Raw genomic sequence first — 55,367 nt, 5'->3', positions numbered from 1 at the left:
GGTAAGCATTGGTGGTCGCCAGCGGGAAACCGCCCGACTTCGCGCCGAGGGATTCGATTGCTGTCTGGTCCTTGCCCTGCCGGTCGAAATTGGATGACGTGCGCAGCACGGCGATGCGGCTGAAATCCAGCTTGCCCGCATCGGCAGCGCGCTTGAGCGCCGTCAGCGTGGCATTGTCTTCCATTTGCGAGGTACAGTAATCCGCCTTGCCGTCGGTCAGGAGCTTGGCCCATGCGCTCACCGCTTCGCCGAGCTTTGCGCCATGCCAGTAGGTATCGGCCGAGGCCGTGTCGCAAATGCTGACTTTCGGCGCGCCGGTGGCGGCTTCCTGCGTGTAATGCTTGCGATATGCCTTCGCATCGTCGCCATCGAGAAGCGCGACATCCTTCGTTGTGGCCAAAGCATAATCGGCAAGCTTGCCGTTCAGTTCGAAGACTTCCGTGCCTGCGCCCCATTTGGCCTTTTCGCCGGGCTTGGCCGTGCCGAGACCGAAGAAATCCGTGCTCCAGCCTTCGGGCGCTTCGCGGATATCGATGCGGTGGCTCAGATTGGCGTCGATGACATATTTCGCCCAATGGGCCGAACCGAGCGTGCCGTGCTGCGGATCGACGCCCGCAATACCAGCAATCAGGAAATAGGTATGGCTGAGATCGAGCTTGTCGCTGAGCGCCATGGCCGTCGTCGAGCTTGCAGCATTGGCAAAGCCCATGGCCGTCGTCATGTGGCAAAGGCTCTCAGCGGTACAGTCCACTTCCGGATATTCAGGGCTCAAGCCGGGCAGCTTGATCTTCTGCGTGAAGTTTTCACCTTCCAGCCACGGCTTGGCTTCTTCACCGAACATGGTGATGACCATCACCTTCGGCGCAACGCGCTCGACGTCTTTGGCAAAGGCCGGTGCGGTGGCGAGCAGGGAAAGAGTGGAAGCCGCGAGAACGGCGGTGCGTGCAGACAGTTTCATGGAATGAAGCGCGCCTTTCGAACCGGAAACGGGGAACAATGCGTGGCGATCCGGTCAATCCGCGACGCATGTTGAGAGCAATTCGAGTATTGATTCCGCCAAGACGCCTAAGGTCTTGAGCTAGAATCACTTTCACTTCTCATCTGGCGTAGAGCTTCCCCTGCCGTCATGGCGACCGAAACTGCAAGATTGAGGGAGCGGGTGCCGGAAACCATCGGGATCAGCAGGCGCGCATCGGCGCTGTTGTGGACTGCATCCGGCACACCGGACGATTCACGCCCGAACAGGAGAATATCGTTCGCCTGAAAACGGTAGTCGGTATAGGGGATTGCGGCCTTGGTCGAGAGCAGTACGATGCGGCGGCCTGCCTGTTTGCGCCAGTCTTCGAAGTGGTGCCAGTCGGCATGTCGCGTCAGTGCGGCCTGCGCCAGATAATCCATGCCCGATCGTTTCAGCGAGCGGTCGGAAACGTCGAAACCGGCAGGCTCAATCAGGTCCACGGCAAAGCCGAGACATGCGGCCATGCGCAGTATCGTTCCCGTGTTGCCGGGAATGTCGGGCTGGTAGAGGGCGACGCGCAGATCCATATGAAGCGGGTAACGCGAAACGCCCGTCATCGCAAGACTGCATATCGGGCGCGGTTCATGCGTCAACATCTGTATGAGGATGAACTTTAAAGAACCGGTCGGATTGCAAAATATTCATGTTTTGTTCCGAACAAGTATTGGCAATTGCTTAATGTCCGCCTAAAAGGAGCGCCATGTTTAAGTGGTTCGAACATCGGCTCAACGCCTATCCAGATGATGCCCCGCAGGAACCTCCGCGCGGTCTGGTCGCGTTTTGCCTCTATTACACCCGCGGCGCCTGGCCGTGGATCATCGGTATGGCGATCTTCACCACCCTGATCGCCATTATCGAGGTTTCCCTGTTTGCCTTCATGGGCAATATCGTGGATTGGCTTTCCCACCAGTCGCGCGAAACGTTTCTAAGCAATGAAGGCTGGCGGCTGGCATTGATTGCCGGCGTGGTTCTGGTCGGCCTGCCGGGCGTGGTGCTGGTGCATTCGCTGGTGATCCATCAGACGCTGCTCGGCAATTATCCGATGCGCGTGCGCTGGCTGATGCATCGTTACCTGATCCGACAGTCGATGTCGTTTTTCCAGGACGAATTTGCCGGGCGCATTTCAACCAAGCTGATGCAGACCGCTCTTGCCGTGCGCGAAACGGTGATGAAGCTGCTTGACGTCTTGAACTATGTCATCGTCTATTTCGCGGGCACGCTGTTCATCGCAGCCGCCGCCGATCTGCGACTGATGATCCCGTTCGTCGTCTGGCTCGTGGTCTATCTCATGTTGCTGCGCTTCTTCATTCCGCGCCTGCGGGTGGTTTCGGAAGAGCAGGCTGATGCGCGCTCGACGATGACGGGCCGCATTGTCGACAGCTATACCAATATCGCGACCGTGAAGCTGTTCTCGCATTCGAGCCGCGAGGAATCCTATGTGCGCGAAAGCCTCGATGGCTTCCTCGGCACGGTGCATCGCCAGATGCGTCTGGTGACCATGTTCCATTTCACGCTCTATGTGTCGAACTGCCTTCTGCTCTTCGCGGTCGGCGTGATCGGCATCGGCCTGTGGATGAACGAAGCCGTGACGGTGGGTGCGGTGGCGGTCAGCATCGGTCTGGTGCTGCGCCTCAACGGCATGTCGCAGTGGATCATGTGGGAAATGTCGGCGCTGTTTGAAAATATCGGCACGGTGGAAGACGGCATCACCACGATTGCGCGCGCGCATGAAGTGGTGGATGTTCCCAATGCTCCGGCCCTGCAGGTGACCAAGGGCGAGCTGGATTTCGACAAGGTCGGCTTCCATTACGGCAAGGGCAAGGGCGTTCTGGAAAACCTGACGCTGAACATCCCCGCCGGACAGAAAGTCGGTCTGGTCGGTCGCTCCGGTGCGGGCAAGTCCACGCTGGTCAATCTGCTGCTGCGCTTCTACGATCTGGAGAAGGGGCGCATCCTGATTGATGGTCAGGACATTTCGAAAGTGTCGCAGGATTCGCTGCGCGCCAATATCGGCATGGTCACGCAGGATACTTCGCTTCTGCACCGCACGGTACGCGAAAACATTATGTATGGCAGGCCCGACGCCACCGAGGAAATGTTGCAGCAGGCGATCCGGCTTGCGCAGGCAGACCAGTTCGTTCCGCTCCTTACCGATCCGAAGGGACGGCGCGGGCTGGAAGCGCATGTCGGCGAGCGCGGCGTCAAGCTGTCCGGCGGACAGCGTCAGCGTATCGCTATTGCGCGTGTGATGCTCAAGGATGCGCCGATCCTCATTCTCGACGAGGCGACATCCGCGCTCGATTCGGAAGTGGAAGCGGCCATTCAGGACAGCCTCAATACGCTGATGGAAGGCAAGACGGTTATCGCCATCGCGCATCGTCTTTCCACTATCGCCGCGCTTGATCGCCTGATCGTCATGGACAAGGGGCGAATCGTCGAAGACGGCACGCATGAGGAACTTGTTGCGCTCGGCGGCATTTATGCAAGTCTATGGGCGCGTCAATCCGGCGGGTTCCTTGGCTTCGAAGACAATTCCGAGGATGCGCTGGTCAAGTAAGGAAAAACGCTATTGATGAAAGCGGTCTACAGCCTGTTCGAACGTTGGGTTGATCCCTTCCGCGAACCGGACAATCTCAGACCGCCTTCAACCACAATGGCTTTCCTCTGGCATTACGCGCGCCAGGCGAAATGGCCGCTTGTGGCAGCACTTGCCGCTGGCGGTCTTCTGCCGCTGGTGGAAGCGGGGCTGTTTTATTTCACCGGACGTCTGGTCGATATTCTGGATCAGGCTGGCAAAGGCGGCATAGAGCGCAGCTGGTCGGCGTTGATCGAGGCCGCCGGGCCTGAGCTTCTCTTCATGGGGTTCACGGTTCTGGTGATCCGGTTGATCGTCACCGCTGCAACGACCCTGCTGGACGACCAGACCATGTCGCCCGGCTTCTACAACATGATCCGCTGGCAGGCGAATTCCTATGTGCTGCGCCAGTCCTATGCCTTCTTCCAGAATGATTTTGCCGGACGTATCGCCACAAAGGTCTGGCAGGCCGGGCAGGCGGCGGGCGACCTGATCGAAAGTCTCATTCAGGTCGTCTGGTTCATGGCGATCTACAGCGTCACCACGCTTTTTCTGGTCGGGCGGCTCGATTGGCGGCTTGCCGCCGCCGTCATTGTCTGGATCATCGCTTTCGGCTTCATCGCATGGCGCTATCTGCCGCGCATCCGCAAGAATGCCGAAGCCTCCGCCGAAGCGGGGTCGATGATCAACGGGCGGATTGTCGACAGCTATTCCAATATCGAGACCATCAAGCTCAACACGGCGGATGATGACGAGCGCTATCTGCGCGACGGCTTCCAACGCTACCTTGCGGCGATCCTGCCGTTCATGCGGTCGCTGACTGGTGTGCGCCTGTCGCTGACGGCTTTGTCGGGCCTGATGATCGTGACAGTTGCGGCCATCGCCATCGATCTCTGGACGCAAGATGCCATCACGGTTGGTCAGGTGTCGTTCACGCTCGGTCTGGTGCTGCGTCTCAACATGCTGCTTGGACGCCTCATGATGCAGCTCAACGGCATGTTGCGCCAACTGGGGCTGATCGAAAATTCTATGCGCCTTGTCTCCGCGCCGCTCGGTCTCGAAGACCGGCCCGGCGCAAAACCGCTGGTGGTACGCGATGCCCGCATCGACGTGCGCGACGTAACCTTCCATTACGGCAAGGGCGCTGGCGTTCTGCAGAACATCAATTTGACTGTGCGGGGCGGCGAGCGTGTGGGGCTGGTCGGCCATTCCGGCGCGGGCAAGACCACGCTCGTCAATCTTATCCTGCGGCTTTACGATGTGGAAAAGGGCACCATCACCGTGGACGGGCAGGACATACGCGATGTCACGCAGAATTCGCTGCGCCGGGCCTTTGCCGTGGTCAGCCAGCAAACTGCACTTTTGCATCGTTCCTTGCGCGATAACATCATGCTGGCTCGTGACGATGCCACCGATGAAGAATTGCTAAAGGCGGCCCGGCAGGCGGAAGCGGACGGCTTCATCGCCAAGCTGGAAGATTTTCAGGGCCGCAAGTCCTTCGATGCTTTCGTGGGCGAACGCGGCGTCAAACTATCGGGCGGCCAGCGTCAGCGCATCGCCATTGCCCGCGCCATTCTCAAGGACGCACCGATTCTCATTCTCGATGAGGCGACCTCGGCACTCGATTCGGATGTGGAAGCCTCGATACAGGAGAATCTCAAGCTACTCATGGAAGGCAAGACGGTGATTGCCATTGCACATCGTCTTTCGACCATTGCCGCACTCGACCGTCTGGTGGTCATAGACGCTGGCCGGATCGTCGAGGAAGGCACACATGAGGAATTGATCGCCCAAGGCGGCATCTATGCCGGGCTCTGGGCGCGCCAGTCTGGCGGGTTTCTTGGAGAGAACCACGAAAACTAAAAACTTCCGGTCATCTCCGGTCATCCGGGCAGGTCTTTGGCCCTGACCGCAGCTTTGCTGTGTATCCGTCAAATTAATCAAGCAAATCCGCCTGCGACATCGTGCCGTCATAAGGGGTTGGTGTCTGGACAAGCGTTTTTTACGCGCATAAACCGGATAGTGAGATGGAGGGAATTTCGTCCTGCGAGCACTTGCGGGATAACTTTTGCGCAGGTGCAAAAGCGGACGAGGGGAGAGTTCAATTGAACATGCAGATTAAAAGGGAGTTGGCACGTGAGCGCACACGACACGGCTGAGCCGACACGGCGTGATTTTCTCTATATTGCGACGGGAATGGCCGGTGTGGTCGGTGTTGGCGGACTGGCATGGCCGTTTATCGACCAGATGCGTCCAGACGCTTCGACACTCGCAGCCGCTTCCATCGAAGTCGACGTTTCTTCTCTTGCAGAAGGCGCGTCCCTGACCGTCAAATGGCGCGGCAAGCCGGTATTCATCCGCAACCGTTCCGCCAAGGAAGTGGAAGAAGGCAAGAGCGCGGCTCTCGGTGACCTGAAGGACCCGATCGCCCGCAACGCAAACCTTCCATCGGATGCGCAGGCAACCGACGTTGCTCGTTCGGCAGGCGAAGGCAAGGAAAACTGGCTCATCATGATCGGCGTATGCACGCATCTCGGCTGCGTACCGCTCGGTGAGTCCGGTTCTTTCGGCGGCTGGTTCTGCCCATGCCATGGCTCGACCTATGACACTGCGGGTCGTATCCGCAGCGGCCCGGCACCGGAAAACATGCACATCCCGCAATATGCGTTCACTTCCGATACGGTCATCAGGATCGGCTAAAACAGGTCTTGGGGAGAGAAGACATGAGTGGTGGACACTCCACATATACGCCGAAGACCGGCATCGAAAAATGGGTCGACGAACGGCTTCCCTTGCCGCGTCTGGTCTATGATTCCTTCGTGGCCTATCCGACGCCGCGTAACCTGAACTACATGTACACCTTTGGTGGCATTTTGAGCTTCATGCTCATCTCGCAGATTCTGACCGGCATCGTTCTGGCGATGCACTATGCTGCGGATACGGGCATCGCGTTCAATTCCGTCGAAAAAATCATGCGCGACGTCAACTCCGGCTGGCTTCTGCGCTACATGCACTCCAACGGTGCATCCTTCTTCTTCATCGCCGTTTATCTGCACATTGCACGCGGTCTGTACTACGGCTCCTACAAGGCGCCGCGCGAGCTTCTGTGGATCCTCGGCGTGGTGATCTTCCTTCTCATGATGGCGACCGCCTTCATGGGCTATGTGCTGCCATGGGGCCAGATGTCCTTCTGGGGTGCAACGGTTATCACCGGCTTCTTCACGGCCTTTCCGGTCATAGGCGAGCCGATACAGCAGCTTCTCCTTGGCGGCTTTGCGGTCGACAATCCGACGCTGAACCGCTTCTTCTCGCTGCACTACCTGCTGCCGTTCATGATTGCCGGCGTTGTCGTCCTGCACGTCTGGGCGCTGCATGTCACCGGCCAGACCAACCCGACCGGCATTGAAGTGAAGTCGAAGACCGATACGGTTGCCTTCACGCCTTATGCGACCATCAAGGACGCTTTCGGCGCGCTCGTCTTCTTCGTGTTCTTCGCCTATTTCGTCTTCTACATGCCAAACTTCCTCGGCCACCCGGATAACTATATCCCGGCCGACTCGCTCAAGACGCCTGCTCACATCGTTCCTGAATGGTACTTCCTGCCGTTCTACGCGATGCTGCGCGCCATCACCTTCAATATCGGCCCGATCGATTCGAAGCTCGGCGGTGTTCTGACGATGTTCGGTTCGATCGCTATCCTCTTCGTGGTTCCCTGGCTCGATACGTCGAAGGTTCGTTCGGCTGTCTATCGCCCGTGGTTCAAGCTGTTCTTCTGGCTCTTCGTGATCAACGCCATCTTCCTTGGATGGCTGGGTTCGCGTCCTGCAGAAGGTTCCTATGTCTTCATGGCGCAGCTCGGTACGCTTTACTATTTCGCTTTCTTCATCGTCATCATGCCGGTTCTCGGCCTGATCGAGACGCCGAAGCGTCTGCCCAACTCGATTACCGAGGCGGTGCTGGCGAAGAGCGAAGGCAAGGCCGAGATTGCCCCCGTGGAAATCAAGGGCTGAACCAGCGAGAGATATGAAGGACGTAATGATGAAAAACATCCTCAAGAGCTTCGCTGCCTTTGGTATCGCTCCGCTGGTCGCACTTGGTCTTTCCATGAGCGGTGCCTTCGCTGAGGAGGGCGGCAATGCGGCGGAACCTACGCATTTCCCGATCCACCACCCGACGCAGGAAAAGTGGAGCTTTGCCGGTCCGTTCGGCACCTATGACAAGGGCCAGCTGCAGCGCGGTCTGAAAGTCTATAAGGAAGTATGCTCGGCCTGCCATTCCATGAACCTGGTGGCCTTCCGTACGCTGGAAGACCTCGGCTATACGCCGGAACAGGTCAAAGCCTTTGCAGCCGAGTATGAAGTGCAGGACGGTCCGAACGCCGAAGGTGAAATGTTCACCCGCAAGGCGCTGCCGACAGACCATTTCCCGTCGCCATTTCCAAATGCGGCCGCAGCTGCTGCCGCAAACAATGGTGCGGCTCCGCCTGACTTCTCGCTGATCGCCAAGGCGCGCGCCGTGGAACGCGGCTTCCCGACCTTCATCTTCGACATTTTCACGCAATATGCCGAAGGTGGGCCGGATTATATTCACGCGCTTCTGACAGGCTTCGATGAGCAGCCGCCAGCGGGCATGCAGATTGCCGAAGGTACGCATTACAATCCGTACTTCATTTCGGCAAAGGCGCTTGCCATGGCCAAGCCGCTGAACGATGGTCAAGTGACCTATGATGATGGCTCGCCGCAGACGGTGGACCAATATTCGCGCGACGTTTCGGCATTCCTGATGTGGGCCGCTGAGCCGCATCTGGAACAGCGCAAGCGCACCGGCTTCCGGGTGATTGTGTTCCTGATTCTCTTTGCGGGTCTGGCTTATATCGCCAAGCGGTCGATCTGGTCTGATGTGAAGCACTGAGCATTCAGCTGACCGTTGAAAAGAGGGCGCCAGAAATGGCGTCCTTTTTGTTTGTGCGGGGCTGAATTACAATCGGCATCAGCCAAACCTGGCGCCGGAGCTGCCGTTTTGGATAAGTCTGCCCGCTGATGCGCGAATAAGCTTGGCGTGGCTGCGATATCGTGGTTGAAAGAGCGTAATAGCAAGATGCGCGCTCAGAGATGTCCCAGTTGGGACATCACGACCATGGACAAGCGCTGGCAATGTTTCAACTGAAAGGACTGAACATGGAATCCGGGCTCAACGCCAGTTTGAAGGATGCCATCAGAACCATTCCGGATTATCCCAAACCCGGCGTGCAGTTCCGCGACGTGACGACCCTTATGGGCGATGCGCAGGCGTTCCGCCGCGCGGTCGACGAACTGGTCTACCCCTATGCCGGTAACAAGGTAGATAAAGTCGCGGGCATCGAAGCGCGCGGCTTCATTCTGGGTGGCGCCATTGCTCACCAGATTTCCGCCGGTTTCGTGCCGATCCGCAAGAAGGGCAAGCTGCCGCGCGATACGGTGCGTATTGCTTACAGCCTTGAATATGGCATTGACGAAATGGAGATGCACCGCGACGCCATCGAGAAGGGCGAGCGCATCATTCTCGTGGACGATCTGATCGCCACCGGCGGCACGGCTGAAGCCGCTGCCAAGCTGTTGTTGCAGATGGGGGCGAATATCGTCGCCGCCTGCTTCATCATCGATCTGCCGGACCTCGGCGGACGCAAGAAGCTGGAAGCGCTCGGCGTACCCGTGCGCACGCTGGTTTCGTTCGAAGGCGATTGAGCACAAATATCTGCTTATGAAAAAGCCCGCTGCATGGCGGGCTTTTTCATGTCAGGCATCGAGCTTGGGCGGCAACTTGACCATGGCCGCATTGTCGAAGGACAGCACGTCTTCACCATTTTGATTATGCGCTCGCAAGGACATGGTCAGCATCGACCAGCCCGGACGCGACGCAAGCGCGCGCATCGCGTGAACGGTGCGCTTGAAGGTGATTGTGTCGCCCGCATAGACCGGCTTTGACCATTTCAGGTTTTCGAAGCCCGGCGAGGGGCCGAAAACCGGCGGGGTCTCGCCGCGCTTGAGGGCCTCGTTGGTCGCCTGCACGATGGAGGCGACATTCAGCTTCATGAATACAGCCGTCGTGTGCCAGCCAGAGGCGCACAGGCCGCCGAACAGACTGTTCTTTGCCGCTTCCGCATCGAGATGGAAAGGTTGCGGATCATATTTCGTGGCGAAGTCGATGATCTCTTCGGCGGTAAATGTATAGCTGCCGATATCCTGCTCGCGACCGAGATTGTCTTCAAGATAGCTCATCATGCACCCGCCTTGGCTTCCTGTGACGCAACGTAATCGCGGCGTCCCATCATACAGGGATGCTGCATTTCGCACACGGTTTCACCGCGCTGATTGACGAGCGCGTGGTGCAGCGTGACGAGACCGATTTCCGGGCGGCTCTTGGAAAGGCGACGGTCGATGACGGTGGTAACACCGCTCAGCGTATCGCCAGCCAGAACCGGGCGCTTCCAGCGCGTGAATTCGACGCCGGGGCCGCCTTGCGATGTGGAATTGGTCAGAAAGGCGTCGCAGACCAGACGCATGATCAGCGATACGGTCTGCCATCCCGAGGCGGCAAGACCGCCAAGTACGCTGGCTTTGCCCGCTTCTTCATCGAGGTGGAAGGGCTGCGGATCGAACGCGCGCGCGAATTCGATGATCTCTTCCTTGTTGATCGTGCGCGGGCCGAAAGGGATTTTCAGTCCCGGCACCATATCCTCATAGGCGTATTTCTGCTGGGGCTTGCTCACCCTCTATCTCCTCCAAATCGGTTTCAGGAAATGCTCTGAATATGCAAAGGCCGCCGGGAAACGGCGGCCTGATCGTATCAGGTGTTGAAGCGGAACAGCATCACATCGCCGTCATGGACGATGTATTCCTTGCCTTCGTCTCGGGCTTTGCCCGCTTCCTTGGCGCCGACTTCACCGTTGTATTTGACGTAGTCTTCATAGGCGATAGTCTGGGCGCGGATGAAGCCGCGCTCGAAATCGGTGTGGATCACACCGGCAGCGCCGGGAGCCTTGGTGCCGCGACGGATGGTCCAGGCGCGGGTTTCCTTCGGTCCAGCGGTGAAATAGGTGATGAGGTCGAGAAGCTTGTAACCGGCACGGATCAGGCGGTCGAGGCCCGGTTCCTCAAGGTCCATGCTTTCCAGATATTCCCTGGCTTCCTCATCGGGCAACTGGGCAACTTCCGCCTCGATAGCCGCGGAGATGATGACCGTCTGCGCGCCCTGTTCCTCGGCCATCTTTTCGACGGCTGCACTATATGCGTTGCCCTTGGCGGCATCGCCTTCGGCGACGTTGCAGACATAGAGTACAGGCTTGGAGGTGAGAAGGTTCAGGCCCTTCAGCGTCAGCAGGTCTTCTGCGGCGATATCCTTCAGCATCAGGCGAACAGGCTGGCCGTTCTGCAGCAGTTCAAGCGCTGCTTCCATCACCGGCAGGATGGTCAGCGCTTCCTTGTCCTTGCCGGTGGCGCGCTTGCGGATCTGCACGATGCGGCGCTCGATGCTTTCGAGGTCCGAGAGCATCAGTTCGGTTTCAACGGTCTGCGCGTCTGAAACCGGATCGATGCGGCCTTCGACATGGGTGATGTCGTCATCTTCGAAGCAGCGCAGCACATGCACGATGGCATCGACTTCGCGGATATTGGCGAGGAACTGGTTGCCGAGGCCTTCGCCCTTCGAAGCACCGCGCACAAGGCCGGCGATATCAACGAAGTTGATGCGGGTCGGGATGATTTCCTTCGAACCGGCGATCTTGGCAATATCGTTCTGGCGCGGATCGGGAACGGCCACTTCGCCGGTGTTCGGCTCAATGGTGCAGAACGGATAGTTTGCGGCCTGTGCGGCGGCCGTTTTGGTCAGCGCGTTGAAAAGCGTCGACTTGCCAACATTTGGCAGACCGACGATGCCGCATTTGAAACCCATGATCGTACCTGTCAGACTAGAATAGAATTACCGTCGCTATGCGACATTGAGGTGTGAAGCGTCAAGAGGCGCAGCCGTCGCGAAGGATTAATCCTTCTTCCCCAGCAGCTTTTTCAGCATTTCAGCCATCGGGCCGCTTTCGGGAATGGCCGGCTTCTTCTGGTTCTGCCGCGCCTGACGGATATGGCTCTGCGCCTTGGGCGGGGCCTTTTCCAGTTGCGCGGGGTCTGCCTTGAAACCGTTGGGCCGCTGATTGCCGTCGCCCATGGCGAGCGCAATGCGGTTCATGAAGCTGTTGTCATCGCCCGGCTTGGCGAGCAGGCCAATATTGTCGGCGACAGCGCCTAAGAGCGTGTCCAGCCATTCATTGTCGGCCTTGGCGAAATCGCCGAGAACATAATTATGCACCAGTTCCTTCGCGCCCGGATGGCCGATGCCAAGCCGCATGCGGCGATAATTCTGGCCGCCGGGGAAGGACTGGACATGCGCGTCGATGGATTTGATGCCGTTATGGCCGCCGGAGCCGCCGCCGGTCTTGATCCGCAGCTTGCCTGGAATGAGGTCGAGTTCGTCATAGATGACGACGAGATCGGCGGAAGTGAGCTTGTAGAAGCGCATAGCCTCGCCGACAGACTGGCCCGAGAGGTTCATGAAAGTGAGCGGCTTGATCAGCAGCACTTTCTCGCCGTCAATCACGCCATCGGCAATCTCGGCCTGAAATTTCTTCTGCCAGTTGGAGAAGCGATGGCGGCGGAATATTTCATCCGCCGCCATGAAACCGATATTATGCCGGTTATGCGCATATTTGGAGCCCGGATTGCCAAGACCTGCGATGAGCAGCATGGTTCAGAGCCCCCAAAATACGGAAAGCGATTATTCGCCGTCCTTGGCTTCTTCTTCAGCGCCTTCAGCAGCAGCTTCGTCCGACTTCAGGCCGGCAGGAGCAGCAATGGTGGCGATGGTGAAGTCGCGGTCCTGAATGGCAGCCGACACGCCCTTCGGCAGCTTGATTGCCGAAATGTGGACGGAGTCACCGATTTCAAGGCCGGTCAGGTCGAATTCGAGCGCTTCCGGAATTGCATTGGCCGGAACGATCAGTTCAACGTCGTGGCGAACGATGTTGAGAACGCCGCCGCGCTTGATGCCCGGTGCAGCTTCTTCGTTCTTGAAGTGAACAGGAACGTTCACGTGAACGACCGACTTGGCGGATACGCGCAGGAAGTCGACATGCTGCGGGAAGTCGCGGACTGGGTCCAGCTGGTAGTCCTTCGGGAGGACCTGAATCTTCTTGCCGTCTACTTCGATCGTGGCAACCGTGGTCTTAAAACCACCGCCATGAATCTTGTAGAAGATCTCCTTATAGGAGACGGCGATTGCGAGGGGCTCCTGCTTGTCGCCATAGATGACTGCAGGAATCTGGCCGTTGCGACGCAGTTCGCGGGAGGACCCCTTACCAACCCGGGTACGCAGATCGGCCTTGAGCACGTAAGTCTCGCTCATGGCATTTCCTTTCAAAGTTACTGGAGTGTCGTTCGCTTTCTGCGCATGATCTTGTGCGAAAACCGGTTTCGACTTTTCGGGATCATGCTTCAACAAACGACATGAAACAGCCCGTATCGTCTGCCACAAGGTGAAAGACCGGACCGCTCCATTCCGCGTTGCCTCCAAGGGTGTCTACGCGGATGGCGGTGGCTATAGACCATAGCGTGCGGCAGCGCAAGTTTTTTGGATTTGCCGTTGGGTGAGGGCTGACGAGGCCATAGTTGAAAAAATAGTCCCGGTAGCCTATATTCGGATCAGTAGCTGAAGCGCGAACTCCAGCTACCGTGTTCTTAGATAAAGAATTGAACCTGCACCGTCGCTTGCCAGCTGGTGCGGGTTTTCTTTATTCTAAGCGTGAATCTAATGGGTATAAACCACATAGAGTTCACCTCCGAATAGAAAGCAAAGCCCTTGCCAAGGTCGGAGCGGCTCATCCTCCCCGACGCGCCCGCTGGCTGGGCGCTTGCTGCTTTTGCCCCCGTTCAGATTGCTATCAAAACTTCTGATTGAAATCTACGGCCCAGCATCTGTGGGCATTCCGCATAACCGGTGGCATTCGCCGCGCCAAAGATGTTAAGCGGATGCCTGATCGACCGCAGGCTCTGCCGTGCGAGTCGTTTGTTTCGGTCATTCTTAAACAAGGAGGCGAGATGCAGGTCGGTATCGACATGGGTGCTGTTGCTGGAAGCGGTTCTGCCTCGGCAGCGGCGCTTGGCGGTGGCAAGCAGGCCATGCTTGATCTTGAGGAGCTTCTCGCCACGCGCCTGCTCGTGCAGGGCAATTCCGGCTCCGGCAAGTCGCATCTTCTGCGCCGGCTGCTGGAACAGAGCGCGCAATGGGTGCAGCAATGCATCGTCGACCCGGAAGGGGATTTTGTCACGCTGGCCGATCTTTACGGCCATGTCGTCGTTGACGCCGCCCGCACCGAAGCCGAATTGACCCGCATTGCCGGACGCATCCGCCAGCACCGTGTTTCGGTGGTGCTCAATCTCGAAGGTCTCGATGTCGAGCAGCAGATGCGCTCGGCGGCGGCGTTTCTCGGCGGTCTGTTCGATGCCGAACGAGACTACTGGTATCCGATGCTTGTCGTGGTGGATGAGGCGCAGCTTTTTGCGCCTGCCGCCGCTGGCGAAGTGTCCGACGAAGCGCGCAAGCTTTCGCTCGGTGCGATGACCAATCTCATGTGTCGCGGGCGCAAGCGCGGGCTGGCCGGTGTCATCGCCACGCAGCGTCTGGCCAAGCTTGCCAAGAACGTGGCTGCCGAGGCTTCCAACTTTCTGATGGGCCGCACCTTCCTCGATATCGATATGGCGCGCGCCGCGGATCTGCTGGGCATGGAGCGTAAGCAGGCGGAAATGTTCCGCGATCTGGAGCGCGGGCATTTCGTGGCGCTTGGACCGGCGCTGTCGCGGCGTCCGCTGCCGATCCGCATCGGCACGGTGGAAACTTCGGCCCGTTCGTCGTCGCCGAAGCTGATGCCGCTGCCCGATGCGCCGGAAGATGCGCTTGATTTGATCTTTACGCCCGCGCCACAGGAAATCCGCACCGTCGTGCGTCGGACGCCCCCACCTCCACCGCCGCCATCCACGGCGGAAATTCTGGCACAGGTGGCCAAGCCCAAGCCCGAGGCAGAGCCCGTGGAAGCGCCGCTTTTCCCCGGTATCGTGGAAGCGGAACGCGACGAGCTTCTCGATAAGGTCATGCGCGAGATCGTAGACGACCCGGAAGCCTCGTTCCGGTCTGTGGCGGTTCTCTATCAGGACTTTCTGGTGCGCTGTCGCATTCACCGCGTTCCGGGCGAACCGCTGGCACTGCCTGCCTTCCGCCGCAGGCTGGCGGTGGCGCAGGCCAGCATTGAAAGCGATGTGGCGAGCAGCGAAACATGGCAGCAGGCGCTGTCGCTGTCGGAAAGCCTCACCGACGATGTGCAGGGCGTGTTCCTGATCGTGGCGCAGGCGGCCGTCACCGGTGCGCCTTGCCCCTCCGATGCGGCGCTGGCGCGGGCCTATGGCACGCATTCGTTCAGCCGTGCCCGGCGTTTGCTGACTTATTTCGAGGAGCGTGGGCTGCTGGTGGTCCGCAATGATTTCAAGGGAATGCGCATCGTGAATTTCCCTGATCTTGGCTGCGAAACGGCACCGGGTGATCCCAATGCCCCGGACGATATGGTGGAAGAGGGTGCTGCCGCCGAGTAGACTGTGAAGACCGTCATGAACCTGTAATGTTTATCGCCGACAGCTTGCGGTGGAATCAATCAGGACGGTCACGTGACAGAGCCAGTAAAGCAGCCAGATTTCAGAGAGCTTTTCACGACTTTCGGCAAAGTGGGTCTGCTGTCTTTTGGCGGTCCGGCGGCTCAGATCGCCATGCTGCAACGTATCATCGTCGATGAGAAGAAATGGATGGATCAGGAAAGGCTGATCCATGCGCTGAACTTTTGCATGTTGTTGCCGGGGCCGGAAGCCATGCAGCTTGCGACCTATTCCGGCTGGGCGGTTAAAGGCTGGCGCGGCGGCCTGCTGGCGGGGCTGTTGTTCGTGCTGCCCGGCGCTGTCGTGATGCTTGGTCTCTCCGCGCTCTACATCGCCTTCGGGCATGTGGAGGTCGTGGCCGGCTTGCTGTTCGGGCTTAAGGCAGCGGTGCTGGCTGTGGTGTTCGAAGCGCTTTACCGCATGGCCAAGCGGACACTGGCTTCAGGCTTTTCCTACGCCGTGGCGATTGCGGCGTTTATTGCCATCGCGCTTTTGAAACTGCCGTTTCCGCTTGTTGTGCTGCTTGCAGCTTTGGCAGGCGGTCTGCGCCATATCGTGCAGGGCAGCGGGGCGGGAACTGGTCTGGGCGAGGCGAGACCCGGAGCATTGCGCGAATTCACGCAGCAAACGCTGGTCTGGGGCGGGCTCTGGCTCGTGCCGCTCATCCTTCTTTATCTGGCCTTCGGCGGCACGCATGTCTTCGTGCAGGAAGCCGCCTTTTTCTCAAAGCTTGCCGCTGTGACTTTCGGTGGCGCCTATGCGGCCCTTTCCTATACGGCGCAGCAGGCGGTCGAACATTTCGGCTGGATGAAGCCGGGCGAAATGCTGACCGGGCTGGGGCTGGCCGAAACCACGCCGGGACCGCTGATCCTCGTGCTCGTTTTCGTGGGCTTTGTGGGGGCGGCCAACCTGTCCGGCCTGCCGCCAATTCTGGGTGGCTTTGTCGGCGGCTTCATTGCGCTCTGGTTTACCTTCGTGCCGTGTTTTCTATGGATATTGGCGGGAGCGCCATTCGTGGAGCGGCTGCGTCAGGTGCGCTGGCTTTCGGCCATGCTGGGTGGCATCACGGCGGCGGTGGTGGGTGTGATCGCCAATCTGGCGCTGTGGTTCTCGCTGCATGTGCTGTTTGCACAGGTGCTGGATAAGATGGTGGGGCCGTTCAGCGTGCCCTTGCCGGTCTGGAGCACAATAGACAATGCCGCCGTCCTGATTGCAGGCGCGGCGGCATTGCTGCTTGTCGTCTTGAAACTCAACATGCCGCTCGTGCTGTTGCTGGCGGCATGCCTCGGAATTGCTATCCGACTGGTGTTTTAATCGAACAGGCTCGAAACGGACTCTTCCGCTGCGGTGCGCGCAATAGCTTCGCCGATCAGATCGGAGATCGAGAGCACGCGGATATTCGGCGCATCGTTGATCGCGGTGGTCGGCTGTATGGAATCGGTGATCACCAGTTCCTTCAGCTTCGACGCAGCGATACGGGCAACCGCGCCACCGGAGAGAACGCCATGCGTGATGTAAGCGGTGACGCTGTTCGCGCCCTTGGCCAGCAGGGCCTCGGCTGCGTTGCAGAGCGTGCCGCCGGAATCGACGATATCGTCGAACAGCAGGCAGTCCTTGCCAGCCACTTCACCGATGACGTTCATGACTTCCGATTCACCCGGACGTTCGCGACGCTTGTCCACGATGGCGAGCTGCGCGTCGATGCGCTTGGCCAATGAGCGGGCGCGAACTACACCGCCGACGTCCGGCGATACGACCATGCAGTTGCCGGTGGCGTAATTGGCCTTCACGTCACGGGCGATAACCGGAACGGCATAGAGATTGTCGGTCGGAATGTCGAAGAAGCCCTGAATCTGACCGGCATGAAGATCAAGGGTCAGAACGCGGTTTGCACCGGCTTCAGTGATGAGGTTGGAAACCAGCTTTGCCGAAATCGGCGTGCGCGGGCCGGGCTTGCGGTCCTGACGGGCATAGCCGAAATAGGGCAGGACGGCGGTGATGCGGCGCGCCGACGAACGGCGGAAGGCGTCGATCATGATGAGCAGTTCCATCAGGTGATCGTTTGCCGGATAGGACGTCGATTGCAGAACGAACACGTCTTCGCCGCGCACGTTTTCCTGAATCTCTACGAAAATCTCCTGATCGGCGAAGCGGCGAACGCTTGCCTTGCCGAGCGGGATGTTGAGATATTTAGCAACGGATTCGGCAAGTGCCCGGTTGGAGTTGCCTGCGAAAAGTTTCATTCTTTTTGCCTCTGAGCCGATGCGATAGGTTTGCGGTTTCGTTCTGTCGCAAAAAGTCCGTATAACGGACGTAATCTTGTTTCGCGCATGGACCGCAACGATGCGGGGCCCAGCAACGTCATCCTTTAAAAACTTTAAAGCCGCGTACTTTTGGCCGGTCAGGTTAAGTACAGCAGCTTACAAGGTTTTCTCGAATGTGGGGCCTATTGCAAAGAGTCACCGTCATTGCAAGGCCCGACTGTTCACAATTGTTGAAAAAGGCCGGAAATCCGGCCTTTCCGCGTGTCAAAAAGCGGGGATTCAGTAAGGGATTTCAGTTCCTTGCTGAAAATGCTCAAAGTTTATGCGCGATTTGCCGCAAGCCAGGTAGAATATTCCTGCATGGTGCGGTCGGCGATGGCCTGCATGGTGGCGGGCTGCACCACGCTCCATGAGTCTGCCGCTGCACCTTGCACTTTCTCCTGTCCCTGAATGCGGTGCAGCCGGTTGCCGGAAGCATCCAGCACATCCCAGACATAGAGAACGGTCGTCTGGTTGTCCTCGGAGAGAACCGAGAAGTACCCCTTCATGACATAGGCTGCGCTGGTGTCATTGGAGCCTGCCAGCTCGACGCCCTTGGCTTTGGCGTCGTCATTCATGCGGTGCGTCAGCGGCGTCACCACATTGACGGGCGCGCCGACAATGGGCGCGATGTGCAATTTGCCCGGCTTCAGTGTTGCCGTTCGCGCCGATGTCGTGGCCGGTGTTGTGGAAGGCGTTGCTGTCGTATTGGCAGTTGCGGGCGCAGTCGTGCCGGCGGGCGAGGTCGCCTGTCCGTTAGCCGGTTGTCCGGCAGTTTGGCCAGAGCCCTGCACATTCAGTGCGGATTCGGTGCTGTTGCAGGCAGCGAGCGCTCCGGCAAGCAACAGCATCATCGAAATATGTGCCTTGTTCATGGTCGGCTTCATGCTCCTGAAAACACATGGTCCTGAAAATACAGGCGGTTCTCACGTCAGGCCGATTTATCGCCGATCGTGGGCCGTTTGACAATGATGTCAGGCGATAAGCATATCAAGAGAATGGCGGGATAATGGCTGAGCCGCACCATTTGTTGTGAGATATGTCTGTCCGAGCGTCATTGCAGCGCCGCTGTCGGAGTCCATGATGATCATATGCGCAAAGAGCGTCATGTCCGGCTGGATGCTTTCCGGATTGCCCGCATAGAACATTTGCGGGTCCATCCAGGAGGGTGTGAAGCGTGCCCCGACCGAGTAGCCGCAGGCATTCAGCCGGTGACGGGTCAGCCCGTGCGCTTCCATGGTGCGGGCATGGGCGTCGAACACATCACCGAATGTCGAAGCCGGTGTTATCGCCGCCTCTACGGCCTCCAGCGCCTCGCGGGCGGCATCGTAAAGCTTGACGTGGTGTTCTGTCGGCTGGCCAATCAGGATCGTGCGCATCATCGGCGCGTGATAATGGCGGAACACGCCCGACCATTCGAGCGTAAGCTGGTCCGTGGCAGCAAGCGTGCGGCGACCGGATTTATAGCGGCAGAGCAGGGCGTCTTCGCCGGAGCCGATGATATATTCATTGGCCGGATAGTCGCCGTCACCGGAAAAATTGGCGCTCATCATGGCGGCCAGAATATCGGCTTCGCTTGCGCCCGCGCGGGTGGTTTTCAGCGCGGCGTCGAGCGCATCGTCGCTCAGTTGCGCTGCGCGCTTGGCATAGGCGATTTCCGCCGGGCTTTTCAAAAGGCGCAGGCGGTCCACCATGCCGGATGCGTCGAACAATTTGGCAAAGCTCTGCAATTGCTCGTCGAGCCTGCGGGCATTCGCGCCGGTGAGGCCGTGGGTCTGGTATTCGATGCCGATGCGTGTGCCGAGCAGATCAAGCTCGGTCAGGATATTGCGCAAATCCGCTGCCGGATTGGCATTGTCGCGGTCGGTCCAGACAACGATGTTCTCGATATTGGATGTCTGGCGCGCCTGGCGCAGATCCGCCGAGCGCGTCATCAGCACCATCGAGCCGTCGGCCTTCACAACAAGGCACTGGAAGAAGCAGAAGCCGAACGTGTCATAGCCGGTCAGCCAATACATGCTTTCCTGTGCGAACAGCAGCAGGGCATCAAGCTTGTCCTCCTCCATCTTCAAGATCAGACGGTCGCGGCGTGCGGCGAATTCTTCCGGCTCGAAGTGAAGGGCCATGCGGTTCTCCTCAAATGGAATCTTTGGTGTCCAGAATAGCAATGGCTGCAATCTGGCGTCCATAATCCGGCTCTTTGCGGTGCGTCGTGCGCCGGTAGGAATAGAACTGGTCTTCGTCGGCATAGGTGCACTGGCGAAGGGATTCTGCCTGTACGCCCGCTTTGGTCAGACGGTCGGTGATGAAGGTCCACAGATCGAAAAGCTTGTGATCCGGCTTGTCCGAGGCGCGGAAATAGCGTGCATAGGCCGGGTCTTTGCTCAGAAACTCCGTATAGAACTCCGGTCCGACTTCATAATTGTCGGGGCCGATTGTCGGCCCAAGAACCGCGACGATGTTCTCGCGCTTAGCGCCAAGCCCGATCATCGCGTCAATGGTGTTTTCCAGCACGCCGCTGAATGCGCCCCGCCAGCCCGCATGGGCGGAACCGATGACACCGGCCTCGTGGTCTGCAAACAGGACGGGACCGCAATCGGCAGACAGCGCGCCGAGCGCAATGCCGGGAACATTGGTCACCATGGCATCGGCCTTGGGGCGTGGCGAATCAAAAGGCGCGGTCACATGCAGCACGTCGGGCGAATGAACCTGATGCACCGTCAGGAGATGATCCGGTGCGACGCCAAGCGATTCTGCCACACGGCGGCGGTTTTCCGCGACATGTTCGGCCACATCATCCGATCCGGCTCCGACATTCAGCCCGGCATAAATACCGTCCGAAACGCCGCCTTTTCGCGTGAAAAAGCCGTGCGCAATGCGCTTGCCGGCCTGACCGGCGGGCTTGTCGAGCAGAGGCGAGCGGAGCGGTTGCGGCATGTCGGTCATAGCATATTGGCCTTATTAAACGGCGGGATGGTGGGGGAGGCAGGGTGGCTTGTCAATTGCAGCTTTTTGAAGGGCAATTGGCGCTAGCTTTGTTCGAACGGTATGAGCCGGGTGTCGCGATCGCTGAACGCCAGCACCTTGAACAAGGTGCCCATCTGTTCAGGTGCTGCCAGGCGTTCCACATCCTGCCGGATCTTTTCCTGAAAAGCAGTGTCGCGCCCGCTACCCAGACGACCTGCGCGGTCGAGCAGGCCCATGGCCAGCAGGAATTCGCCTTGGGTCATGGTGCCGGTCTTGCAACGCGAGGCGCGTGCAGTCTGCTCCAGAATATCGAAATCGACATGACTGGTCAGGTCGGCTTCCCCCGGGTGAGCAAAAACATCGTCATAGCCGTGTTTGAGCATCGCTTGCAGCGTGTCGCCAAAGCCGGATTGAAGATGGCCGTAATCGATGTTGAGCGCCGCGCCGCGCGTCTTAGCGATACGCTGCGCGATTTCCTGCAACAGAGCGGTTCGTGCGGGAGCAGCTTCGAAGATTGTGCCGTCAGGGGTCTGCGCATGGTCTTTTGGTAGAAGCGCCAGGTCGATCCCGCCTACGCCGCTGACAAAATGAAATTCCTCATTTTCATCAAGCGAAATCAGCCGTTCCACAAAACGTCCGTTCGACTTGACGAATTGCCGGAACGGGATCGCGTCGAACAACTCGTTCGAAACGAGGACCAGTGGGCCGGTGGGGATGTCGGCAAAACGTTCGAACCAGGTGACGGAGACGCCCGTATCGGCGAGCTTCTGCTTCTGCTTTTCGACAAGGCGCGGACTGGTCTCGACCATCGCAACCTGCAGGCTCGCCAGCATTTGCGGGGCAAGCTTGCCAATGCTGCGCAACATGTCGCCCATCAGCGTCCCTCGTCCGGGTCCGATTTCGCACAGCACGGTGTTGGCAGGGCGGCCAAGCGCATCCCATTGCGCGACACACCAGATGCCGATCAACTCGCCGAACATCTGGCTCACTTCTGGCGCGGTGATGAAATCACCCTCGCGACCGAACGGTTCGCGGGTCGTGTAATAGCCGGATTCCCGGTCACCGAGACATGCGGCCATATAGTCGGCAACGCTGATCGGTCCCGTCGTGGCGATCAGCCGTTTCAGCCGGTCTTTGAGCGAAGTTTCAGGCATCTTTGGCTGCTGCGCGGTTGGCGCGCCACATCGCCCACAGGCCGATCAGCACCATCGGCACCGAAAGCACCATACCCATGGTCAGCCAGCCGCCAACCAGATAGCCGAGCTGTGCATCCGGCTCGCGGAAGAACTCGACCGCAATGCGGCTGAGGCCATAGCCGGTCACGAATGCGCCCGCAATAAAGCCCGGCTTCTTCAGCTTGCGACCGACCCAGACCAGCAGGAGCAGAACGAAAAACAGCACGAAACCTTCGAGGAAGGCTTCATAAAGCTGGCTTGGATGGCGCGGCAGCGGCCCGCCATTCGGGAAATAGACAGCCCATGGCGCATCGCTGACGCGGCCCCAGAGTTCGGAATTGATGAAGTTGGCGACACGCACCACGCCGAGGCCGACCGGCACACCGGCGGCGACCACATCGAACATGCTCCACACCTTGATGCCGCGTGAGCGGGCAAACAGGATCATGGCGATGGTGGTGCCGAGAATGCCGCCATGGAACGACATGCCGCCATCCCAGACAGCGGGAATGGCAAGCGGGTTGGAGAGATAATAGGAGAAATTATAGAACAGCACATAGCCGATGCGACCGCCCAGCACGACGCCAAGTGCTGCCCAGATGACGAAATCGTCGAGCGCTTCCGGCGCCATCGGCGGGTTGTTATGTGTCCAGAGACGATGGCTGCGCAAAAGCTTCTTGCCGTACCACCATGCGAACATGATGCCGACGACATAGCCAAGGCCGTACCAGTGCACCGCCAGCGGTCCGATGGAAAAGATCACCGGATCAATATTCGGAAAGGCGAGGGCCGACGCGGGCAGCAACGTCTCTATCATGAAATCACTCCATTTTGTGACGGAACATGCTGGACGAACCGGCAACGGTCAAGCTGTCCCGCAAACGCCTTACAACACGATCACTTTCTATAGCTGCGCTTGCATCGGAACTGAGACGGCCCTATTTCAATTTTATGTTTTCAACAGGTCTCTCCTGCAAAGTAAGGAACGATTGCCATGACCAGCGGACAAAACCGGGTTCTCGACGAACTCGCCAAGCTTGTGACGGATGCGGCAGGCGCTGCGCAAGGCGTGCGCCGTGAAGTGGAAACGGCCTTGCGCTCGCAAGGGGAACGTGTACTCAACACGCTCGACGTCGTGCAGCGCGAAGACTTCGAAGCGGTGCGCGAAATGGCCATCAAGGCACGTGCCGAAAACAGTGCATTGCTGGCAAGAATCGAAGCACTTGAAGCACGACTTGCCAAATTTGAAGTTGATTCTGATGCCAAATCGGCAAAATCGGCCTCTTCGACGGCAAAATCCAAAAATAATTCCTGATTATTTATTAACAGGCCGCGGGCGGTAAAAACCCTTGTCTTAGAGTCGCTTAAGGCAATGCTCGCGGCCAGTCCCTTTCATGTTTCCACATGCTTTCATGTCTCTTTTCTGAAAAGGGACTGGCGTTCAGATTCAGCATCAATAGACTGAAAACACTACATGATTCGAAGTGTGGTCATGTAGGCGGCGGCGAGGGGCTGTAGTTCTAGTTTTCGCGTCTTCAGGCTGCTTTCCAGTATCAGTTGCGTATGTGCGTGTGCCATTGAGGCGCTTGCATGCTGTTTGGCATGCCGGTTCCTCGACCGATCAATTCGTGCCTGTTTTTCTGCGCTTGTTCTTGCGCGGCGGCGGGTGCGGGCGAGCAATTCTTGCACGCCGGGAATTTGAGATATCCAGCTTGAGGGTGTCTCACAGAACAGGAAACGGACATGAGCCTTCTTGAGCTTGAATTCGCACGCGAGGCGCATCCGGTGGATGTGATCGAGCAGGTTGCGCATTCAAACGACTGGACATTCGAGCGGACTGGCGACGATGAAATCGCAATTTCGGTTGCGGGCAACTGGACTGACTATCACATCTCATTTTCCTGGATGGAAGATTTCGAGGCGCTACATCTGGCTTGCGCCTTCGACATCAAGGTGGCGGAACCGCGTGTGAACGAGGTGATGCGCCTGCTTTCGCTGATCAACGAAAAGCTTCTCATGGGGCATTTCGACCTTTGGCAACAGGAAGGTGCCATCATGTACCGCCAGTCGCTGTTGCTGGCCGGTGGTGCAGAACCGACCAGCCGTCAGGTGGAAGTGCTGCTGGCCGCAGCGCTTGAAGCTTGCGAGACCTATTTCCAGGCCTTCCAGTTCGTGGTCTGGTCGGGTGTCAGCGCGCGGGAGTCGCTGGAAAGCGTTGTGTTCGAAACAGTCGGACGCGCCTGATCAGAATCAAACGATAGCCCGGCGGGAAAAGCGCGGGGCTATGCACGGCAGACGAAAGCGGACGGATATGAGCGAAGACGCGACCATCACCTGGGCTGATTTCGAAAAGGTCGATATCCGGACGGGTACGATTGTGGAGGCGGTGCCCTTTCCGGAAGCGCGCAAGCCCGCCTATAAGCTGAAGATCGATTTCGGCGATAAGATCGGCGTGAAGAAGTCTTCCGCACAGATTACCAAACATTATCAGGCGGAAGAGCTGATCGGTCGTCAGGTGCTAGCCGTGGTGAATTTCCCACCGCGCCAAATCGGACCGTTCATGTCAGAAGTTCTGACGCTGGGCTTGCCCGATGAGAATGGCGACGTTGTTCTTGCGGCAATCGACAAAAAAGTGCCGAACGGCGGCAAGCTGTTTTAGCAAACTACGCTTTCCGAATAATCACGTCCCCCCTCATCCTGAGGAGGTTCCTGAGCTTGCGAAGGAACCGTCTCGAAGGACGAGGGATTTTAGTGCGTTTTCCCTCGCCCTTCGAGACGCCGTTTTCAACGGCTCCTTAGGATGAGGGACCCTTCGACAAGCTCAGGGTGAGGGGCGGTGTCTCCCGTCACGCCGGAATGTGGATGATGGCGCGCAGGCCGCCGGTGGGGGCGTCGGCCAGCGTAATGTCGCCGCCATGGCTACGCGCAATGTCGAGCGCGATGGCAAGGCCAAGGCCGCCTGTGCCGCCCGAATCCTGCGTTCGCGCTTCATCAAGCCGCACGAAAGGCTTAAACACATCTTCGCGCCGGTCTTCCGGAATGCCCGGTCCGTCATCGTCCACCACGACCTTCAGCCAACCATCCTCATGCGAAATCGAAAGCTCGACATTTTGCGCATGGCGAAAGGCGTTGGACACCAGATTGCTGACGAGCCGTGAGAAAGCATTAGGGCGAACGTGGATTTCACTGTCGCCATCGATGGAATATTTGAACCCGCGCTCACGCAGGCGTGCTTCGTTTTCAAGCTTCTCGCACAGGCGCTTCACATCGTAGCTTGCGGTTTCTTCCGCGCCTTCGCCGCGCGCAAAGGCCAGATAGCCCTCCAGCATGGTCTGCATGTCGGCGATATCCTGATTGAGCGGCTCGACATCGATCGAGTGCCCCGTCAGCGCCAATTGCAGTTTGAAGCGGGTGAGAATGGTGCGCAGATCGTGGCTGACGCCCGACAGCATCGCTGTGCGCTGTTCGATCTGGCGCTCGATGCGGGAACGCATCTGAATGAAGGCGATACCAGCCTTGCGCACTTCTTCCGCGCCGTGCGGCTTGAAACCTTCCGGCATGGAGCGGCCCTTGCCGAAACTTTCGGCGGCGTCTGCCAGTTGTTGGATCGGCTTGATCTGGTTGCGAAGGAAGGCAATGGCGATGATGAGAAGCACAAGTGCAGTGCCCACCATCCAGGTCAGGAAGATGCCGGTATTCGACGCATAAGCCTGACTACGCCGGGCGAAAACACGCAGCACCTTGTCATCGAGCTTGATGCGGATTTCGATCAGGTCGGAATCGCCCACCGTATCAACCCAGAAGGGCCGGTTGATCTGACGGGTGATCTCTTCACTGAGGAAGTAATCCAGAATGGCGAAAAACGGCTTCAGTCCCGGCGCGGGCAGGGGATCGGGCGGCAGGATGGAAATGTTGAGCGCAAGGCGTTGCTGCGCGAGGCGGATCAGATTGTCGTAACCCGGTTCCTGCGGATAGGTTTCCAGAATGTCGATGATCGCCGAAATATCGCGCACGACAGCCGTCGAAAGCCGCTCGGTCACCATCTGCCAGTGGCGTTCCATGAACACATAGGCGATCACGGATTGCAGCAGGACCATCGGGGCGATGATGATGATGAGCGACCGCGCATAGAGACCTTTCGGCATCCGGCGCGCCAGCCAGCGCGAGAGATTTTTCCAGAGCGTCATCGTCTCAGAACGTCCCAAACAGCGGCCGGTTGCGTCAAATCACAACTATTCGATGCTGAGCTTGTAGCCGATGCCACGCACAGTCTGGAGCCAGACCGGATTGGCCGGGTCCTGCTCGATCTTGCGGCGCAGACGATTGATCTGAACATCGATTGTACGTTCGCCGACATCGCCGTCCTGTCCGGTCAGTTCATGACGTGGAATGGTTTCCCCCGCGCGTTCCGCGAAGATCGCCATGATGTCCTGCTCACGATCCGTGAGCTTGATGGTTTCGGTGCCCTTCTTCAATTCGCGGCGCGGAATGAAGAATGTGTAAGGCCCGAACACGATCTGTTCGATCTTGGGCTGGGCAGGCGGTGCGCCGCGGCGCAGAATATTGTTGATGCGCAGCGTCAGCTCGCGCGGATCGAACGGTTTTGGCAGATAATCGTCTGCGCCCGCCGAAAGGCCGTCAATGCGGTTGTCGGTTTCCGACAGCGCAGTCAGCATTAGGATCGGCACGTTTTTTTGTTCGCGCAGCGAGCGGGTCAGAGAAACGCCGGTCTCGCCGGGCATCATCACGTCGAGAATCAGAAGGTCGAAATCGATACCTTCCAGCTTGCGGCGCGCTTCGGCAGCGCTTGCGGCAATAGTGACGCGAAAGCCGCTATTGGTCAGATATTGCGAAAGCAGGCTGCGAATTCGCGTGTCGTCATCGACAACGAGCAGATGCGGGGCGTCATCCGAGAGTGATTTTTGTTCTTCTACGGTCATGGCGTCTTTCGATCCCATTCAGTTTCTGTTCGCTGACGACACATAGCCGTCGGAGGCGCATATTATCGACTGGAATGTGGCGCGTCTATTCGCAGTGCTTGTGTATATGTTTTTACACAAGCACTTAGTATTCCGCCGCGTAACACTTATTTCACTGCCGTTCTTCACCGGAAAAGCTGTCGATCTGGGCACGGCGCTCAGGATTGACCATATTATACAGAAAGCGCTCGATGATGGCGCGATCCTGCGGAGCGCATCCCTCAAGGGCGCGGGCAATGCGATGCGACTGCGGCAAGGCGAGGGCAAGCGTCAGCTGGCGGCCGCTTTTCGTGGGGTAGAGCTTGCGGTGGCGACGGTCGTGGAGACCGGTTGCCTGAACCACATGGCCGGTATCGATCAGCTGCTTGAGAACACGCGACAGGCTCTGCTTGGTGATGCGCAGAACTTCCAGAAGTTCGGCCACCGTCATGCCCGGCTTGCGATTGATGAAGTAAAGCACCCGGTGATGAGCGCGGCCAAAGCTGATCTTTTCGAGAATGAGATCGGGATCGGCGGTGAAGTCGCGATAGGAAAAGAACAAAAGTTCGATGACGTTGAGATCGGCCGCCTCCTCGGCTGTCAACGGATTGCTTATATAATTCATGTCGTTCGTCGAATTCACATCGAGGCTCCGTACTGCTGCGATAAATATGTCAGCATTATTGACATAATTCAACCGCCCAGATAATTTTCGATAAGCGTGAGCTGGCTTTTTGGAACAATGTTTACGCTGGCGCATGCTGGAGGAGAGATAATTACGCGACCGGGTTTCCGATCACTGCCGTCAAGGCCGTGAAAAGGAAATCTGCAACCGCATGATCCCGCTGGTCGGGAGGATTATTTTTTGTCCATGCGTGCTCCGATAAGGTTTTGTGCAAAATCTTTGCTCAACCTCTAAGCATTTCGCACCAAAAGGCCAGTATTCGCGTGGAAAAAGGCGCCTGTTTTGCCGGTAATATCGATTTAACCGACAAAATGGGAATGCGGAGACGTTTGCCCGAGCAGAATCTGCCCTGAGACAGCGCCGCAAGTGTAATATTTAGGAGCAAGAAAATGGCTGCGATTCCATTCGATCAAAGGGACGGATATATCTGGCTGGACGGTGAATTCGTCGACTGGAAAGATGCGAAAATTCATGTCCTCACCCATGGCCTGCATTATGCAAGCACGGTTTTTGAGGGTGAGCGCGCCTATGGCGGCGAAATCTTCAAGCTGAACGAACATACCGAGCGTCTGCATGAATCGGCACGGCTTCTCGGTTTTGCGCTGCCTTACAGCGTTGAAGAAATCAACGATGCCTGCCGGGCGCTGATCAAGAAGATGGGCTATGTCGATGCCTATGTGCGCCCGTTTGCATGGCGCGGTTCGGATTCGCTCGGCGTTTCGGCCCAGAACAACCGCATTCACGTGGCAATCGCCTGCTGGGAATGGCCAAGCTATTTCTCGCCGGAAGAAAAGATGAAGGGCATTCGCCTCGACATCGCTGAATATTGCCGCCCGGATCCGCGCACCGCGCCGTCGAAGTCCAAGGCATCCGGCCTCTACATGATCTGCACGATCTCCAAGCACGCAGCCGAAGCCAAGGGCTATGCCGATGCGCTAATGTTCGACTGGCGGGGCCAAGTGGCGGAAGCGACTGGCGCCAATGTGTTCTTCGTCAAGGACGGTGCGCTGCATACGCCAAAGCCGGATTGCTTCCTCGACGGCATCACCCGTCGCACTATTATCGATCTGGCAAAGCGTCGTGGTATCGAAGTCATCGAGCGCGCAATCATGCCCGAAGAAATGGCCGATTTCACTGAATGCTTCCTGTGCGGCACGGCTGCCGAAGTTACGCCGGTTTCGGAAATCGCCCAATACCGGTTCACCCCTGGTAAAATCACTGCCGTTTTGATGGATGCTTATACAGCGGAAGTGCAGCCAAAGCGCCAGGCGGCCGAGTGACTGGGTTTTAAACAGAAAAAGAGCGGCTTTCGGGCCGCTTTTTAGTATCTTTACTGCTTACTGTTTGACATTGGAAAGTTTCGGCTCAACATCTTTGTGCCGGAATCGCGTTGTTCCGGTATTGGAGCGGCCTCAGATCTGATGACCTCAAATCGACGCTCTGATTTTTGATCAGGCGCGCAAATATTCCGAACGGTTCATTCTTGTCGGAAAGCGCTCTAACAGAGATGGGGTGACGACTATGGAATCTCTATTGCCTATCATTCTCCAGCTGGTTGCCGGCGCTGTCGGTGGCAATATTGCTGGCGCTGCCAAGAACATCAGCCTTGGGACAACGGGTAACACCGTGGCTGGCGGTATTGGCGGGGTCATTCTCGGCCAGCTTCTTCCGATGCTCTCCGGCGGTGGTCTGGACTCGGTTCTCAATGGTGTTGTCGGCCAGCTCGCTGGCGGCGGTATCGGCGGTATCGTTCTGACTGCAGTTGTGGGGCTCATCAAAAACGCAATGGCTGCCAAGGCCTGAGGAATGCATTTGACCGGGTGGAAACATCGGGTCGCGCAAGGATGCACTTGAAATAAACAACTTGGAGCGCGCGCCAATTTCCGGCAAGCGCTCCGGGTAGACGGCACAGTTTTCAAAGCCACCGGCAAGACGAACTGTTTGAGAGGGATAGAACGGACGGCCATGCGCCGTCCGTTTTTTAGAGCGCATCCCGAAAAGTGTGAAACGCCTCCGCAGGGAAATCAGTTCACTGGACTGATTTCTGATCCTGCTTCGATCAGAAAAGATGCGCGTTAAAGCAAACATTTAGAGCGCCGATCTGATCCAATCAGATCGAAACGCGCTCTAATTGCGAGTTGAAATATCCGCAGCGATCGCGACGATTGTTGGGGCGGTGCGAGATTTTAAGCTCTTTCCGTATCGGGCCGGGGCCATTATGTGTGGAGCAACACAGGCGGCGGTTGATGCGATCTTCGCCGATCCACAGATGCGATGGAGTATCCACCATGGGCCAGCTACAGGCGATTATCGTCCCCGTTACCCCGTTTCAGCAAAACTGCACCATTCTTTTCGACGGCGAGACCAAGAAGGGTGTCGTCATTGATCCGGGTGGTGATCTGCCGAAGATCGAGGAAGCGATCCAGTCGCAGGACATCGAGATCGGGGCCATCTGGATCACCCATGGTCATATCGATCATGCGGGCGCTGCGGCCGATCTGAAGGAAAAGCTCGGCGTGGAGATTATCGGCCCGCATGTGGACGATCAGTTTCTGCTCGATAATCTGGTGGCGACCGGCCTGAAATACGGAATTGTCGACGGTGTGCGCAACGTCACGCCGGACCGCTGGCTGGAAGAGGGCGACAAGGTCACCGTCGCCGGACATGTCTTCGACGTGTTTCATTGCCCCGGTCATTCGCCCGGCCACGTCGTCTTCTACAGCCCGGAAGCCCGCTTTGCGATTGTGGGCGATGTGCTGTTCAACGGTTCGGTGGGACGCACCGACCTGCCGGGCGGCGACCATACTGCGCTGATCCGGTCGATCCGGGAGAAGCTTCTGCCGCTGGGCGACGATATCGGCTTTATTTGCGGACATGGTCCCGGCGGCCGGTTCGGCGAAGAACGCCGCAACAACCCGTTTCTGATCGGAATTGCGTAAAGGTTACAAAAAAGCCGCCCATTGGGCGGCTTTTTCCTTATCGATTTTGCACTTAAAGCGTATCGCGTTCAATAATATTCACGAGGCACGCTTTAAGCTTTTGTTTTTATGCATGTCTTTCTCCCGAAACCGGTTCCCACTTTCGGGAGGTATGCTTTAGTTGGCGGTGCAGAAATGGTCGCGACCATCATAACCGCGATAGGTACCGCTGCGTGGATTGAACGAGCGGTAAGTTTCCATGCAGTAGTCCTGCCAACCCTCGGTCCATGGCTCCAGATTCCGCGGACGATAGTAAGTCACGCGGCGCGGTGGAGGTGCCGGATAGTAAGCACGTGGCGCTGGGTAATACGCAGGTGGCGGAGGCGGCGCATCATAGATCGGTTCCGGCTGCACATAGGTCGGCTGCGGCTGGCTCAGCGCGCTGCCGATCAGCGCACCGGCTGCAAGTCCGATCACACCGGCGGCAACTGCATCGCCGCTGCCATGGTGATGACGGCGGCCCCAGGAATCTGCCGAAGCGGAAGCAAGAGGAGCAGCAATCGCTGCCAAAGATGCAACGGTCAGAATGGTTGTCTTCGCAAATCGGTTCATTGTTCGCTCCTTCAGAAGCTCGACTGCAATTCCTCTGGTGCAGACCGCTCGAAAGACGGAGCACCAATCATGGATAATGGGTTAACTCTTTCGACATGAATGGAGGCTGAACAATGGTGAAATAGGGCGCCGAGCTCTCAATCGTCGGTAAAATACGCGCAGCGTCTGTAACAATTCGCGGGCGGGTTATGAGGGGGCCCTGGCTCGTTAATTGCCGGATGCGCTCTTACGGACCGCCGACACTCCATTGAAGAAATTGGGGCAATAAAAAACCCCGGCGTGAACCGGGGTCATAATTGGTATTGAGAACAATCAACCGGTAACGGTGATGTTAACGGCCTTCGGGCCCTTGCCGCGACGATCCGGTTCGGTTTCGTAGGAAACCTTCTGATTGTCTGCGAGGCCCGTCAGGCCCGAAGCCTGTACAGCAGAGATGTGCACGAAGATATCCGCGCCACCATCATCGGGCTTGATAAAACCAAAGCCCTTTTCATTATTGAAGAATTTGACCAGTCCGGTCTGTGCCATTGGATCCGTTCCTTTTCCTTGGCGCCACCATTTCTTTCAAAAACGATGGAATTACGTCTTCTGCCGAGCGCACCACACACCCGACAGAGGGTCATGCAGGCAGTTCTCGACATTGGGAAGGAACCGATCATTGTCTGGGTATTCCCAGACCCGGAACTTATAGCGGCCCCGGCGCGCCGTTCTTCCAGTCTTCCATTTGTTCGCTAAATGCCCGAACGAGTGGAGACTGATCTATGACGCGAATTTTGGCAAGCAAATTCTTTGCGCCCCCGATGTTTTGTTATCTTTGAACCGGAACGCGGGTTTATTTTTCCGATTATTTCTAGAATTTCTGAAGCGGTATACCGAAATAGAACAGCCTATCCTTGATATATAAGAGATCTTATAGAGAAGCCGCGTGTTTAAATAGCCGGATTAATTGGTGCGTTTAATAAAGTGCCCCATCTTTGCGGGCGCAAAAATGGTCACTTTCATCGATGCCCTAACGATTGCGCGAAACAATGCATGCGCCGCCGGCTGCGCGCAACTTGCTACAAATACCATCGGCTTCCGCCCGGCTGTTGGCGCCGATCCGCACCGCATAGATGCCGCGCCGCCCCATCGGGGTGCGAATGCGGCTGATGACCGGGCTATGGCCGCTCAGTACAGAGGCGAATTGCTTGCGCAGGCGGCTCCATTGATTGACAGCCGCACCGCGGCGGAAATTCCCCGCAACTTGTATTCCCCATGGCTTCGGCTTGACGCGCGACATGGGTATCGTCGCCGAGCGGATGATCGGCAGGCGGCGGCAGGCTTCCGTAAAGGAACGCCCCGAATCAAGAGGCCGGTTCTGCACCTCCCTGCCGGAAGCGAAATCGTCGGCGGGTGCGCCGGTGATGTCCAGCACATAGTCCTCGGTTTCGAGCGGGAGGAAACCGCCCGAGCGCATCCAGCTGGAAACACGCCCCGGCCCGGCATTATAGGCCGCAGCGGCGAGACCCCAATTGCCGAAAGCTTTTTTGAGGTCGAACAGGAAACTGGCCGAGGCCGGGATTGCCTGCTCGATGTCGAACGGGTCGGCCAGACTGCGCTCCTTTGCCGTATAGGGCATGAACTGTGCAATGCCTTGCGCGCCGACCGGGCTGACGGCCTGATGGTCGAACCGGCTTTCCTTCCAGATCAGGCGGGCGAAGAAATCTTTTGGTATGCCATGCGTGGAGGCGCTGGTCTCGATCAACTGGCAGATTCGATTGACGGTGGGCGCTTTCTTTTCCGGCGGTAATGGTGGCGCCGATATGCGCGGATTGGGTTCGCTAAAGCTTGCCGGTGCCGGTTCTGCCTCGGCGGGAATGAGTGACAGCGGGACGATCAGAAACGATGCCGCCAGAAAAGTTCCGAAACGCCGCATGTCGTCTTTCTGTTCGCTTTTGCCCCATGCTGTGACCCGGATTGTTCGGGCCGAAAGCTTGACTGCAGAGTAACGCAACTTGGCGACTTGTCGATACGTGGCGTCTAATCTTCCCATTTAAATCTTGCCCTTCGGAACATCTGCTCCATTCTAGATGGGGACAAAAGACGGATAGACGTTTCTGGAGAGGAGGAAACATGTCGAGGGGTTTGTCATGGACCGGCTTGATTGCCGGTGTGATGGTGTTGAGCGGTTGTGTTGCGGAAGGTGGTCCTGATCACCGGCCACCGCCGGTCCGGCCCGGTAATCCGGGCCATGTGCAGGCCTGCCCAATGATCTATTCGCCGGTTTGCGGCGAGAGCAGGGGTATCCGGCGGACATTCGGAAATGCGTGTTCAGCACGGGCGGAAGGGTTCCGCGTGGTGTCGAATGGTCAGTGCAGCAGTCGCCCGGGTTCGGGCTGGAATGGCCCCGGCGTCGGTCCGGCTCGTCCGCCGCAGCACGGCGTCCGACCGGGCATGGGCGCATGCACGCGGGAATATGCACCGGTTTGCGCGCGGCGCGGCAGTGAACGGCGCAGCTTCTCCAATCGCTGCGAAGCGGAACGGGCCGGTTTCCGCGTCACGGGCGGCGGTCGCTGCTAGGTGAACGGCGAGGCGGATCAGCGTTCACAAGCGGCTCCGCCTCTCTGTAACGCAACGCGTCGACCAGAAGCGCGAAGGCCGGGGAAGATTGTCTCCGGCTTGGATAATAGAGATGAAAGCCCGGAAAGGGCGGGCACCAGTCTTCCAGCACGCGCACCAGCGTGCCATCGGCAATACCGTCCCGCATATAGTATTCCGGCAAGCTGGCGAGGCCGAAACCGGCCTTGGCGGCTTCGACGATCATGGTCGGGGAATTGAGAATGAGCTGGCCTTCGACGCGCACCTTCAGCTCTCGCCCGTTCTTCTCGAATTCCCAGGCATAAAGCCCGCCATAGGTGAGCAGGCGCAGATTGATGCAACGATGCGCGGTCAGTTCCTGCGGGGTGCGGGGCACCGGATATCGCTTGAAATAGGACGGAGCGCCGACCACGGCCATGCGCACGTCAGGGCCGATGGGCACGGCGATCATGTCCTGTGCGATCTGCTCGCCAAGGCGAATACCGGCGTCATAACGATCGGCTACGATGTCGCGCAGCCCGGAATCGACGGCCACTTCGACGTGGATATCGGGATAGTCCGGCAGAAGTCGTTCCAGAGCGGGCCACAGGATGGACTGCGCCGCATGTTCGGGAGTGGTGATGCGAATGGTTCCGGCAGGCTTGTCGCGCAATTCGCTCAGGGCGTCGAGTTCGGTTTCGATCTCTTCGAAACGGGGCCCGATGGTGCGCAACAGCCTTTCGCCAGCCTCGGTCGGGGAGACGCTGCGCGTGGTGCGGGTGAGAAGACGCAGGCCGAGCCGTTCCTCCAGCCCGCGCATTGTGTGGCTGAGCGCTGATTGGGAAACGCCAAGTTTTGCCGCCGCGCGGGTGAAACTGCCCTCGCGGGCAATGGCCAGAAAAGCCAGCAGATCGTGAATATTGTCGCGCCGCATTGATGAATCCACTTCATGAGTTCATGCCGATTATAGTGTCTAATCATCGGCAGCAGAAGTTTTTAAGTTTGCCGCGATTTCAGGCGGGGAAAGAAAGGAAACACATCATGCAGATCAAGCGCATCGGGTCTCAGCCTTCGACCAAGGGTTCCGCCGATTATTTCACCGGTACGGTCCGGCTCGACATGCCGTTCAGCACGACGGCACCGGCGCGTGTTGGCGGCGCTACCGTGTCATTCGAGCCGGGCGCACGCACGGCGTGGCACACGCATCCGCTGGGCCAGACGGTGATCGTGACCGCAGGGCTTGGCTGGGCGCAGCGCGAGGGTGGCCCTGTCGAGGAAATCCGCCCCGGTGATATCGTCTGGTTCGAGCCGGGCGAACGGCATTGGCACGGCGCGACGGCCACCACGGCCATGACCCATATTGCTATAGCGGAAGCGCTCGACGGCAAGGTGGTGGACTGGCTGGAACATGTCAGCGACGAAGATTATCACGCATAAGGATATTGACCATGAAGAAGAGAATATTGGGCCGTAGCGGCCTTGAGGTTTCAGCCATCGGTCTCGGCTGCATGGGCCTTAGTTTCGCCTATGGTCCGGCCATGGAAAAGGCACAGGCGGTCGGGCTGCTGAGAGCTGCATTCGACAAGGGCATCACGTTCTTCGATACAGCGGAAGTCTATGGACCCTATGTGAATGAGGAAGTTCTGGGCGAAGCGCTGGCGCCGATTCGCGACCGGCTGGTGATCGCCACCAAGTTCGGTTTCGAATTCGACGACAAGGGTGGTCAGAATGGGGTGAATAGCCGTCCCGAACATATTCGTGCGGTTGCTGAAGCATCGCTGAAGCGGCTGAAGACGGATGTGATCGACCTGTTCTATCAGCATCGCGTTGATCCGGCGACGCCCATCGAGGACGTGGCCGGAACGGTGCGCGATCTGATCCAGGAGGGGAAGGTCAAGCATTTCGGCCTTTCGGAAGCTGGTCCGCAAACCATCCGGCGCGCCCATGCCGTGCAGCCGGTCACGGCGTTGCAAAGCGAATATTCGCTGTGGTGGCGTGAGCCGGAACAGCAAATCCTGCCGGTTCTGGAAGAGCTGGGCATCGGCTTTGTTCCGTTCAGCCCGCTGGGCAGAGGCTTTCTGACCGGAACCATCGACAGCAAGACGAGCTTTGCGGCCAATGATTTCCGCAATGTCGTGCCGCGCTTTTCGACCGAAGCCCGTGATGCCAATCAGGCGCTGGTCGATATGCTTGGCCAGATCGCAGAAGCCAAGGGTGTTACCCGTGCCCAGATCGCGATTGCGTGGTTGCTGGCGCAGAAGCCATGGATCGTGCCGATTCCCGGTACGACGAAGCTGCATCGTCTGGAAGAAAACATCGGTGCCACCAATGTCGAATTGAGTGCCGAGGATTTGAACCGCATCGAAGCCGCGCTTGCCGACATCACTGTGCAGGGCGACCGCTATCCGGCGCATTTGCAACAGCGTGTCGACCGGTAGCCCCGTTCAACAGGAGACAGGACCATGCAGGGAATTCAGGACAAGGTCGTCGTTATCACTGGCGCAAGCAGCGGTCTCGGTGAAGCGGCTGCGCGGCGGCTGGCCGAAGGCGGGGCCAAGCTTGTGCTCGGCGCGCGCCGTCTCGATCGGCTAAAGGCGCTGGCCGGTGAACTGAAACTGGCCGAAGGCGCGGTTCTGCGAACGGACGTGACCGACCGCCTTCAGGTTCAGCATCTGGTCGATCAGGCAGTGAAGCTGCACGGTCGTGTCGATGTGCTGATCAACAATGCCGGGCTGATGCCGCATTCGATGCTCGAAATGGGCAAGGTGGATGACTGGGATCGCATGATCGACGTCAATATCAAGGGCGTGCTTTATGGCATCGCCGCCGCCTTGCCGCATATGCGCGACCAGAAGAGCGGTCACATTATCAATGTCTCGTCGGTGGCGGGACATAAGGTGGGACCGGGCGGGGCCGTCTATTCGGCAACCAAAACTGCGGTGCGGGTCATTTCGGAAGGATTGCGTCAGGAAGTGAAACCGTACAACATCCGCACGACGGTGATATCGCCGGGCGCGGTGGCGACGGAGCTTCCCAACAGCGTCACAGACCCGCAGCAGGCCGAGCGCGTGAAGGTGCTTTATAACAATGTTGCTATTCCGGCGGAGTCTTTCGCGTCCATGGTGGCTTTCGCGATGAGCCAGCCGGACAATGTTGACGTCAACGAAATCCTGTATCGTCCAACCGCGCAGGAATATTGATGGCAAAATAAATGCGGCTCCGGGTGGAGCCGCATTTTTATCTTCCCGGACGACCGGTCTTGCCGGGCCGCCGCTTCTTGCGGGCGACGTCCACCGGGTCTTCGTAAGAGCCGATACCGGCGCGTTCGCGGCGGACCGGGGCCTCTCCACCGGCGGGCACTTCCGTCCGCTTCACCGTCATTTCATCCAGCGAGTTCTTGCGGAATTTCGTGTCCGGCGCTGCGGGCAGCGGGCCATCGTGGCGTGGCTTCGCCATGTCCGTGCCCGGTCCCATATTGTCCAGCGACGGCTTCTGGAACAGAGACTTTCCGCTGGTGTCATCAACCGTTCTATGCACCTTGCGCCCGGCATTGTGGCGGCCCTTTGTGCGCCCGGTGACCGGGCTTTCCAGTTCCACCTCCCGCGCCATCGGATCGTCGGCAATGGCGAGTTCCGTCTCGCGCAGGCGCTTGATTTCGTCGCGCAGACGCGCGGCCTTTTCGAAATCCAGATCGGCGGCGGCATCGCGCATCTGCTTTTCCAGATATTCCAGATGGGCTTGCAGATTGTTGCCCATCATGCCGCCTTCTTCGGCAAAGCCCGAAATATCGGCGCGGACATGGTCGCGTTCGTAGACCGAGTTCAGAATATCCGAAATGTTCTTCTTCACCGAGGCCGGTGTTATGCCGTGTTCTTCATTATAGGCAATCTGCTTCTCACGGCGACGGCTGGTTTCATCCATGGCACGCTGCATCGAGCCGGTAATGTTGTCAGCGTAGAGGATAACCTTGCCGTCGACATTACGCGCGGCGCGACCGATGGTCTGAACCAGTGAGGTTTCAGACCGCAAAAAACCTTCCTTGTCGGCGTCGAGAATGGCGACGAAGCCGCATTCGGGAATGTCGAGACCTTCGCGCAGCAGGTTGATGCCCACCAGCACGTCAAATGCGCCAAGACGCAGATCGCGGATGATTTCGATACGCTCCAGCGTGTCGATATCCGAGTGCATGTAGCGCACGCGCACGCCCTGTTCGTGCAGATATTCGGTCAGGTCTTCCGCCATGCGCTTGGTCAGCACCGTGACGAGCGTGCGGTAGCCCTTCTTTGCCGTGTCGCGGATTTCGCCAAGCACGTCGTCCACCTGCGTCTTGGCAGGACGGATTTCCACGGGGGGGTCGATCAGGCCGGTCGGGCGAATGACCTGTTCAGCAAAAACGCCACCCGCTTCTTCCATTTCCCAGCTGCCCGGCGTTGCCGAAACGGCAATAGTCTGCGGACGCATCGCGTCCCATTCCTCGAAACGGAGCGGGCGGTTATCCATGCAGGACGGCAGGCGGAAGCCATATTCGGCCAGCGTCGCCTTACGGCGGAAGTCGCCGCGATACATACCGCCGATCTGCGGGACGGTGACATGGCTTTCATCGATGAAAACCAGCGCGTTGTCCGGGATATATTCAAACAGGGTCGGCGGCGGTTCGCCGGGATTGCGACCCGTCAGATAGCGCGAATAGTTTTCGATGCCCGCGCAGGAGCCGGTGGCTTCCAGCATTTCTAGATCGAAAGTCGTGCGCTGTTCCAGACGCTGCGCTTCCAGCAGACGCCCGGCATTGTTCAATTCGACAAGGCGATGCTTCAGCTCGTCCTTGATCGACTTGATGGCCTGATTGAGCGTCGGTCGCGGCGTGACATAGTGCGAATTTGCGTAGATCTTGACCGATTTCAGATCGCCGGTCTTCTGGCCGGTGAGCGGGTCGAATTCGGTGATGGTTTCAATCTCGTCGCCGAACAGCGAAATGCGCCAGGCCCGGTCTTCCAAGTGGGCCGGGAAAAGTTCGATCGTGTCGCCACGCACGCGGAACGAGCCGCGCACGAAATTGATATCCTGCCGCTTATATTGCTGCGCCACGAGATCGGCGAGCAATTGCCGCTGGTCGAGCCGGTCGCCGATCTTCATTTCGAAGGTCATGGCCGTATAGGTTTCGACCGAACCGATACCATAGATGCACGAGACCGAAGCGACGATGATCACGTCGTCGCGCTCAAGCAGCGCGCGCGTGGCCGAGTGGCGCATACGGTCGATCTGCTCGTTGATCGAGGATTCCTTCTCGATATAGGTGTCTGAGCGCGGCACATAGGCTTCCGGCTGATAATAATCGTAATAGGATACGAAATACTCGACCGCATTGTTCGGGAAGAAGCTCTTGAACTCGCCGTAAAGCTGGGCCGCCAGCGTCTTGTTGGGCGCGAGGATCAGCGCCGGGCGCTGGGTCTCCTGAATGACCTTGGCCATGGTGAAGGTTTTGCCGGAGCCGGTGACGCCGAGCAGCACCTGTGTGCGGTCGTCATTGGTCAGCCCTTCGACCAGATCACGAATCGCCGTCGGCTGGTCGCCGGACGGTTCGAATGGCGTCTCCATCTCGATGGAAATGCCGCCTTCGGATTTTTCCGGGCGGGCAGGGCGGTGCGGTGTCCAGAGCTGGCCGTTTTTGAACAGCGGATTGCCAGATTCGATCAGATCGGACAGCGCCTGCACGGTGGCAGTGGCGCCCGACGCATTGAGCCCGGCAGCATCTTCCAGACTGATATCCAGCCCGGCGACCGGATTGAGCCCTGCGGCTGCGCGCTCCTTGGCGGAAGCCGCACCGCCCATCGACGTACCGCGACCGCTGCGGGATGCTTCCTTGCTGCGTTCGGGGATCTTCTTCGGCGTCTTGGCGGATTTGGTTGCTTTGGCAGCAGGCTTTGCCGCTTCGTCGCCGATTTCCTTCGCCCAGTCGGCGATGGAGCCGGTCAACGGCGCGCCAGAAAGCTCGGCCTGCGGCATTTCGCTGAAGCCGTCAGCCGTATCGTGCGAATCCTGTGTGTATTTGTCTTTGGAGGAAGCCATGTCGCTAATATGGAATTTCGACATGCAAATGAAAAGAGCACGGCGGCAAAATCAGCCCTGTTGCCGGATCCTGGCAGGTGGCTCCTGACAGAAGGTTGTCAGGAAGTCGCGCCCGATAAATGCAGGTTGCGATGCCGCATGTTTTTCAGGATTGGTTTGTCCCATACTCCGGCAGAATCATTTGTGTTTAAAGGATTGATTGATGAGCGTTGCAGATAAGCCCAAAGGCGAACTGACCTTGCGCGTTCCGGCCATGCCGAAGGACGCCAATTCGGCATTCGATATTTTTGGCGGCTGGGTCATGTCACAGATGGACTCGGCCTCCGGCATTCGTGCGGAAGAACGCGCCCGTGGCCGCGTCGTCACCGCAGCCGTGCGCGAGATGTCCTTTGCCAAGCCGGTCAAGATCGGCGACGTTTTGTGCGTCTATACGGAAATCACCAAGGTGGGCCGCACTTCGATCACCTTGCGTGTCGAAGCCTGGGCGCAGCGCGCATCCCAGCAGCGCATGGAACTGGTGACGCATGGCGAATTCGTCATGGTGGCGCTGGACAAGGACGGCAAGCCGTCTCCGGTCCCGGAAGAATAGCCGCTCTCCATCTACATCGCAGAAAAGCCCGGTTTCGACCGGGCTTTATTTGCAGGCGCGATAGCCGCTTCGACGCTGCATCAGGTCGAAGTGAAAGTGATCTGCATGTTCAGGATTATAGCCCGGCCCAAGCACCGTGGTGAAATAATCGCAGGCGTCGGAACGAACGCTGTTGAGCAGGCCTTTTTCGCGGAAAGCGAAGAAACCGGGTCTGCGCACCGAAATATCCTTGCCGTTGTTCAGCTTGATCCGCGTCACGTCGATGGCGTTGCCGCGTGAATGTTCCGACATTTTCGCGCCGCGACGATGATTCATCGTGCGGCAGGAATAGCCGCCCGCATTATAGATCGTGTTGATGCCGGACAGATAGCGCAGGCGCGCCGCCGGTTGCAGATCGCCCTTGATCCAGCGCGCAAAGGCTTCCGTCACCTGACAGTTCAGCGTTGCCGCCGGTTTGAAGGCGATGGAGCCGCTGTTGAAGCCCGACACCTCAATCGGATTGCCGATATTGCAGGATGCGCTGCGATAGATCGGCGGCTTTTCCTTGAAGACGACGCCGAGTTTTTTAAGGCGTGTGCGGCACGCCGCTTCGGAATTCGACATGGTGTAGATGTTTTCAGCCGCCGTAACCGGGTTCTGAACCGGCGTCGCAAAGCCGTAATCGCCTGCATATTGCGGCTCGCTTTGCGGTGCTGGCTGCGCGGTGTGGGTTTCTTCTTCCTCGGCCAGCCCCACAACACGGTCTTGCTGCGGCGTATGCGTCATGGGGGGCTCGGGTATCGGCGAACTCATTACCGGCGCGGCTTGCATCGGTGCATCGGCCAAGCGAGCGGATGGCATCGGAGCGCTGGCCACGTCGGTGCTTGGCACCATGATATCCGAGTTTCCCACATCGGCTTGCGGGCGCGGCGGGCGGTCGCCGGAACAGCCAGCGGCCAGTATCAGCAGGAGCACGGACGCCGCCGGACCAAGACGGCGCAATCGCGAACGCGCATGATCGTGATCTGTTGTGGCGGACAACGCAAAACTCATGTCCTTGCCTTCTGCTTGTGGGGCGGTGTTTCCTGTATCCTATGAGAGAAGCGTAAAGGAAGAGTCAGTGCCTCTGTTAAGCGCTGTGGCGCAATCAGGGCAACGAAAGGGCGAGCTTGTGATGCTCTCTATCTTTTGACTGACGGCACGGCTGTTTTTTGCACTGCGCCATGTAAAATCGCTTCCCACTTTTGTCGGAAATGTTCTATCGCTTACCGCCGTGGTTCAGGGCCAAACCGCGCATCAGACCATCCTCCCGGTCCCAAAAGTTTCACCCATGTCAGCACTGATTTCGCCAAGCATCCTGCCGATCCTGCTTCTGGTCGGCTCGAATATTTTCATGACCTTTGCCTGGTACGGCCATCTGAAATTCACCAACACGCCGCTGGTTGCGGTGATTTTCATCAGCTGGGGTATCGCGCTGATCGAATATTGCCTCGCGGTTCCAGCCAACCGTATCGGGCACGAAGTTTATTCGGCGGCCCAGCTCAAGACGATACAGGAAGTCATCACGCTGGTGATCTTCAGCCTGTTCTCGGTGTTCTATCTGAAGGAAGCCTTCACCTGGCACCACCTGCTGGGCTTTGCCTTCATCGCAGGCGGCGCGGCGCTGATTTTCAAGGCTTGATGGTTATTCTGCCGGTTCCGCTGCCGGGACCGGTTCCGCCTTGCGGTTCCAGAACATCGGGACAAGTTCGACGGCTAGCATGGCCGCAAAGAGCATGCCGCAGCCGATGAAGCCGATGAAGGTCAGCCGGTCGCCGAGGAAGATCGCGCCGAACAACGCCGCAAACAGCGCTTCCGAAGACAGGAAGATCGCAGCCTGCGCCGAGGTCGTATAACGCTGGCCGATGGCTTGCAGGGTGAAGGCAATGCCGGACGACATCACGCCGGTGAACAGGATTTCCTTCCATGTCAGGGCGATGGCGTTCCAGTTGAAGCCTTCGAGCAGCGATGCGCTAGCCAGACCGATAATGGCTGCGGTGGCAAACTGAACGCAGCTCAGCATGATCGGGCGTCCGGCGCGGTTGGCGCGACCAATCAGCAGCACTTGCATGGCCCAGAAAATTGCTCCGCAGATGACCAGCCAGTCGCCGGTCTTGAGCGCGGTCAGTTCACCGCCCGACAGCAGGAAAATCCCCGCCAGACAGATGACGGCGCAGGGCCAGACAACCGGGTGCGGCCATGTGCGGAACAGCAACACCCCCAGAACCGGCACCATCACGACATAAAGGCCAGTCAGAAAACCGGCATTGGTGACCGAGGTGGTGATGAGGCCAATCTGTTGCAGCAGCAGGCCGGTGAAAAGCACGGCGCCCACCAGCATGAAGGAACGATAGTCGGAAGGTTTCAGACGGGCGGACGAGCGGCGGCCTTCGGCAAGCGCCCAGGGCAGCACGGTGAGAGCGGCAATGCCGGAACGAACGCCGATAAACAGGAACGGGCCGATGCTGGCCATGGCGGTCGACTGGGCGACGAAGCCCATGCCCCAGATCACGCCAGCCAGAAGCAGGACAATATTGGCTTGCGTGCGCGTCATCATGGCCTCGGATTGCGAAGAAAAAGGTCCGGCCCCATAGGATCGCCGGAAATTGTCTGTCCTATAGGCATTAGCCGGGCCTCGCGGCAAGCGGCGTCTGTATTCTGCGACAATGGTGCAGATGCGTCTTTAAGAGCCCGTTCCAAAAGTCGCCCTGTGTGGCTGCAAATGGCAATTTTCTCCATTCCGGTGCTCACGTACCTTAAGTACGCTCCGCTCCGGTACTCGAAAATCACCATTTTCGCACACACATGCCGCTTTTTGATTCAGGCTCTGAGCTGGCTTCTTGTCTGGAGATTTGACAGGGTTCGATTTTTTCCGCGTGAAAAGATCGCCAGAAATGCTATAGTTCGGCGAATTAGTCGTTTGAACGGTTCCGAAACGGGTGTTTCGGTGACCGTTTTCTTTTTGTGTATCGGGGGGTGTTGCAGCTCCCGGAAGGGCACCTTGCAGCGCGGTTGTGCAGGCAGGGTGCGGCGGGCAACCAAACTGCCGGCGCGTTCAGTTCTTGGGAAGAGACGGGCGCCGGGCGAAGGAAAGGACTGGGTATGGAAAAGTTCCCTATGACCCCTCGCGGTTTCGAAAAGCTCAAGGAAGAGCTCCGCTGGCGTCAGCAAAACGAGCGTCCTCGGATCATCGAGGCTATCGCAGAAGCGCGTGCCCATGGCGATCTGTCGGAAAACGCCGAATATCACGCGGCCAAGGAAGCCCAGAGCCTCAACGAAGGCCGCATCAACGAACTGGAAGATGTCGTTGCGCGTGCCGAAGTGATCGACGTTACCAAGCTGAGCGGCGACCGAATCAAATTCGGCGCGACGGTCACGCTGATCGACGAAGACACCGAAGATGAGAAAATCTACCAGATCGTTGGCGACCAGGAAGCTGACGTGAAGGAAGGCCGCATTTCGATTTCGTCGCCAATCGCGCGCGCCATGATTGGCAAGACCGAAGGCGATACGATCGAGGTCAATGCACCGGGCGGCTCGCGTTCCTACGAGATCGTGACACTGAAGTTCATCTGATCACCGTGCCCCATTCAAATCCGGTTCCGGTTGAGAGCGTCGAGGTTGTAGCTCCCAACTTCAAGCAGCGCCTTTCCGGCGTGACCTCGACGATTGTGCAGCTCATTCCTTTGCAACGTGCGAAGGGGCTGAACATTGCCACAATGGGACCGGGTTTGCCGGAAAGCCTGCCGCATTTGGGCTGGGGCGCGCTTTTGTCCTTCTGGTCAGCACCGAAAAACCGCCGCTTCCGGATCTGGCATGCGCGGCGTAATATCGAAATGCTTGCCGGTATTTTCATGCGCGATGTCTTGCGCATGAAGCTGCGGCTGGTGTTCACCTCGGCTGCCCAGCGCAACCACAAGCCTTTCACCAAATGGCTCATCCGCCGCATGAATGCGGTCATCGCCACCAGCGGGCGCTCGGGCAGTTTTCTGGAAGTGCCGCATGAGGTCATCATGCATGGCGTCGATCTGGAACGCTTTCATCCCCCGGTTGGTGAGGAAGACATGTTTGCCGCCTCTGGTCTTCCGGGCAAATATGCTGTCGGTTGTTTCGGGCGCGTGCGGCATTCCAAGGGCACCGATCTCTTCGTCGATGCGATGATTGCGCTTTTGCCGAAATATCCTGAATGGACGGCGATCATCACCGGACGAACCACCGCTGAGCATCAATCTTTCGAGGATGACCTCAAGGCGAAGATTGCCGCCGCCGGTTTGCAGGATCGTATTCTCATTTTGGGTGAAGTCCCCGATATTCGGGTCTGGTATCGCCGCCTGACGCTTTATGTTGCGCCGTCGCGCAATGAGGGATTTGGCCTGACGCCGCTGGAAGCCATGGCGTCGAAGACCGCTGTAGTGGCAAGCGATGCCGGGGCCTATGCCGAAATGATCGTCGACGAAACCGGCAGTTTCGTGCCCGCTGGAGATGGCGAAGCCTTGCGCGAGGCTATTGAGCCTTATCTCGCAGACCCGGCCATGGCCGAGCGTGACGGCGAAACCGCTCTTGCGCATGTGCGCGCCAATTTCCCGCTCGAGAAGGAAGCGGCTGCGATCAGCGGTGTCTATGAGCGCGTATTCGCCGGGCGTGTCTGATCCAAAAGTTGCCATGCCGGTCTGCAAATGGCGATTTCTGCGCTTCCGGTGCTCACGTACCCAATGTACGCTGCGCTCCGGTTCTCGAAATCACCATTTTCGCCACGGCCTGCCGCTTTTTGATTCAGACACTAAAGCATGTCGCGGAAAAGTGGGAACCGGTTTTCCGGTACCGACATGCGTAGAAACAAATAGATAAAGCGCGTCGTATGGGTGGGATAAAACGCGACGCGCTTTAAAGGCCGTGGTGTTCAGAGAATCATCAGCGGTTCGTCCTTGACCGGACGAATGGTCAGCGCGGTGCGGACGGAGTCCACATTTGGTGCTGCGGTCAGTTCCTCGATCACGAAGGTCTGGAACGTGTTCAGATCACGTGCAACGCAATGAAGCAGGAAGTCGGACTCGCCCGAAACCATCCATGCGCGGCGTACCAGCGGCCACTGCTTGGTTTTCTCCGCAAAAGCCTTCAGATCGGCATCAGCCTGACGGTGCAGACCGACCGAACAGAATGCGACCAGATCCTGACCCAGCGCATTGCCGTTGAGAATGGCGCGATAGCCCCGAATGACGCCGCTTTCCTCGAGTTTACGGACCCGGCGAAGGCAGGGAGGTGCCGAAATGCCGACCCGTTCGGCCAGCTCGACATTGGTGATGCGCCCGTTGTTCTGGAGCTCCCGCAGGATTTTCCAATCGATTTCGTCCAGATCGGCCTTGATCGGCATGCATGACTCCGCGCGCAAGGAAATTTCATTCAAGGGTAATTATAGAATATGTGACGCCGTCATGGCGCAATCTAATCATGCTAATATCAAATGAATCCGTGGCGTGTAAACCGTCTAAAGCTCTGTCAACGCACCCAAAAAGCGCGTGTGAACAGGATATATACCGTCACAAGCTCCAGTCGTCCTGCCAGCATCAGGAAGGACAGCACCCAGAGAGCCGGGTCCTGGATGGTGGAAAAATTGCCAACCGGACCGATTGTTTCACCAAGGCCGGGGCCAATATTGGACAGGGCGGTCAGTGCGCCAGTGAAGGCCGATACGAAGTCGAGGCCGAGTGACGCCAGCAGCACCGCGCCGATCACCAGCGATGCGCAATAGAGGAAGAGATAGAGCAGCACGTTCTGGGCGATTTCGCCGGAGATTTCCGATGAGCCATAGCGCATCTTGGTGACGGCATGCGGCACGATTAGGCGCGACAGGCTCGCTTGTGTCAGGCTCCACAGGATGATGAGGCGGTTCATCTTGATACCGCCCGACGTGGAGCCCGCGCAGCTTCCCAGAAACGAGGCGAGGAAGAAAATGCCGAGAGCGGGTGGCCCCCAGAGCGAATAGTCTTCGGTCGCATAGCCGGTGGTCGTGATGACGGACACGAAATGGAACGAGGCCGAAATTAGCGCGTCGCCAAAAGGCACGTCCAGACCAAGCCGCAAGACGACGGCGAGGATGAAGCTGAAGCCGATGACGATGCTGAAGAACAGTTTGACCTGCGGATCTGCCAGCGATTCCAGCCGCTTGGGCATGAAAGCCTTGATGTAGAGCACGAAGGGCAAGGCCGAGAGAATCATGAACACCGTCGCGACAACCAGCAGAAGGCGGTTGCCGTGGTAGAAACCGAGCGAGTTGTCATGCGTGGAAAAGCCAGCCGTGGCCACCGTCGTCAGGCCGTGGTTGATGGCGTCGAACACGCTCATCCCAACCATGAAATAGCTGATGATGCAGGCAGCCGTCAGGCTCAGATAGGCGAGAATAATGCCAAGCGCGATCTGGTTCATGCGCGGCAGGATTTTTTCTGACTTGTCGGAATTTTCCATGTGAAAGAGCGCAAGGCCACCGGCGCGCAGCGACGGCAGCATCAGAAGCGCCAGGCCGATGAAGCCGATACCGCCGATCCAGCAGAGCAGCGACCGCCAGAGCAGAATGCCGCGCTGCATATTATCCAGGCCGGTCAGCGCCGTTGCGCCAGTGGAGGTCACGCCGGACATGGCTTCGAAAAAAGCGGTGGCATAGCTGATCGGCAGATGCGAGAAATAAAGCGGTATCGAGCCGAGGAAAGCTGCGGTCAGCCAGATGCAGACCGTGAGCAGAAAACCGAGGCGGGGCGTGAAACGCACGGACTGGTTCTGCGTCGCAAAAAGGATGAGCGCGGAAAGCGCGCCCGTCGTTGCTGCCGAACGCAGGAAAATCAGCCAGTCGTCGCTGCCGTCGCGCAAGTCGATTGCGGCGGGCAAAAGCATGGCGGCCGCCATGATGAGGCCGAAGCGCGCGCATATGTTGGCGACAGTCTTATAGATGGCGGTCGTCTCCGGCCGTTTGTGGGGCGATTGGCGGACAGTTGAGCGTTGTTTTTCCTGTCTGTTTAACGCGAGATCGACCCGGTCGCAATGCGGGGAGGCGCTTCCTATCGCCTAACTGTCACAAGCTGTGGCTAAAGCGCAGCAAATGCCCGTCAAACCTTGCAAACGGAAAAGGGCAGACCTACCTTGGCCATAATATCAGGGCACAGTTAGGCCGGGTGCGCAGGCGATTCCGGTCAGTCGTGCACCCGCTGCTTTAAATCGATTTTAGGACCGGAGAGGAACCTCATGTCACAGCGTCATGCGCCCGTTATTGTTATCGGCTCAGGTCCTGCTGGTTATACCGCCGCGATTTACGCAGCGCGCGCCATGTTGAAGCCTATCGTCATTGCCGGTCTGCAGCAGGGAGGTCAGCTGATGATCACCACCGATGTGGAAAATTATCCGGGCTATGCCGAGCCGGTGCAGGGCCCATGGATGATGGAACAGATGGCCAAGCAGGCAGAACATGTCGGCGCGGAAATCGTGCACGACATCATCACCGAGGTTGAAACCACGGTGCGCCCGTTCCGCCTGAAGGCCGATTCCGGCGCAGTCTATACCTGTGACGCGCTGATCATCGCGACTGGTGCGCAGGCCAAGTGGCTTGGCCTCGACAGCGAACAGACCTTCATGGGCGGTGGCGTCTCGGCTTGCGCGACCTGCGATGGGTTCTTCTATCGCGGCAAGGACGTGGTTGTGGTCGGCGGCGGCAATACGGCTGTCGAAGAAGCGCTTTACCTGTCGCATATCGCCAAGAGCGTGACCGTGGTGCATCGCCGCGACGGTTTCCGCGCCGAAAAGATCATGCAGGATCGTCTCCTGTCGCGCGCCAATGTCAGTGTGGTCTGGAACAGCGTGATCGATGAAATTCTCGGTACCGAGGCCAAGCCTCCGATGGGCGCGACCGTTACCGGTGTGCGGCTGAAGAATGTCGTGACGGGCGAGACCACGGAAGTCGATACACATGGCGTCTTTGTCGCCATCGGTCATGCGCCTGCCGTGTCGCTGTTCGAAGGCAAGCTGAAGCAGAAGCCGAACGGCTATCTGTGGACGGCGCCCGATTCCACCGCCACGGATGTTCCGGGCATTTATGCCGCTGGCGACGTCACCGACGATATCTACCGTCAGGCCGTGACCGCCGCCGGTATGGGCTGCATGGCAGCGCTCGAAGCCGAGCGCTGGCTGGCCGCACAGGAACCGCTGCACGAAGCAGCGGAGTAACGAGGGGGAAATCGTGGTCGCACCGCTCGACTGGGATAAACTGCGCATTTTTCATGCTGCGGCAGAAGCAGGGTCGTTCACCCATGCCGCGCAGACATTGCATTTGTCGCAATCGGCCATTTCGCGTCAGGTCAGTGCGCTGGAACAGGATGTCGGCGTGCCGCTGTTCCACCGCCACGCGCGCGGGCTGATTTTGACGGAACAGGGCGAAACGCTTTATCGCACGGCGCATGACGTGTTGATGAAGCTGGAAAATGTTCGCTCCAAACTGGCCGAGAGCAAGGAAAAGCCGACGGGACGCCTGCGCGTCACTACGACGGTGGGGCTCGGCTCCGGCTGGCTGATCGAGCGTATTCAGGAATTCGTCGAGCTTTATCCGGATATCCAGCTCCAGCTCATTCTCGACAATGAAGAGCTGGACCTGACGATGCGCCATGCGGATTGCGCTCTGCGTCTGCGTCAGCCGCAGCAGCCGGACCTCATCCAGCGCCGCCTGTTTACAGTGCATATGCACCTTTACGCTTCGGCGGGCTATGTCTCGAAATACGGCAAGCTGAACTCGATCGATGAGATCGACCAGCATCGCATCGTGACATTTGGCGAACCGGCTCCGAGCTATCTGACCGGCCTGAACTGGCTGGAAGTGGCAGGCCGCACCGATGGCAGCACGCGCATCCCGGCCTTGCAGGTCAATAATCTTCTGTCGGTGCGCCGCGCCGTACAGCGTGGCGTCGGCATTGCCGTGCTGCCGGATTACATGGCCGACAAGGAATCCGGTCTGGTGCAGCTCGTGCCGGAACTGGAGGAAATCCCGTCCTTCGATACGTTCTTCTGCTACCCGGAAGCATTGAAGAATTCCGCCAAGCTGCATGCGTTCAGGGATTTCCTGTTCTCCAAGGCGCGCAACTGGACCTATTGATCTCATCCATATGAATGCAAAAGGCCGCGTTGGAGCAACCAACGCGGCCTTTTGTTTTTGGTGTGGCTGCTGATGTGCTGGCCAGCTATTAAGGCAGAGCTGACACCGCCGCCCGCGCTCCCTCATCCTGAGGAGCCGCCGAAGGCGGCGTCTCGAAGGGCGAGGGAGCCTAGACTGGACCTCCCCCTTCGATCCTTCAACGGGCTCAGTATGAGGCTTCGCTCCGCTCCGCACCTCAGGATGAGGGCGTGCGTTGACGCGGAGCGCCCGTTTGCGTTACTTGCGCGGCAGGAGGCGCTGCACGTCCTTGGCGGTGTCGGCGAGGATGTCTTCCGGGGTGGCGGACTGTTCGACCAGACGGGAGAGACCGTCCACGATGGTCTGCGTTACCTTCACGCCGTTGGAGCCGGGGAAGGCATACCACGGCACCATGATCGACATCTGGCTGAGACCGGCCTTGAAGAGCGGGTTTTCTTCGTAGAACTTGCCGAGATATTCATCCGACTTGGCGGCGAGATCGTTGTTCGGCACGTAACCGGTGCCCGGAACCACGACCGAAGCGCCATAAGGACCGGCGGCGAACTTGGCGAATTTCCAGGCGGCATCGACCTTGGACTGGTCTTCGGTGAGGATTACGACCGCGTTGCCACCGGTCGGCAGACGACCCTTTTCCGGGTTGATGAGCGGGATCTTTGCGGTGCGCAGATCAAACTTGTCGCCGACATTCTTGATCGTGTTGCGCAGTGCGCCGGTGGTCTGGAAGGCAAAGCCCACCTTGCCAGCGGCAAAGGCCTGTTCGCCCGCAGCCTTGGTCAGAACCGGCATGCCGCCTTCCTTGACCATGCGGTCAACGAGCTTCAGCGCAGCAAGGCCTTCGGGTCCGTCGAAAGCGACCTTCTTCTCGTCTTCGGTCAGCATGGTGCCGCCTGCGCCGAATAGAAGAGCGGAGAACATCCAGTCGTCACCCTGCCAGCGGAAGTCGATGCCTTCATTGCCGTTGCCGAGCGCCTTGATCTTGCCGCCGAGCGCGATCACTTCGTCCCAGGTGGTGGGCGGCGTGTCGGGGTTGCCACCGGCAGCGCGCACCAGATCGGCATTGTAGTACATGATAGGGTTGGAGGTCGCGAAAGCAAGGCCGACCTGACGGTCGCCGACGCGGGCGAGACTGAGGATATGATCAGTGAAGCCCTGCGCTTCCATATCCTTTTCCTTCTCGACCAGTGGCTTCATGTCGACGCCGATATTGCGTTCGGCCAGAACGCGCAGGCGATTGAGACCGGTGAAGGTGATATCCGGCATTTCCGACGTGCCAGCTTGACGCATGATCGTCTGGATGCCTTCTTCATAGGTGGCGGAAGGGCTGACGAAGTTGATCTTGATGTCCGGATTTTCTTCCATGAATTTTTTCGAGATGTCGGCCATGACATCCTTGAAGAAGCCGGGCATCGGATAATGCACATTGAGCGTGGTGTCTGCGAAAGCGGGCGAGCCGAGGCCGGTTGCGATGGCCAGAGCGGCAAAAGTGCTTGCGAGTCGTTTCATGGATAACTCCTGTATGTGAGATAGGCGAAAGAGGTCAGCCTTTGAGACCGGTCAGGGTGATGCCCTCGATGAAGCGGCGCTGGGCGGCGAGAAAGGCCAGCAGCAAAGGCAAGGTGATGATGAGCGTTGCCGCCATCAGCGCGCCGTAGTCGTCACCGGCTTCGGCGGCGCGGAAATAGAGCAGGCCGAGCGGCGGCGTGGCGCGTTCCATGCCGTTGACGACGATCAGCGGCCAGAACAGATCGTTCCAGTGCGCAACAACCGAGAAGATCGAGAATGCCGTGATAGCAGGCCATGCATTTGGCACGATCACGCGCATGACAATGCCTGCTTCCGACATGCCGTCGAGGCGGGCGGCGCTGATGAGATCGTCGGGCATGGCGCGGAAGAATTGCAGGAACAGGAATATGCCGAATACCGAGATGAAGAACGGTGCGCTGAGCGCAAAATAGCTGTTCAGCACGCCAAGCTGGTTGAAGCCGACATAGATGGGCAGCGCGGTTGCGTGGATCGGCACCAGCAGTCCCAGCATGACGAGAACCATCATGGTGCGCTGGCCGCGAAAGTTGAGTTTCGCCATGGCATAGGCGCATGGAATGGCGATCACCACCTGCACCACCAGCACCAGTCCACAGACCACAACGCCGTTGAAGAGCAGCAGCCCCATGGGTACGCGGGTGAGGGCTTTGGCGACATTGTCCCAAAGCGCCCAGTTCTGCGGGATCAGCGAGAGCGACGACGAGAAAATGTCCTGCTGCGACTTGGCTGCGGTGGACAGCATGAAGATGTATGGCGCGAGGAAAAGCTGCGCGCCGAACGAGAGAAGGCCGAGGCGAAACGAGCGGGCGAATGACATATCCGTTTCCTCAATAATGCGTGCGGCGGTCCAGCACACGGAACTGGAGCAGCATCAGGACGATCAGCACGGCGAGGAAAATCACGGTCATGGCCGAGGCGTAACCGACGCGCAGGAACACAAAGCCTTCCTGATAGATGCTCCAGAGCAGGACTTCGGTGGCCTTGTTTGGCCCGCCTTCGGTGAGCGTCTTGACGGTTTCGAACACCTTGACCGCATTGATGATGCTGATTGTCGTCACGAAGAGCGTCGTGGGGCCGAGCAGCGGCCATGTGACGAGACGAAAGCGCTCCCAGCTGCTTTTCACGCCGTCCACTTCGGCGGCGGAATAGAGTTCGCGCGGAATGGCAGTCAGCCCGGCCAGAAACAGCACCATGTTGAAGCCGACGCTCTGCCAGACGCCGATCAGCGCAAGGCTGAATAGCGCCGTATCGCTGGAGCCGAGCCAGTTGGGGCCGGTAATGCCGACCATGCCGAGAAGGGTGTTCACGGGGCCAAGGGTCGGATGCAGCAGATATTGCCAGACGGTCGCCATGGCGACGAGAAGCGAGGCAACAGGCAGAAAATAGACAGTGCGGAAGAAAGACTTTCCGCGCACTTCGCCTTCGATGAGAAGCGCGACGCCGAGGCCGAGAAACACCGAGGCCGGTGCGACAATGGCCGTATAGATCGCCGTGTTCTTCAAAGAGATGAGAAAAGTGCGGTCGCTAAACAGTTCGACATAATTGTCGAGGCCGATGAATTCGAAACCGGCATAGCCGAGTTCGTAATTGGTGAAGCTCCAGAACAAGACTGCTGCGGTCGGCAGAAGGATCAGCAGCACCGTCAGGAGAATGGCGGGGGAGGCGAGTTTCCAGGCCAGTCGCTCCTCGCGCCGCCGCGCATTTTCGGCGGCAGTGCGGGCGCTGACTGCGCCGGGCCTAGCAAGAGCGAGATCAGACATGAGCCGGAGCCTTTTCCGCCGGTGCGAGGGTCACCACATTTCCGGCAGGCTGGCGCAGGCGCGCGCCGTCATCGCCGAAGAGATAGGCGTTTTCCGCATCGAAATGCAGGCCGACAGGCAGACCGGGTGCAATGTGATCGGCCTTGACAGGGGCGAGCTTCACGATCAGTTCCTGCGCGGAGCCGGGCGCTTTCAGGTAAACCAACACTTCGGAGCCGAGGAATTCGATGCGCGAGACGGTTCCGCTAATGCCGGTCTTGTCATGCGGGCGCAGACGGAAATGTTCCGGGCGGATGCCGACACGGATCGTTGTGCCCGCATAGGCGGCGACGTTTTGCAGGATCGGGCGGCCCGCGAAATGGACACTGCCCTGATCGCTGACCAAGGCGTCCAGAATGTTGATGCGCGGGGTGCCGATGAACTGGGCCACTTCGATATGGCGCGGATCGTTATAGATCGCGGTGGGCGTGTCGATCTGGAGCAGCTTGCCGCCCATCATCACCGCCACACGGTCGGCCATGCTCAGCGCCTCAGCCTGATCGTGGGTGACATAGATCGTCGGCACGCCAGCGCGGCGGTGCAGTTCCACAATCTCGGCGCGGGTATGAACGCGCAGATTGGCATCGAGATTGGACAAAGGCTCGTCCATCAGGAAAACGCCGGGCTGGCGCACGAGCGCACGGGCAAGTGCAACGCGCTGGCGCTGGCCGCCCGACATCTGGCCGGGCTTGCGGTCGAGAAGATGGTCGATTTTCAGGCTGGCGGCGGTGGTTTTCACCTGTTTCTGGATCGCGGCGCGCTTGGCGCGCTGGCCTGGAACCAGTGGTCCAACGACGGGCAGGCGTTCGGTCGTCGTCATGTCGCGCATGGCGAGCGGCACGGCGATGTTCTGCGCGGCGGTCAGATGCGGATACAAAGCGTAGGACTGGAAGACCATCGCGATATTGCGGTCGGCGGGATGCGCGCCGGTGATGTCGCGGCCAGCCAGCGCGACATTGCCTTCATCGGCATGGTCGAGCCCGGCAAGAATGCGCAAAAGCGTGCTCTTGCCGCAGCCAGACGGGCCGACGAGGGCGATGAATTCGCCCTCCGCCACGTCGATGCTGATGCCGTCCAGAATGCGGTTGCCGCCATAGGACTTCCCGATATCGCGGATGGCAAGCGTGCTCATTGGGTTGCCTCTTCCGTGACTTTCGCGCCGTCGCCCGCATGATGCGGATAGACCTCATGCACCACATCGTCGATCACGTAGGGCGTCAGTTCATCAATGCGCACGATGGCGCTGGTGGCTGCTTCGCCAAGTTCATGCACGACAGCGCCGAGAATACGCTCGCCTGGCAGATCGCGTTCCATCGCGCCGACGATGAAGGCCGCCGCCGGTCCCCAGACATAGCGCGTGCCGAACGCTTCGCCCTTCCATGCCCGGTGCAGGTGGCCGCTGGCGTGAAGCTGCACGTTATACTGCGCGAAGAGATCATAGAGACGCTGGCGCGCCACCGGGCGGATGCCCCAATAGCCGCTGTCGCCTTCTTCCGGATCGTCGACGAAGAGTGGCTTGTGCGCGAAAACGGCGACGGGCTTGCCGTCTGCGTTTTCCAGAACGTTTTCCAGCCACTGGAACTGGTCTTCTTCCTGTTCGCTGCCGGTGCCGATGATAAGGCTGTTGAGGCCGACGATCAGCCAGTCACCGAGGTCCTTGGCCCAGCGGTCTGGACCGATATGGCGCTGCCAGCGCGCAAGGCGCTCGGCATTGACCGGCTGGTGGCTTTCCGGCAGATGGCCGATGTCGTGATTGCCCGGCACGCTGAGGACGGGCGCGGAGAGCTGTTCGAAACAACTGCGGCAGAATTCGAGATCAGCTTCGATATCGGCGCCATCGACGGCAAGATCGCCGGTGTGAATGATGAGATCGGGCTTCTGCTGCTCGATCCACGCCACGAGCGGTTCCCAGTTCGGGTTGAAATGTGTCTTGATCGGGCTGAGATGGGTGTCGGTGATTTGAACGATCCGCATGGGCGCGCTCCCTCATGGCTTGTGAGATGTTCGCAGCGATCACCGTCTTCTCCGGTGGCCGCTTCACGCCGGATGCGTTCTCCCCGCATCGGCTCTGCCGGGGCTTTTAGGCCTGTTTTGTGACAGTCCTGATGCGCCGCAATGACAGTTGGATGACATCTTCTGTGGGGAATCAGCGGAAGGTGATTTGCTGATTTTGCAGGCAGTTAGGTTGTATCGATGCCTGTTCCATAGGCGCTCTGATTTGCATCCAACCGCTCATTGGGCGGGCAAGATTTAGCTAACTATTTGATTGTATTTACAATAAGTGCCTGAACGAGCTATGCGCAGGATGCATGGCAGCTTTGCGCTAAAGTTGCATTGCAAAAATGATGAGCAGGGAGCATATAACAATCATCTCAGCGCCGCGTTTCCTCCTCCCATTTGCGCGGGCTGAGTGTTCCCCTCTGGAGGTTTGCCTCAAAGGCACCTTCAAAACTCAAAGCCAGACATTTGTCTGGCTTTTTTTTTGGCTTTTCGCCTGTTATTGGCCGCGACGGCTGAACACAACAAACTACAAATGCTGATCACCTTCCAGCTGTCTGTTCTGACAGGGCGAAGCCACGTGCTGTTTTTCCGTGAAAGTGCGGATACGACAAAGGGGCCTTGCGGCCCCTTTGTTATTCGCTATTCAGAAGCTTTTGTTCTTACGCATGTCTTTGTCTCGAAACCGGTTCCCACTTT

54 protein-coding genes (1 of these 54 cut by a window edge) are annotated in these 55,367 nt (G+C 58.5%); 24 read left to right on the top strand and 30 right to left on the bottom strand.

The features are described 5' to 3' along the window. Both ABWW11_RS09410 and ABWW11_RS09405 read right to left on the bottom strand, forming a co-directional pair. Positions 1 to 958, bottom strand: the 5' portion of a protein-coding gene (locus ABWW11_RS09410; protein WP_319080670.1) for a purine-nucleoside phosphorylase. 80 nt of this gene lie to the left of the window's left edge; only the first 958 of its 1,038 coding nucleotides appear in the window; the start codon lies at positions 956 to 958; its stop codon lies beyond the left edge, outside the window. 107 nt (positions 959 to 1,065) lie between these two features. Next, positions 1,066 to 1,545, bottom strand: coding sequence for a tRNA (cytidine(34)-2'-O)-methyltransferase (locus ABWW11_RS09405; RefSeq protein WP_109370276.1), 480 nt, complete (start codon positions 1,543 to 1,545; stop codon positions 1,066 to 1,068). Positions 1,546 to 1,718: 173 nt separating this feature from the next. Between ABWW11_RS09405 and ABWW11_RS09400 the strand changes: the two genes are divergently transcribed. From ABWW11_RS09400 to ABWW11_RS09375, 6 genes are all read left to right on the top strand, one after another. Further along, positions 1,719 to 3,575 carry an ABC transporter ATP-binding protein gene (locus tag ABWW11_RS09400; RefSeq protein WP_109369507.1) on the top strand — a complete coding sequence of 619 codons (1,857 nt, stop codon included), beginning with the start codon at positions 1,719 to 1,721 and terminating at the stop codon, positions 3,573 to 3,575. Positions 3,576 to 3,590: 15 nt separating this feature from the next. After that, the gene (locus ABWW11_RS09395; RefSeq protein WP_109369506.1) at positions 3,591 to 5,456 is read left to right on the top strand and encodes an ABC transporter ATP-binding protein; all 1,866 of its coding nucleotides are present in this window, start codon (positions 3,591 to 3,593) and stop codon (positions 5,454 to 5,456) included. 273 nt (positions 5,457 to 5,729) lie between these two features. Further along, positions 5,730 to 6,293: a ubiquinol-cytochrome c reductase iron-sulfur subunit gene (petA, locus tag ABWW11_RS09390; RefSeq protein WP_109369505.1), complete on the top strand. Its 564-nt coding sequence runs from the start codon at positions 5,730 to 5,732 to the stop codon at positions 6,291 to 6,293. A gap of 23 nt (positions 6,294 to 6,316) precedes the next feature. Continuing rightward, positions 6,317 to 7,603 (top strand): cytochrome b, encoded by a 1,287-nt coding sequence (locus tag ABWW11_RS09385; protein WP_109369504.1) that lies wholly within the window; start codon positions 6,317 to 6,319, stop codon positions 7,601 to 7,603. Between the two features lie 28 nt (positions 7,604 to 7,631). After that, on the top strand, positions 7,632 to 8,504 hold the full coding sequence (locus ABWW11_RS09380; protein WP_171318556.1) for a cytochrome c1: 873 nt from the start codon (positions 7,632 to 7,634) through the stop codon (positions 8,502 to 8,504). A 266-nt stretch (positions 8,505 to 8,770) separates the two neighbouring features. Beyond that, a complete protein-coding gene (locus tag ABWW11_RS09375) occupies positions 8,771 to 9,316 on the top strand; it encodes an adenine phosphoribosyltransferase (protein ID WP_109369502.1) in 546 nt (181 codons plus the stop codon). Between the two features lie 51 nt (positions 9,317 to 9,367). On the opposite strand, the gene ABWW11_RS09370 is transcribed toward ABWW11_RS09375, so the two are convergent. The 5 genes from ABWW11_RS09370 to ABWW11_RS09350 form a co-directional block, all read right to left on the bottom strand. Beyond that, positions 9,368 to 9,850 carry a MaoC family dehydratase gene (locus ABWW11_RS09370; RefSeq protein ID WP_109370275.1) on the bottom strand — a complete coding sequence of 161 codons (483 nt, stop codon included), beginning with the start codon at positions 9,848 to 9,850 and terminating at the stop codon, positions 9,368 to 9,370. Then, positions 9,850 to 10,341, bottom strand: coding sequence for a MaoC family dehydratase (locus ABWW11_RS09365; RefSeq protein WP_109369501.1), 492 nt, complete (start codon positions 10,339 to 10,341; stop codon positions 9,850 to 9,852). Before ABWW11_RS09365 ends, ABWW11_RS09370 begins: the two co-directional genes overlap by 1 nt. A gap of 77 nt (positions 10,342 to 10,418) precedes the next feature. Continuing rightward, entirely contained in the window at positions 10,419 to 11,522 is a 1,104-nt protein-coding gene (gene ychF, locus ABWW11_RS09360) for a redox-regulated ATPase YchF (RefSeq protein WP_109369500.1), read from the bottom strand. A gap of 87 nt (positions 11,523 to 11,609) precedes the next feature. Next, entirely contained in the window at positions 11,610 to 12,365 is a 756-nt protein-coding gene (gene pth, locus ABWW11_RS09355; protein WP_109369499.1) for an aminoacyl-tRNA hydrolase, read from the bottom strand. Positions 12,366 to 12,395: 30 nt separating this feature from the next. Then, the gene (locus ABWW11_RS09350) at positions 12,396 to 13,022 is read right to left on the bottom strand and encodes a 50S ribosomal protein L25/general stress protein Ctc (protein ID WP_109369498.1); all 627 of its coding nucleotides are present in this window, start codon (positions 13,020 to 13,022) and stop codon (positions 12,396 to 12,398) included. 692 nt (positions 13,023 to 13,714) lie between these two features. Here ABWW11_RS09350 and ABWW11_RS09345 point away from each other — a divergent pair. Both ABWW11_RS09345 and chrA read left to right on the top strand, forming a co-directional pair. Further along, positions 13,715 to 15,259, top strand: a complete 1,545-nt coding sequence (locus tag ABWW11_RS09345) for an ATP-binding protein (protein WP_109369497.1) — start codon at positions 13,715 to 13,717, stop codon at positions 15,257 to 15,259. Positions 15,260 to 15,331: 72 nt separating this feature from the next. After that, the gene (gene chrA / locus ABWW11_RS09340) at positions 15,332 to 16,630 is read left to right on the top strand and encodes a chromate efflux transporter (protein WP_109369496.1); all 1,299 of its coding nucleotides are present in this window, start codon (positions 15,332 to 15,334) and stop codon (positions 16,628 to 16,630) included. On the opposite strand, the gene ABWW11_RS09335 is transcribed toward chrA, so the two are convergent. From ABWW11_RS09335 to lgt, 6 genes are all read right to left on the bottom strand, one after another. Beyond that, on the bottom strand, positions 16,627 to 17,559 hold the full coding sequence (locus ABWW11_RS09335; RefSeq protein ID WP_109369495.1) for a ribose-phosphate pyrophosphokinase: 933 nt from the start codon (positions 17,557 to 17,559) through the stop codon (positions 16,627 to 16,629). The genes chrA and ABWW11_RS09335 overlap by 4 nt on opposite strands. A 341-nt stretch (positions 17,560 to 17,900) precedes the next feature. Next, positions 17,901 to 18,506: a hypothetical protein gene (locus ABWW11_RS09330; RefSeq protein WP_109369494.1), complete on the bottom strand. Its 606-nt coding sequence runs from the start codon at positions 18,504 to 18,506 to the stop codon at positions 17,901 to 17,903. Positions 18,507 to 18,593: 87 nt separating this feature from the next. Then, entirely contained in the window at positions 18,594 to 19,745 is a 1,152-nt protein-coding gene (locus ABWW11_RS09325; protein ID WP_109369493.1) for a M24 family metallopeptidase, read from the bottom strand. A 10-nt stretch (positions 19,746 to 19,755) separates the two neighbouring features. Further along, positions 19,756 to 20,565 (bottom strand): peptidoglycan editing factor PgeF, encoded by an 810-nt coding sequence (pgeF, locus tag ABWW11_RS09320; protein WP_109369492.1) that lies wholly within the window; start codon positions 20,563 to 20,565, stop codon positions 19,756 to 19,758. 83 nt (positions 20,566 to 20,648) lie between these two features. Then, on the bottom strand, positions 20,649 to 21,740 hold the full coding sequence (locus ABWW11_RS09315) for a class I SAM-dependent methyltransferase (RefSeq protein WP_109369491.1): 1,092 nt from the start codon (positions 21,738 to 21,740) through the stop codon (positions 20,649 to 20,651). Then, positions 21,733 to 22,578 carry a prolipoprotein diacylglyceryl transferase gene (gene lgt / locus ABWW11_RS09310; protein ID WP_109369490.1) on the bottom strand — a complete coding sequence of 282 codons (846 nt, stop codon included), beginning with the start codon at positions 22,576 to 22,578 and terminating at the stop codon, positions 21,733 to 21,735. Before lgt ends, ABWW11_RS09315 begins: the two co-directional genes overlap by 8 nt. Before the next feature lie 177 nt (positions 22,579 to 22,755). On the opposite strand from lgt, the gene ABWW11_RS09305 reads away from it, so the two are divergent. The 3 genes from ABWW11_RS09305 (at position 22,756) to ABWW11_RS09295 (ending at position 24,420) form a co-directional block, all read left to right on the top strand. Continuing rightward, positions 22,756 to 23,076: an accessory factor UbiK family protein gene (locus ABWW11_RS09305; protein WP_109369489.1), complete on the top strand. Its 321-nt coding sequence runs from the start codon at positions 22,756 to 22,758 to the stop codon at positions 23,074 to 23,076. A 428-nt stretch (positions 23,077 to 23,504) separates the two neighbouring features. After that, entirely contained in the window at positions 23,505 to 24,005 is a 501-nt protein-coding gene (locus tag ABWW11_RS09300) for a type III secretion system chaperone family protein (protein ID WP_078338736.1), read from the top strand. A 67-nt stretch (positions 24,006 to 24,072) separates the two neighbouring features. After that, positions 24,073 to 24,420, top strand: coding sequence for a tRNA-binding protein (locus tag ABWW11_RS09295; RefSeq protein WP_109370274.1), 348 nt, complete (start codon positions 24,073 to 24,075; stop codon positions 24,418 to 24,420). A 187-nt stretch (positions 24,421 to 24,607) separates the two neighbouring features. Here the strand turns inward: ABWW11_RS09295 and ABWW11_RS09290 are convergent, their stop codons facing one another. From ABWW11_RS09290 to ABWW11_RS09280, 3 genes are all read right to left on the bottom strand, one after another. Continuing rightward, entirely contained in the window at positions 24,608 to 25,948 is a 1,341-nt protein-coding gene (locus ABWW11_RS09290) for an ATP-binding protein (protein ID WP_319080671.1), read from the bottom strand. Between the two features lie 45 nt (positions 25,949 to 25,993). Further along, positions 25,994 to 26,701, bottom strand: a complete 708-nt coding sequence (locus tag ABWW11_RS09285; protein WP_109369487.1) for a response regulator — start codon at positions 26,699 to 26,701, stop codon at positions 25,994 to 25,996. A gap of 151 nt (positions 26,702 to 26,852) precedes the next feature. Further along, the gene (locus ABWW11_RS09280; RefSeq protein ID WP_109370273.1) at positions 26,853 to 27,362 is read right to left on the bottom strand and encodes a MarR family winged helix-turn-helix transcriptional regulator; all 510 of its coding nucleotides are present in this window, start codon (positions 27,360 to 27,362) and stop codon (positions 26,853 to 26,855) included. 431 nt (positions 27,363 to 27,793) lie between these two features. Between ABWW11_RS09280 and ABWW11_RS09275 the strand changes: the two genes are divergently transcribed. The 3 genes from ABWW11_RS09275 to ABWW11_RS09265 all read left to right on the top strand — a co-directional run bounded on the left by ABWW11_RS09275 (position 27,794) and on the right by ABWW11_RS09265 (position 30,343). Further along, positions 27,794 to 28,684, top strand: a complete 891-nt coding sequence (locus ABWW11_RS09275) for a branched-chain amino acid aminotransferase (RefSeq protein WP_109369486.1) — start codon at positions 27,794 to 27,796, stop codon at positions 28,682 to 28,684. Positions 28,685 to 28,925: 241 nt separating this feature from the next. After that, positions 28,926 to 29,207, top strand: a complete 282-nt coding sequence (locus ABWW11_RS09270) for a hypothetical protein (protein ID WP_109369485.1) — start codon at positions 28,926 to 28,928, stop codon at positions 29,205 to 29,207. Between the two features lie 485 nt (positions 29,208 to 29,692). Next, positions 29,693 to 30,343, top strand: a complete 651-nt coding sequence (locus ABWW11_RS09265; protein ID WP_109369484.1) for an MBL fold metallo-hydrolase — start codon at positions 29,693 to 29,695, stop codon at positions 30,341 to 30,343. A 156-nt stretch (positions 30,344 to 30,499) separates the two neighbouring features. Here ABWW11_RS09265 and ABWW11_RS09260 read toward each other — a convergent pair whose 3' ends face one another. The 3 genes from ABWW11_RS09260 to ABWW11_RS09250 form a co-directional block, all read right to left on the bottom strand. Beyond that, positions 30,500 to 30,934: a BA14K family protein gene (locus ABWW11_RS09260; RefSeq protein ID WP_109369483.1), complete on the bottom strand. Its 435-nt coding sequence runs from the start codon at positions 30,932 to 30,934 to the stop codon at positions 30,500 to 30,502. Positions 30,935 to 31,246: 312 nt separating this feature from the next. Further along, a complete protein-coding gene (locus tag ABWW11_RS09255; RefSeq protein ID WP_109369482.1) occupies positions 31,247 to 31,462 on the bottom strand; it encodes a cold-shock protein in 216 nt (71 codons plus the stop codon). A gap of 481 nt (positions 31,463 to 31,943) precedes the next feature. After that, the gene (locus ABWW11_RS09250) at positions 31,944 to 32,849 is read right to left on the bottom strand and encodes a lytic transglycosylase domain-containing protein (RefSeq protein ID WP_244597173.1); all 906 of its coding nucleotides are present in this window, start codon (positions 32,847 to 32,849) and stop codon (positions 31,944 to 31,946) included. 197 nt (positions 32,850 to 33,046) lie between these two features. Between ABWW11_RS09250 and ABWW11_RS09245 the strand changes: the two genes are divergently transcribed. Continuing rightward, positions 33,047 to 33,493: a Kazal-type serine protease inhibitor family protein gene (locus ABWW11_RS09245; RefSeq protein ID WP_109369481.1), complete on the top strand. Its 447-nt coding sequence runs from the start codon at positions 33,047 to 33,049 to the stop codon at positions 33,491 to 33,493. On the opposite strand, the gene ABWW11_RS09240 is transcribed toward ABWW11_RS09245, so the two are convergent. Beyond that, the gene (locus ABWW11_RS09240) at positions 33,471 to 34,424 is read right to left on the bottom strand and encodes a LysR family transcriptional regulator (protein WP_109369480.1); all 954 of its coding nucleotides are present in this window, start codon (positions 34,422 to 34,424) and stop codon (positions 33,471 to 33,473) included. The two genes, ABWW11_RS09245 and ABWW11_RS09240, sit on opposite strands and share 23 nt — an antisense overlap. A gap of 107 nt (positions 34,425 to 34,531) precedes the next feature. Between ABWW11_RS09240 and ABWW11_RS09235 the strand changes: the two genes are divergently transcribed. The 3 genes from ABWW11_RS09235 to ABWW11_RS09225 are packed head-to-tail and all read left to right on the top strand — an operon-like array spanning position 34,532 to position 36,690. Then, positions 34,532 to 34,927: a (R)-mandelonitrile lyase gene (locus ABWW11_RS09235; protein WP_109369479.1), complete on the top strand. Its 396-nt coding sequence runs from the start codon at positions 34,532 to 34,534 to the stop codon at positions 34,925 to 34,927. An 11-nt stretch (positions 34,928 to 34,938) separates the two neighbouring features. Continuing rightward, positions 34,939 to 35,928, top strand: coding sequence for an aldo/keto reductase (locus tag ABWW11_RS09230; protein WP_109369478.1), 990 nt, complete (start codon positions 34,939 to 34,941; stop codon positions 35,926 to 35,928). Positions 35,929 to 35,952: 24 nt separating this feature from the next. Then, a complete protein-coding gene (locus tag ABWW11_RS09225) occupies positions 35,953 to 36,690 on the top strand; it encodes an SDR family oxidoreductase (protein ID WP_319080672.1) in 738 nt (245 codons plus the stop codon). A 37-nt stretch (positions 36,691 to 36,727) separates the two neighbouring features. On the opposite strand, the gene uvrB is transcribed toward ABWW11_RS09225, so the two are convergent. Continuing rightward, positions 36,728 to 39,556, bottom strand: coding sequence for an excinuclease ABC subunit UvrB (gene uvrB, locus ABWW11_RS09220; protein ID WP_109370272.1), 2,829 nt, complete (start codon positions 39,554 to 39,556; stop codon positions 36,728 to 36,730). 202 nt (positions 39,557 to 39,758) lie between these two features. Here uvrB and ABWW11_RS09215 point away from each other — a divergent pair, with 202 nt between their 5' ends. Then, positions 39,759 to 40,145 (top strand): acyl-CoA thioesterase, encoded by a 387-nt coding sequence (locus ABWW11_RS09215; RefSeq protein ID WP_109369476.1) that lies wholly within the window; start codon positions 39,759 to 39,761, stop codon positions 40,143 to 40,145. A gap of 45 nt (positions 40,146 to 40,190) precedes the next feature. On the opposite strand, the gene ABWW11_RS09210 is transcribed toward ABWW11_RS09215, so the two are convergent. Next, positions 40,191 to 41,177: an extensin-like domain-containing protein gene (locus ABWW11_RS09210; RefSeq protein ID WP_109369475.1), complete on the bottom strand. Its 987-nt coding sequence runs from the start codon at positions 41,175 to 41,177 to the stop codon at positions 40,191 to 40,193. A 277-nt stretch (positions 41,178 to 41,454) separates the two neighbouring features. On the opposite strand from ABWW11_RS09210, the gene ABWW11_RS09205 reads away from it, so the two are divergent. After that, the gene (locus tag ABWW11_RS09205) at positions 41,455 to 41,805 is read left to right on the top strand and encodes a DMT family protein (RefSeq protein WP_109370271.1); all 351 of its coding nucleotides are present in this window, start codon (positions 41,455 to 41,457) and stop codon (positions 41,803 to 41,805) included. A gap of 3 nt (positions 41,806 to 41,808) precedes the next feature. Here ABWW11_RS09205 and ABWW11_RS09200 read toward each other — a convergent pair whose 3' ends face one another. Beyond that, the gene (locus ABWW11_RS09200) at positions 41,809 to 42,717 is read right to left on the bottom strand and encodes a DMT family transporter (RefSeq protein WP_109370270.1); all 909 of its coding nucleotides are present in this window, start codon (positions 42,715 to 42,717) and stop codon (positions 41,809 to 41,811) included. Between the two features lie 548 nt (positions 42,718 to 43,265). Between ABWW11_RS09200 and greA the strand changes: the two genes are divergently transcribed. Together greA and ABWW11_RS09190 are read left to right on the top strand one after the other, a co-directional pair. After that, positions 43,266 to 43,739: a transcription elongation factor GreA gene (gene greA, locus ABWW11_RS09195; RefSeq protein ID WP_109369473.1), complete on the top strand. Its 474-nt coding sequence runs from the start codon at positions 43,266 to 43,268 to the stop codon at positions 43,737 to 43,739. 5 nt (positions 43,740 to 43,744) lie between these two features. Next, the gene (locus ABWW11_RS09190) at positions 43,745 to 44,812 is read left to right on the top strand and encodes a glycosyltransferase family 4 protein (protein WP_109369472.1); all 1,068 of its coding nucleotides are present in this window, start codon (positions 43,745 to 43,747) and stop codon (positions 44,810 to 44,812) included. A gap of 251 nt (positions 44,813 to 45,063) precedes the next feature. Here ABWW11_RS09190 and ABWW11_RS09185 read toward each other — a convergent pair whose 3' ends face one another. Both ABWW11_RS09185 and ABWW11_RS09180 read right to left on the bottom strand, forming a co-directional pair. Continuing rightward, positions 45,064 to 45,534, bottom strand: coding sequence for an Lrp/AsnC family transcriptional regulator (locus tag ABWW11_RS09185; protein ID WP_095447076.1), 471 nt, complete (start codon positions 45,532 to 45,534; stop codon positions 45,064 to 45,066). A gap of 125 nt (positions 45,535 to 45,659) precedes the next feature. Further along, entirely contained in the window at positions 45,660 to 47,060 is a 1,401-nt protein-coding gene (locus ABWW11_RS09180) for a TrkH family potassium uptake protein (protein ID WP_109369471.1), read from the bottom strand. Positions 47,061 to 47,396: 336 nt separating this feature from the next. Between ABWW11_RS09180 and trxB the strand changes: the two genes are divergently transcribed. Together trxB and ABWW11_RS09170 are read left to right on the top strand one after the other, a co-directional pair. After that, positions 47,397 to 48,371, top strand: coding sequence for a thioredoxin-disulfide reductase (gene trxB / locus ABWW11_RS09175; protein WP_109369470.1), 975 nt, complete (start codon positions 47,397 to 47,399; stop codon positions 48,369 to 48,371). A gap of 13 nt (positions 48,372 to 48,384) precedes the next feature. Continuing rightward, positions 48,385 to 49,290 (top strand): LysR family transcriptional regulator, encoded by a 906-nt coding sequence (locus tag ABWW11_RS09170; RefSeq protein WP_109369469.1) that lies wholly within the window; start codon positions 48,385 to 48,387, stop codon positions 49,288 to 49,290. A 276-nt stretch (positions 49,291 to 49,566) separates the two neighbouring features. On the opposite strand, the gene ABWW11_RS09165 is transcribed toward ABWW11_RS09170, so the two are convergent. Genes ABWW11_RS09165 through ABWW11_RS09145 form a run of 5 tightly spaced genes read right to left on the bottom strand, consistent with a single transcriptional unit; the run spans position 49,567 to position 54,644 of the window. Continuing rightward, complete coding sequence (locus tag ABWW11_RS09165) at positions 49,567 to 50,832, bottom strand: ABC transporter substrate-binding protein (RefSeq protein WP_109369468.1); 1,266 nt, start codon at positions 50,830 to 50,832, stop codon at positions 49,567 to 49,569. 34 nt (positions 50,833 to 50,866) lie between these two features. Then, the gene (locus ABWW11_RS09160) at positions 50,867 to 51,688 is read right to left on the bottom strand and encodes a carbohydrate ABC transporter permease (protein ID WP_109369467.1); all 822 of its coding nucleotides are present in this window, start codon (positions 51,686 to 51,688) and stop codon (positions 50,867 to 50,869) included. A 10-nt stretch (positions 51,689 to 51,698) separates the two neighbouring features. Beyond that, positions 51,699 to 52,631 carry a carbohydrate ABC transporter permease gene (locus tag ABWW11_RS09155; protein ID WP_109369466.1) on the bottom strand — a complete coding sequence of 311 codons (933 nt, stop codon included), beginning with the start codon at positions 52,629 to 52,631 and terminating at the stop codon, positions 51,699 to 51,701. Continuing rightward, positions 52,624 to 53,802, bottom strand: coding sequence for an ABC transporter ATP-binding protein (locus tag ABWW11_RS09150; protein ID WP_109369465.1), 1,179 nt, complete (start codon positions 53,800 to 53,802; stop codon positions 52,624 to 52,626). The genes ABWW11_RS09155 and ABWW11_RS09150 overlap by 8 nt, the downstream gene beginning before the upstream one ends. Then, on the bottom strand, positions 53,799 to 54,644 hold the full coding sequence (locus ABWW11_RS09145) for a metallophosphoesterase family protein (protein WP_109369464.1): 846 nt from the start codon (positions 54,642 to 54,644) through the stop codon (positions 53,799 to 53,801). Before ABWW11_RS09145 ends, ABWW11_RS09150 begins: the two co-directional genes overlap by 4 nt. Between the last annotated feature and the right edge of the window lie 723 nt (positions 54,645 to 55,367).

The organism is Brucella sp. NBRC 113783, assembly GCF_040372265.1.
Taxonomy (GTDB): domain Bacteria; phylum Pseudomonadota; class Alphaproteobacteria; order Rhizobiales; family Rhizobiaceae; genus Brucella; species Brucella teleogrylli.
The sequence above is the reverse complement of the archived record's forward strand: the minus strand, read 5'-3'. Positions and strand labels throughout refer to the sequence as shown.

Excerpts from the sequence above, each read along its gene's own strand:
- ABWW11_RS09275 (WP_109369486.1), top strand. The coding sequence starts at position 27,794 with ATGGCTGCGATTCCATTCGATCAAAGGGACGGATATATCTGGCTGGAC.
- uvrB (WP_109370272.1), bottom strand. The coding sequence starts at position 39,556 with ATGGCTTCCTCCAAAGACAAATACACACAGGATTCGCACGATACGGCT.
- ABWW11_RS09215 (WP_109369476.1), top strand. The coding sequence starts at position 39,759 with ATGAGCGTTGCAGATAAGCCCAAAGGCGAACTGACCTTGCGCGTTCCG.
- ABWW11_RS09205 (WP_109370271.1), top strand. The coding sequence starts at position 41,455 with ATGTCAGCACTGATTTCGCCAAGCATCCTGCCGATCCTGCTTCTGGTC.
- pth (WP_109369499.1), bottom strand. The coding sequence starts at position 12,365 with ATGCTGCTCATCGCAGGTCTTGGCAATCCGGGCTCCAAATATGCGCAT.
- ABWW11_RS09385 (WP_109369504.1), top strand. The coding sequence starts at position 6,317 with ATGAGTGGTGGACACTCCACATATACGCCGAAGACCGGCATCGAAAAA.
- ABWW11_RS09235 (WP_109369479.1), top strand. The coding sequence starts at position 34,532 with ATGCAGATCAAGCGCATCGGGTCTCAGCCTTCGACCAAGGGTTCCGCC.
- ABWW11_RS09245 (WP_109369481.1), top strand. The coding sequence starts at position 33,047 with ATGTCGAGGGGTTTGTCATGGACCGGCTTGATTGCCGGTGTGATGGTG.
- ABWW11_RS09290 (WP_319080671.1), bottom strand. The coding sequence starts at position 25,948 with ATGACGCTCTGGAAAAATCTCTCGCGCTGGCTGGCGCGCCGGATGCCG.
- ABWW11_RS09330 (WP_109369494.1), bottom strand. The coding sequence starts at position 18,506 with ATGAAGCCGACCATGAACAAGGCACATATTTCGATGATGCTGTTGCTT.
- ABWW11_RS09300 (WP_078338736.1), top strand. The coding sequence starts at position 23,505 with ATGAGCCTTCTTGAGCTTGAATTCGCACGCGAGGCGCATCCGGTGGAT.
- ABWW11_RS09295 (WP_109370274.1), top strand. The coding sequence starts at position 24,073 with ATGAGCGAAGACGCGACCATCACCTGGGCTGATTTCGAAAAGGTCGAT.
- ABWW11_RS09350 (WP_109369498.1), bottom strand. The coding sequence starts at position 13,022 with ATGAGCGAGACTTACGTGCTCAAGGCCGATCTGCGTACCCGGGTTGGT.
- ABWW11_RS09260 (WP_109369483.1), bottom strand. The coding sequence starts at position 30,934 with ATGAACCGATTTGCGAAGACAACCATTCTGACCGTTGCATCTTTGGCA.
- ABWW11_RS09160 (WP_109369467.1), bottom strand. The coding sequence starts at position 51,688 with ATGTCATTCGCCCGCTCGTTTCGCCTCGGCCTTCTCTCGTTCGGCGCG.
- ABWW11_RS09255 (WP_109369482.1), bottom strand. The coding sequence starts at position 31,462 with ATGGCACAGACCGGACTGGTCAAATTCTTCAATAATGAAAAGGGCTTT.
- ABWW11_RS09225 (WP_319080672.1), top strand. The coding sequence starts at position 35,953 with ATGCAGGGAATTCAGGACAAGGTCGTCGTTATCACTGGCGCAAGCAGC.
- ABWW11_RS09380 (WP_171318556.1), top strand. The coding sequence starts at position 7,632 with ATGAAAAACATCCTCAAGAGCTTCGCTGCCTTTGGTATCGCTCCGCTG.
- greA (WP_109369473.1), top strand. The coding sequence starts at position 43,266 with ATGGAAAAGTTCCCTATGACCCCTCGCGGTTTCGAAAAGCTCAAGGAA.
- ABWW11_RS09400 (WP_109369507.1), top strand. The coding sequence starts at position 1,719 with ATGTTTAAGTGGTTCGAACATCGGCTCAACGCCTATCCAGATGATGCC.
- ABWW11_RS09335 (WP_109369495.1), bottom strand. The coding sequence starts at position 17,559 with ATGAAACTTTTCGCAGGCAACTCCAACCGGGCACTTGCCGAATCCGTT.
- ABWW11_RS09395 (WP_109369506.1), top strand. The coding sequence starts at position 3,591 with ATGAAAGCGGTCTACAGCCTGTTCGAACGTTGGGTTGATCCCTTCCGC.
- ABWW11_RS09265 (WP_109369484.1), top strand. The coding sequence starts at position 29,693 with ATGGGCCAGCTACAGGCGATTATCGTCCCCGTTACCCCGTTTCAGCAA.
- ABWW11_RS09155 (WP_109369466.1), bottom strand. The coding sequence starts at position 52,631 with ATGTCTGATCTCGCTCTTGCTAGGCCCGGCGCAGTCAGCGCCCGCACT.
- ABWW11_RS09200 (WP_109370270.1), bottom strand. The coding sequence starts at position 42,717 with ATGACGCGCACGCAAGCCAATATTGTCCTGCTTCTGGCTGGCGTGATC.
- lgt (WP_109369490.1), bottom strand. The coding sequence starts at position 22,578 with ATGATAGAGACGTTGCTGCCCGCGTCGGCCCTCGCCTTTCCGAATATT.
- ABWW11_RS09145 (WP_109369464.1), bottom strand. The coding sequence starts at position 54,644 with ATGCGGATCGTTCAAATCACCGACACCCATCTCAGCCCGATCAAGACA.
- ABWW11_RS09210 (WP_109369475.1), bottom strand. The coding sequence starts at position 41,177 with ATGAGTTTTGCGTTGTCCGCCACAACAGATCACGATCATGCGCGTTCG.
- pgeF (WP_109369492.1), bottom strand. The coding sequence starts at position 20,565 with ATGACCGACATGCCGCAACCGCTCCGCTCGCCTCTGCTCGACAAGCCC.
- ABWW11_RS09325 (WP_109369493.1), bottom strand. The coding sequence starts at position 19,745 with ATGGCCCTTCACTTCGAGCCGGAAGAATTCGCCGCACGCCGCGACCGT.
- ABWW11_RS09185 (WP_095447076.1), bottom strand. The coding sequence starts at position 45,534 with ATGCCGATCAAGGCCGATCTGGACGAAATCGATTGGAAAATCCTGCGG.
- ABWW11_RS09230 (WP_109369478.1), top strand. The coding sequence starts at position 34,939 with ATGAAGAAGAGAATATTGGGCCGTAGCGGCCTTGAGGTTTCAGCCATC.
- ABWW11_RS09305 (WP_109369489.1), top strand. The coding sequence starts at position 22,756 with ATGACCAGCGGACAAAACCGGGTTCTCGACGAACTCGCCAAGCTTGTG.
- ABWW11_RS09270 (WP_109369485.1), top strand. The coding sequence starts at position 28,926 with ATGGAATCTCTATTGCCTATCATTCTCCAGCTGGTTGCCGGCGCTGTC.
- trxB (WP_109369470.1), top strand. The coding sequence starts at position 47,397 with ATGTCACAGCGTCATGCGCCCGTTATTGTTATCGGCTCAGGTCCTGCT.
- ABWW11_RS09315 (WP_109369491.1), bottom strand. The coding sequence starts at position 21,740 with ATGCCTGAAACTTCGCTCAAAGACCGGCTGAAACGGCTGATCGCCACG.
- ABWW11_RS09370 (WP_109370275.1), bottom strand. The coding sequence starts at position 9,850 with ATGAGCTATCTTGAAGACAATCTCGGTCGCGAGCAGGATATCGGCAGC.
- ABWW11_RS09405 (WP_109370276.1), bottom strand. The coding sequence starts at position 1,545 with ATGGATCTGCGCGTCGCCCTCTACCAGCCCGACATTCCCGGCAACACG.
- ABWW11_RS09375 (WP_109369502.1), top strand. The coding sequence starts at position 8,771 with ATGGAATCCGGGCTCAACGCCAGTTTGAAGGATGCCATCAGAACCATT.
- ABWW11_RS09345 (WP_109369497.1), top strand. The coding sequence starts at position 13,715 with ATGCAGGTCGGTATCGACATGGGTGCTGTTGCTGGAAGCGGTTCTGCC.
- ABWW11_RS09240 (WP_109369480.1), bottom strand. The coding sequence starts at position 34,424 with ATGCGGCGCGACAATATTCACGATCTGCTGGCTTTTCTGGCCATTGCC.
- ABWW11_RS09180 (WP_109369471.1), bottom strand. The coding sequence starts at position 47,060 with ATGGCGGCCGCCATGCTTTTGCCCGCCGCAATCGACTTGCGCGACGGC.
- ychF (WP_109369500.1), bottom strand. The coding sequence starts at position 11,522 with ATGGGTTTCAAATGCGGCATCGTCGGTCTGCCAAATGTTGGCAAGTCG.
- ABWW11_RS09150 (WP_109369465.1), bottom strand. The coding sequence starts at position 53,802 with ATGAGCACGCTTGCCATCCGCGATATCGGGAAGTCCTATGGCGGCAAC.
- ABWW11_RS09165 (WP_109369468.1), bottom strand. The coding sequence starts at position 50,832 with ATGAAACGACTCGCAAGCACTTTTGCCGCTCTGGCCATCGCAACCGGC.
- ABWW11_RS09250 (WP_244597173.1), bottom strand. The coding sequence starts at position 32,849 with ATGCGGCGTTTCGGAACTTTTCTGGCGGCATCGTTTCTGATCGTCCCG.
- ABWW11_RS09285 (WP_109369487.1), bottom strand. The coding sequence starts at position 26,701 with ATGACCGTAGAAGAACAAAAATCACTCTCGGATGACGCCCCGCATCTG.